Below are 57,671 nucleotides of genomic sequence, written 5' to 3'. Positions count from 1 at the left end.
CAATATCAATTTCTGCTACTTGGATGGGTGAGAGAAATTGATCTTTAATACGGTTTAGGACGGTAAGAATTTTATTTTCAGAGGAGGCATGAAGAAGGATAATAATAAATTCATCTCCACCAACTCTCACAAAAAGGTCTTCCATTCGGATGCATTGTTTTACCCGTTCAGTCACCGTTTTTAATACGATATCGCCAACTTCATGCCCATATTGGTCATTAATTTTTTTAAAATTATCAACATCAAAATAGGTTAATGCAAAAGTTGATCTATTGTTTCTAGTTTTTACAAGGTTCTCAAATTCAAAATAAAGGACATTTCGATTGCCCAGGTTTGTCAATGGATCATAGAAGGCAAGTTGTTGGAATTTTTCAGAAGGAAACTTCTTATCAAGCATATTGGATAGTTCTCTAAGTGCGACAAATAGCATAGTATAATCTGAACCACTTGTCTCTTGTGAAACATCAATCACTTCATCCCAACGCAAGAAGATGTTTTTATTGATTTCGATCCATTTTTGCACCAGTTCGTTTTCATTGTTGTAAGCAATTCGTGACTGCAGCATTAGTATAGTTAAGCGTCTTTGTAATAGATCAATTTCATCCCTAAGGGTGATTCTTGCCATACTATTTTTATAACCTTCTCTATTGTCATTCGCGATAATGTCTCGAAACCAAACAAGCTTGAACTTACCGCCTATTGCAAAATAAACTTTTGCGGTTTTCTCAAGATTAAAGGAATAAGATGTGGCTACTTCAGTAATATTAAGTGCAGTATATAACACTCTGAGAATGGAAAGTTTCTTGGCGCTTTCTTGGGATAATCCTATCGAAATAAATCGTTCATAATTGAGTTCAAGTTGCTTTTTAGTTTGTCCAACAATCAGTGTAGGAATTATTGGAGTCAATTCTTCAATGCAACTTTTATAGTGGGTAATTAAATTTTCAGTATCATTGTCCATCCTATTGGAGTTGAGGAACCACCGACAAGACATATTCACCAAGCGTCTAATTCGATGTAACAAATCATATTGTACTTCGGATGAAATAGAATCATCAAAGGCCTCAATTTCATCATGGAGTTTCCGCAAGCCAAAAACCTTCATGGAAATGACAAATGATTTAATGATCATCGGTATAGATTCGCCTGTTTCCATATTCAGTCGATATAGAAAAGTAATTCCCATACGGTTAATCACCATATTACTAAGCTGACTAGCAATTATTTCCTTCGCTAATAAATGATGCATTATGTCAGTTCTGCAAATATCATGAAGAGATTTAGGGAAGGCGGTTGTTATAACCTCTTTTATATAAGGATCATGACTTAGATCAGAATTTAAAATTTCATTTCTGGCATGAATTTTTAAATAAGAGAGTAAAATAGCTAATTCAGGTCGAGTAAGGCTTTTTCCTGTCACTTTTCGTTCTGATAATACTTTGCTATTTGGAAGACATTGTTTCGATCTTGATAGATTAAATTTAGCATCTAAATTTTTTAGGAGTGCATGATATAAATCAACATATTCAATAGCGTGACTAGCTGAAAAACTAATAACCAATGTTTGATAATAGCTTTCTAAAAGTACCATTTTTACCAATTCATCGGATACTGTTTCTAAAAGTTCATTTCGTTGCTGTTTAGACAATTCATTTTTTTGTAATTTATTAGCTAAAGCAATCTTCAAATTAACTTCATGATTGGAATAATTGATATCTGCGCCATTATCAATGAAATCGGTATTTATAAGTCCTCCAGAAAGCGCATATTCAATGCGAGCACATTGGGTTAAACCGGAATATCCCCCCTCAACAATTACTTTACACTTTAATTCATTGGCATCAATTCGGCATAAATCATTTGCTCTATCCTTAACATCATCGTTGTTTTCATGTGTCGCTTTAATGTAGGTACCAATACCACCGTTAAAAATTAAATCAACAGAACATCTTAGTATTCTTTTGATTAATTCATTGGGAGATAATTGGGTTTCTGTAATCTCGAAAACTTGTTTCATTTCATTAGTAATAAAAACCGTCGTTTGATCTCGCGAAAACACTCCTCCACCACGTGAAATGAGCTTCTTATTATAGTTTGACCAGGATGAATTTGGTAATGCAAAAAGACGAACACGTTCTTCGTAGGATATTTCAGGATTTGGTGATGGGTCTATAAAAATAAACTGATCATTAAATGCTGCAAGAAGCCTAATAGTTTTTGAATAAATCATGCTATTGCCAAAAACATCGCCACTCATGTCTCCAATGCCTACGACTGTTGGTGAATAAGCCATTAAGTTGATGCTCAGATCTCTAAAATGGCGTTTAATGGATTCCCAGGCCCCTTTAGCAGTTATTCCTAATTTTTTATGGTTATATCGTTGTGAACCACCTGATGCAAATGCATCACCTAACCAATAATGGTATGATTTGGAAATTCTATTGGCTAAATTGGGAAAAAGCTCATTTCTTCTATCTGAAGTAATTGCCAAGTAGGGGTCTGGGTCATCATGGCAAACAACATTTTCTGGGTGGACAATTGTTTCTTGAGTGATATTATCCGTTAGATCGAGGAGACCAGCTATAAATTCTTGATAAGCTCCGTTAGCTTCAGCTTCGAGTTGTTTAGATGAATGATTATTATTCTCCTCCGTATGGAGAATAAATCCTCCCTTGGCTCCTGTTGTAGCAATAATGGCATTGCGTAAGATCTGATCGTTCATGGCATTGAGAATTTCTGAACGATAATTTTCATGATAGGATAGCATGATCCCGCCACTGGAAATTTTGGATGATTTTAAATAAATACCTTCAAATTTTTTAGAGTAAACAAATATTTCATTCAATGGTTTTGGATCCGACATTTCTAGTACTGCATTTGAGTTGAATTTTAAAGATAAGTAAGGTTTTCTTTTTCCTAGGCTATCTCGTTGGAAGAAATTAGTTCTTGTAGTTGATTCGATTAAATTATTAAATATCCTTAAGACTTTTTCTTCATCAATATTTTGGATAGCACTTAATTCGCGATCGATTAAACCGATCAAATCTGTTAACTCATTATCAGAATTTCTTTTTGGTTGGTTATTTAAAATGAAATATTTGAGAAATAATTTGGAAATGTTTGAATATTTTTTTAAAATAGACTCAATGTATTGTTGGCTAAATGCTACTCCTATTTGCTTCATGTATTTAGCATAGGCTCTAAAAACAGTGATTTCATCACAATCACAACCAATTACAGATATTAAATGATTAAATCCATCATTTTCATATTTCCCACTCAATATTTCTACAAATGAACGGCATATTAGTTCACTGGATGCTGGAATATTGGTACTAGATTCTACTGAGTCATCTATTCTATATTCGCAAATCCAAATGCTCTCATTATTTTCACCAGTTAACTCAAAAGTATGTTCACTGATAGCTCGCAAGCCCAAATTTTCTAAAATAGGTAAGACATCGGCCAATGCAGTAACATGAGCGTATTGAAAAAGGCAAAAATTTATTTTTGTAGCCTCTCCATTATTGGTTTGTTTGATATCCGCTAAAATTGGGTTTTCTTTTGAAAGTTTAGGAATAAGAGAACTGATTTTTATATTATATTCTTCTAGACGCAGATCAGTGTTTTTACTGGAAAGAGAATTACGTGAAAATTTTGAACTAGTAATAGACTTTAGTTGTTTGTCTATTTCTTTGTCCCTAGAGGTCTCATTATCCATAATGTTTTCCTTCACATTAGTAGGTGCTTCCTGCTGTTTGATTGCCCACAATTATTGCGTTATTTATTTTAAACATCACAACCAATTCATGAAAAACCTGCTCCTTGCATAGAGCTTAACTTCTCTATGTTATATGTGATGCTTGATTGAGATACTAGTCATTGCCTAATACTGACAAATATAGTGTATTTTTTCAAAAAAAAAAGAATACTTAGGGATACCTCAGGTAGCATACATGAAGCAATACAGTTTTTTGAGAATTAGTTTGAGTTGACTTAATGGATTTCTACTTTCCCAGGCCCAATGATTGTTCCATCAACAATTTTTTTAGAAGAAGGATTAACAATTTTAATGGTATCATTAAGATACCCATCCATTTGTGCTACTCCAGACATACTGACCTCTATTGGACCCTCTTTGAAAATGAGAGTAACAGGCTGATTTTTTTTTATAAATAATGACTTTGCAATGCTTTTTTTAAGAATGATACTTCCTGGAGGAATTAGTCGAGCTGCAACTAAGCCATTCACTTTAGAAATGTCCTGAAAATATTCATCATAAACTTGATATTTATCAAATTTTTTTATAACGATATCTTTTTCAGTTATAACTTCTCCGGGCATAATTCGACGAGCAGCACTTATCATATCGGTCATTAGTTTGATTTGCACTGGGACATATAAGATGGATGGATTTTCTCCTTTACAGGATAAAAGAACTGTGTTTGTTGGTGATGATAATCCTGGGTGGGCTAATGAAACATCAAAATCTGACTTACAATAAGGGAGGATATTTTGCTCATTAAGTTGTAAAATTGTAATCTCAATTTTTTCCCCTGCCTCAGTTGGAATTGATGCTAAGATAATATTATCTATATATCTTTGAAAGTCTTGAAAAGAACTAAATGATTCTGCGAATAGTAGATTGCAGTAAAAAAATACTAGGAAAAAAAATATAAATTTTTTAATAAGATATACCATTAATCAATTCCTTTCGTTTATAGTAATAACGATACTCAACTAATGTAATTTATTAATGGATTACAAACAAGAGAGGGATTATGCTAGTAATTTTGGGTTATTTAATTATCCTATTTTCAGTTTTTGGTGGTTTTGCTCTTGCTGGAGGTCATTTATTTGCGTTATTTCAGCCAATCGAGTTATTAATGATTGGGGGAGCAGCATTGGGTTCTTTTGTGGTCAGTAATAATCTTAAAATTGTTATACAGACCATTAAAAGTGTTTTTTCTGTGATTTTGAAATTTGGGTATTCGAAGAAATATTATGTACAACTTTTGTCCTTTTTATTTGAAATAGCAGATAAAGTAAAAAAACAAGGCGTACTTTCTGTTGAAGGAGATATTGAAAACATTAATGAAAGTGCGATTACCAAAAAATATCCCTTGGTACTTAAAGATAAGGAAGTGATGGAGTTTTTTACTGATCACATGCGATTGATTATTACAGGTCGAGTAAACAACCATCAGTTAGAGAACTTGATGGAACAGGACATTGAAACATTTCAAGAGGAAAAGGAACAATGTGTTAATGCAATTAATAAAGTAGCTGATAGTTTACCTGCTTTTGGAATTGTTGCTGCAGTGATGGGGGTGGTCCATACCATGGAATCTTTAGGGATACCACCCGAGCAATTAGGGGCCTTAATTGCTAAAGCTTTAGTAGGTACTTTTTTAGGAGTCTTAATCGGTTATGGTTTTATTGCGCCTTTGGCGTACTTAATGGGACATCGTACTGATGCAGCAGTTAAATCATTAAATTGTATTCGTGTGGTATTGGTAGCAATGATGAATCAGTTTTCTCCAAGTATGGCTTTGGAATTTGGTAGAAAAATTATTTACGGCAAAGAAAGGCCAAATGGTAAAGAATTGGAAGAGTTATTAAAAAAAATTAATCATGCAGGCTCAGGAGCAGTTGAATGAGTAATTCATCGAAAGAGCCCCAAATTATCATCATAAAAAAGGTAAGAAAAAAGCATAATGCACATCATGGGGGATCTTGGAAAATAGCTTATGCAGATTTTGTGACTGCTATGATGGCTTTTTTTCTTCTCATGTGGTTATTGTCGATGCTAAATAAATTTCAATTAATGGGAATCTCTAATTATTTTAGTAAACCCTTAAAAAATGTTTTTGTTGACAATAAAAAAAATGATGTAAAACAAAAAAAAGTTCCTGATGAAAATACTAAAAAATATAAATTACAATTAATTAATGAGGAAAAAGTTCAAATTGATGCGCATTCTCGAGGTATGGATAAGGAGCCTCTTAAGGTTATCGCCAACGAGGACCTAAAAAAAATAGTTAAAAATACAAATCAAGTGACTCAAGAAGAAGAATTAAAAAAATTAAAAGAAAAATTAGAAAGAAAATTAAAAGAAAACTCAAATGTTGCTAAATACAAAGATCAAGTTGACTTTACCATAGTTAAAGATGGATTAAAAATCCGCCTACAAGATTTAGAAAATAAGCCTATGTTTTCTCTTGGAAAAGTTGATTTTGAATCGCATGCTAGCCACATTCTTAATTGGTTATCGCAGGAAATTAATGAAAGTGGATACAAGGTCACTATTATTGGGCATACTGATACAAGACCCTATGCTAATAGTTTAAATTACAGTAACTGGGAGTTGTCGGCAGATAGGGCAAATGCTACGAGAAGAGTATTGATCAAATATGGGGTGTCCGAAGAGAAAATTATTCGAATACAAGGTGCTTCTGATTCTGTTCTTTTAGATAAAAAATCTGGAGAAAATCCAAAAAATAGAAGAATTGAGATCATCTTGTTAACTGATGAGGCTGTAAAACGATTGCTTGAGGGATAAAATGAGGGATCTAACCGAACAAAAAACTGATAATTCTGAAGAGTTACAACATATTGAATCTTTTGAAAATAGTTGGTTGGTAGAAGAAAATAAAGATATTGTGAACTTAGCTCAAGCCTTTTCTGCGAACTTTGGCACAGAACTTTCACAATATTTAGGAAAAAAAATCGATTTTGAATATAAAGCAATCAAATATCTTGAGGATAAGGATACAATTAAAAACTATAAGGATTTTATTTACACTGTTTTTGCTCTTCAAAATAGAGAAGAACAAGGACTGCTCCTTTTTGATTTCCAATCGGCTAGTTTATTTATTGATTACTTATATGGATACGTAGGGAATGAAAGTAATAAAGAATTATTGTCCTTTGGAAATTGTTCACTTAAGGTTATTGATCAAATTGGAAATTTGTGTTTAGTTTCTTTGGGTAAAATTTTTTCAGAGCAAATCGATTTTCAACCACAACTATTAAAATCTACACTATACTTAAAAAACTTGAATTTTCGCCATATAGAGGAAAAAAACTATCAAATCCTGTTTCAAATGAATGCAAACAAAGTCAATTGTTTTTTTAAACTGATTTTACCGCAAAAAATATTGGAGGAGATGGCGTTTTATAATCACACCATCAAAAATGAGACCGCAGATGATTGTTTACAAGACGAGTTTAATTCTTCCTTAAAAAAGGAAGTAATTGAAAGCACCGTCAATGTAATAGCCATGTTACCTGAAATTAAATTACCCTTAAATAAGGTGATGAATTTAAAATCAGGTGATTTAATTGAAGTTAGTGATCCTTCATTAGTTGAATTATGTGTAGACAATAAAAAGGTGTTTAATGCACAACTTGGACAATTAAATTCTTACAAGGCAGTTAAAACGATAGTTGATTGAGAAATAGGGAATAATAAAATGTTTGAACAATCAGAGAAGCCAGATCAGGTTAATTCGAGTATAAATGAAGCAGGGAGAGACCATCCTCTGGATGATATCATTATTTCTTTACGAGTTGAGCTCGGTAGCGCAAAAATGAAAATTAGTGAATTAATGGGTTTAGGGCAAAATTCTATTATTCAACTTGCCCAAAAAGTAACTGAACCTTTGATTATTTATGCTAACGATAAGCCAATCTTGAGAGGACAAATTATATCTGCTAATGGCAAATATCATATTCGCATAATGTAATCATTACCCTATGATGAATGTGACTTTGCTGTTGCAGTTTGCCTAAAGCTATAGGATACTAAGTTAAAGAAAGGAATTTTTTATATAGGATATACATCATGACTGTTCCTGCGATTTCAAAAGCGCAAATCATGGATACGTTGACAAAAATTAGATCCATATCAGAAAAGCCCCAATTAGATAATCTCAATATTAAAAAGACACAATCGGGCTTTGGTGAGATAATGGGGGCTGCAAAATCTGCATTGTCTACAATCAATCAAACACAAAATGCTGCTGAGTCTTTAAAAGAGTCTTATCTAAAAGGAGATATAAAAGTTTCTTTACCGCAAGTGTTAATTTCTGCAATCCATTCTAAAGTGGCTTTTGAAGGTCTTTTAGTTGTAAGGAACAAACTGATTGATGCTTATAAAGAGATCATGAGTATGCCTATATGATTTGAGCGACAGCTATGGATCAAAGTATTACTAAAGTTTTAGAGGTACTTAGAGATTTGTTTCAATTTGATGTTACCAAACGAATCTTTTTTCTTGTCGGGGTAACCTTAAGTGTTGTTTTAGGAATAAGTCTATATCATTGGGTTCAATCTCCAATTTATGCTCCTTTGCCTTATTATGTTGATGGTGATAATTTATCAGCAATAATGCAAGAATTAGATAAAGGTGGAATTTTATACAAAGTTAATGAGTATAATCATACGGTTTCAGTCCCAGTTAATGATTTGGAAAAAGCTAAATTAAACTTATCCATTGCAGGGGTTTCTAAGGACAATGTCTTTAGTCTTGCCTATCTTAATGATTCGAACCAGTTTGGTAGCAGTCAATTTTTGGAAAATGCCCGCTATGTACATGCATTAGAGGCCGATTTGGCCAGGACTATTTCTAAGATACAAGGTGTAAATGCTGCTAAGGTTCATCTTGCTATTCCGCAAAGAAATATTTTTTCTGACGAAAACACAAAGCCGTCTGCTTCGGTAATGGTTAATTTTACTCCTGGTTATGAACATGATAAAGAAATAATTAAGTCAATAATTCAACTTATTGCGGCGAGTGTGCCTGGATTAGAGCCAAGATCTGTAGTTATAACGAATCAATACGGCCATTATTTGTCTTCTATCCTCAATCAAGATAGCTATCTCAATCAAGAAGAATTAGATTATCAAAATAGTTTACAGATGTACTATGAAAGGCGAATCAAATCACTTATTTCACCTATGGTTGGGATAAATAAAGCGTCTATAAGTGTGAATATTGATTTGGATTTTACTCAGCAAGAAGAAGCTAAAGAAGCGTTTGATCCAAATCAAACAACGGTACGCAGCGAGCAAACATTGAGCGAAAATACTTCCTCTGCAAACGCAAGCGGAGTGCCTGGTGCTCTATCAAATCAAGCTCCTACAAATAAAGAACAGAATAATCAAAACAGCCCTCAAACTGGACAAAGTCGCAGTCAGAGCATTAAAAACTATGAAGTGTCAAAGTCAATGCAATATAAAAAATCTAGTACTCCTAAAATAAAAACCATCTCAGTAGCTGTGATTGTTGATGAAGATATGGTGCTTGATAAGAAGACAAATAAAATGGTTCCTAAGCCGTTATCCCAAGATAAATTAGATAAGCTAACTGAACTTGTGAAATCAACAATTGGCTTTAATTCAAAAAGAGGTGACCAAGTTACAGTGGTCAATAGTGTTTTCAAGTCCGAAAAGATAGAAACTCCAACACAAATACCATTTTGGGAAAAGCCCCTATTCTTAGAGTGGTCAAAGCAGATACTGGGCGTTATTTTAGGATTTTTATTTCTTCTCCTCATATACAAAAAATTTATTGCGAGTTTTAAACCGAAAGAGGCTAAAATGGTTCCATCATTGGCTTTGGGCATAACTGGAGAGCATCAAATTACTCCTGAAATGATGCACTTGAAAGAAGAGCAGATTAAGTTATTAAAAGACTTGGTCCTAAAAGACCCAAATAAGGTAGCGAATATAATTAAGAAATGGATAGCAAATTAAAATGACCTCCTCAAAAGATGCAGCAATTATTTTATTGGGAATGGGGGAATCTTGTGCATCTGAAGTTTTAAAAGTTTTAGGGCAGAAGGATGTTGAAACTATTATAGACATTATGAATAGTATGGGTGATTTGTCTGAACATGAAGTAATTCAAGCATTAAATGAATTTTTCAGGGAAACGCATAAAATGTCTGGTCTTAATGCCGATTCAGGAAATTATATAAAAAATAGTCTAGTGAATGCTGTGGGCAGCCATAAAGCAAGTTCTTTGATGGAAAGCAGCAGTCTTACTGAGGAACAAAAAGGAATTGAGCTTTTAAAGTGGCAACCCATACACTTGATAGAAGATGCATTGCGCGATGAACATCCTCAAATTATAACAGTCGTTCTTTTGTGTCTTGAAAATCATAAGGCCGCACAAATTCTTAATAATTTGCCCAAGGCAACAAGCAAGGAAGTGATCAGAAGAATGACTAATTTAGGGCCTTTATCTGAGTCAGGGATGAAAATCTTGTCGAATTATTTAGAGCAATTTTTCACGCGAACTGAAAAATTTAAAGTACTCAATAATGATGTTATAAACAAGGCAGCGAATATTATTTCATTTTTAGATATGGATACTGAAAAAGAGATTATTTCCTATCTTGGTAAAGAAGATAAAGAAATTACTGAGAAAATACAAGAAAAGATATTTCCTTTTGAAAGGTTAGCACAACTTGATAGTAGAAGTTTACAAACCTTACTTAATGAAGTTGATAATAATCAATTAACCCTTTCTTTAAAGGGGGCTGATGATAGCGTTAAACAAGCTTTTTTTAAAAACATGTCTTCTAAATCGGCTGAATTAATACAGGAAGATCTCGATTCAATGGGTCCTGTGAGATTAAAAGAAGTAATCCTGGCTCAAAAAAATATTGTCCGTCAAGCAAAACAATTAGCTGCGGCAAATAAAATTGTTATCCCTACTGCTCGTAGAGATGCTGGATTTGTTTAAGGGTAAATAATGAAAGAACATCTCGATAACCATGTAATACACGAAGATTATGAGATTTGGAATTTTCCTGAAATTACTGACGAGAATAGAAAAGAGAATATACTTATTGAAGAAGAATTAAAGAAAAATACTGATATCCCTGATTCATCCGAACAATCCTCCTTAGTTTCTAACCAGGAGGCCGAATTATTAAGACATAATTTGAATCATTTGATAGATTTATTTACAGAATTAAACCAGCAACTGAATAAAAAGATTCAAGAAGTAGACAATACCTTGGTTGAGAAAATAGCACTACTTGTAAAAAAAACAGTGAAAAAAATAATAGACAAGGAGTTTCAACAAGATCCTAAACTAATAGCCCAAATCATTAAAAAAAATTTAGGGAAAATAAGTGAAGAAAATAGATGCACGGTTATAGTGTCTCCACAAGATTTTGAATTGTGGCAAAAGCATGTGTTAAATGAAGATCAGTTTAAAGTAGAAATTGATCCCCAAATGTATCCAGGTGATTTTAAATTAATTACACCAATTAATGAGCTTGTTGTAAATATGGATAATATTATTAATACCATTTTTAAAATCGATCATGAGCCTAACAGAATATCTTGATTATTGGGAACAAAATCTAGATAAAATTAACTTTCCAAGTATTCATGGCAAAATTTTGCGTATTTCCGGCTTTTTTATTGAAGGAATTGGTTTAAAGGTTTCAATTGGGTGTATTTGCAAAATACATGGCCCCAAAATTATTCTGATGGAAGTCATCGGTTTTTCAAATGAGACCACTTTTTTATTGCTTTTGAAGAACCTGTAGGAATTCTACCTGGAACGCCAATTGAGTTTGTGGAAGAGGTTTTGAAAGTTCCTGCTGATAGGCAACTAAAAGGCCGAGTCTTAAATGGATTTGGTCTGCCGATTGACAATAAAGGCATACTTGGTCCCTGTAATTACAATCCTGTTGCCGGCAGAGCATCAAATCCTTTCGATCGTCGACGCATTAGCACCCAGCTTGATGTAGGAGTTAGAGCCATCAATAGCTTACTCACTGTTGGAATTGGCCAGCGTATGGGAATTTTTGCTGGAAGTGGAGTAGGGAAGAGCGTGCTTTTAGGAATGATTACTCGTTTTACAAAGGCCGATGTAGTTGTTGTAGGGCTGATAGGTGAGCGTGGCCGAGAAATTAAGGAGTTTCTTGAAGAAAATATTGGACCTGACTCTTTACATAAAACGGTAATTATAGCAGCTCCAATTAATACCTCTCCTTTAGAGAGAACTAATGGGATCCTGACTGCTGTAACGATTGCAGAGTATTTCCGTGATCTAGGTCAGAATGTCTTACTGATTATCGACTCATTAACTCGATATGCACATGCGTTACGTAATATGTATGCGCTTTTTGGAGAACCCGTTTCTGCAAAAGGTTATTCTCCTTCTGTCTTTGCCAAACTATCGCAATTAGCAGAGCGCTGTGGTAATGGAAATAGTTCTCTAGGGGGTTCTATAACAGCTTTTTTTACAGTATTGATTGAAGCGGATAATATGAATGACCCCATCGCTGATCATGTTCGTTCAATCTTGGATGGTCATATCGTTTTATCTCGAGAGCTTGCTGAAGCAACACACTTTCCAGCCATAGACATATGTAAATCAATAAGTAGGGTAATGCCTAATGTAGTTAAGAAAGAACACCTCAATGAAGCAATGCATTTTAAAAAGGTATATTCACATTATTTGCAAAATGAGGACTTAATTAAAATAGGGATGTATAAGTCAGGGACTGACCAGTTGTTGGATGAAGGAATAAGATTAATTAACAGCTTCAATCAATTCTTAAAACAAGACTATAATGAAGATATTGCTTTTGAGAGAAGTATCCTGGAGTTGCAAAAATTGCTAGCAGGGGAATAGCATGCAAAATAGTCGAATGACACGTTTTAAAAAAGTTGAAAAGATTATCAAATTACAGCAAAAAAATCTGGGTTTTAGGCTTGATGAATTAAAAAATTTAATTGAGAAAAAAAAACAGTCAATTGCTGTTGTTGAAAAATATTTATCTGAGTATGAAGAGCAATTTAATCAAATAAATCATATTTCTGTACCTAATTTGCAAAACTTTCAATCCTTTTTAAATCAGATTGTTTTAGTGCTTAATCAAGAGCGAGAGTCTTTACAACAGCTCAACATTAAACGAGAGGATCTGTTTGCAGACTACCTTAATAGTGAAAATCGTATTGAATTAATTAAAAAATATTATACGAAGTAGAACAATTAAGTCATTGATAATAAGATACATATGTTTTAAGCTGGATTTGAGATTAACCTAAATATGGCGTTTTCAAATAGATTAAGGGATTAGGTTTATGGCCAACAGTTTGGTTAGTGTCAATCGTTTAAAACAATCGAACTTAGGTTCTGTTTTACTTATTATTTCGATGTTGGTAATGGTTATAATTCCATTGCCTCCTTTTATACTAGATCTTCTATTCACATTTAACATCAGTATTTCTCTTGTTATTTTAATGGCATGCCTTTATGTGGCCAGACCCTTAGAGTTTAATGTATTCCCAACAATTCTACTCATAACTACTTTGCTACGGTTGACCTTAAATATCGCCTCGACACGGATTGTTTTATTGCATGGTCATGAGGGAACTGGGGCGGCAGGGAGAGTAATCCAAGCTTTTGGAGAAGTTGTTATCGGAGGAAATTTTATTGTAGGTTTGATTATTTTTGTTATTTTAATGATCATTAATTTTGTGGTTGTAACAAAGGGGGCAGGAAGAGTTTCTGAGGTAAGTGCCCGATTCACTCTTGATGCAATGCCTGGTAAACAAATGGCTGTAGATGCTGATTTAAATGCTGGGGTTATCAGTCAAGAAGAAGCTAAAAAGCGTCGACAAGAAATCATTTCAGAATCAGATTTTTATGGTCTATGGATGGTGCAAGTAAATTTGTCCGTGGAGATGCAGTTGCAGGTTTGCTCATTTTAGTGATTAACTTAATTGGTGGCATCATTATTGGAATAGCAGAGCATCACCTTTCCTTTATGAATGCGGCGCATACTTTTTCGATTTTAACGATTGGTGATGGTTTAGTGGCACAAATACCCTCATTGCTGCTCTCTATTTCAGCGGCTATTATGGTGACGCGTGTGTCAAACGAAGCCGACGTCAGTAAACAAACTCTATTACAATTGTTTGGAAACCAAAGACCCATTTTCTTATCTTCTTGTATTTTGACTGTCCTTGCAGTGATTCCACAAATGCCTCATCTCTCATTACTAATGTTTGCAACTATTGGTTTAATAATGAGTTATTTTTTAGCATCAAACAAACAAGAAATTGTTGCTCATGCAGGTAAGCAGCTTGATGTTAGAGATAACAGATCTGGCGATGAATTGGTGGATTTAAGCTGGGATGATGTGGCTTCGTGTGATCGTGTGGCATTGGAAATAGGCTATGGTTTGATTCAATTAGTTGGCGCGAAACGAGAGGGACAGTTAATTTCACGCATCAAAGGTATAAGGAAGAAATTGTCTCAAAAGCTAGGGTTTTTAATCCCCACAATTCATATAAAAGACAATTTTACTCTACCCCCAAATGTTTATCGAATTTATTTAAAAGGCGTACAAGTCGCTGAAGCACAAGTATATTCCGATAAGCTATTAGCGATTACTGCAGGCAACATCCAACAAAGTTTACCGGGCATATTGGATAAAGATCCAACTTTTGGCTTGGATTGTTATTGGATTAATGAAAACCAAAAACAACATGCAGAAACTTTAGGGTATACTGTTGTTGATGCCAGTACAGTGATAGCAACCCACTTGAATCAGATTATTTACACTAATGCAGGATATATATTAGGCTATGAAGAGGTACAACAACTGATTAATAAATTACTTAATACTGATCCTAAATTAGCAGAAATTTTGACTTCGACAGCTAATGGTGTTCCAACCACTGTTATTTTTACGGTATTACAAAAATTATTAACTTCCGAAATACCTATCGTTGATTTTGCTACCATTGCTGAAACTATGATTGAACAGTGGTCTCGAGTAAAAGATCAAGAAGTTCTCACAAGTACTGTTCGAATTGCGTTAAAACAAATGATTGTCTATAATATCTGTGGTAGTTCGTTAGAATTACCTGTTGCAGTTCTAAATAATGATTTGACACAGATTCTTTTAAAATCAGTTCAACTAAACCAGTCAATTAACGAAAAAATGATTGTCGTTGATCCTGGATTGGCTGACCGAATATTTGCACAACTTTTAGCTTATGTGAAAAAATGTGAAACTAATGTTTTACCAGTCATTTTTTTAGTGCATGATGAGTTAAGAGTGCTTATTGAGCGCTTATTTAAAGCAAATTTACCCAACGTGCATTTCCTCTCTTTTGCTGAAATACCTAATAATAAACAGATTAAAATAGTGGAACGAATCGGATAAACCTCATTTTGTTGATTTGAGCAGCCGCAGTTATTTTTTGGGTAGTATTTGGAGAGAGTAAATAGTATTTTTTATGATTAAGTATATACTTAGGATGTTTTGCTGCATAAGAGATAGGGAGTTTTATTATGAAATTGGAAAGGTTTTATGCAGAATCAATGGCCGATGCACTTATTAAAATACAAGAAAAACTTGGTTCTGAGGCAGTTATTTATTCACAGACTTCATGTGCAAATGGTGTAGAAGTTATTGCAGGTTTAACACATCAAGAAAAAGATACAACGAATTTTTCTAGCGAACAAAAGGAAAACGGACCAGAGCCACTAAGTCTTTTAGAAAAAGTGGCTTCTATTGACCAAAACAGCCTTAAGACAGAATTGATTCGAATTGAAAAAATTACTTTATTTCAACAAAGGTTGAGAAGCCTTAAATTTCCTTCTGATTTTATAGAAGAGTATTCCAGTATTTATGCTGAGGCCTGTGAGAAAGAAGCAATATTAAGTAATGAAATTTTTATTAAACTATTATTCTCACATATCTCTTTATTAGAAAACGAAATTATTGATTCTCAGAAAATATGTGCCCTAATTGGTCCTACTGGCATTGGTAAGTCAACGAGTGTCGCAAAACTTGCCAAACGATTTATTGATAAATACGGTAGCAAAAATTTAGGGATTATTAGTACCGATTTTCAGCGGATAATCACAAAAAATCAATTTCACTATTTTGGTAAGCTATTGGATATTGATATCAAATACGCACGTAATTCTTTAGAGCTTAAAGAGTCTATTTATTTTTTTTCTGAGAAGCAACTTACTTTAATTGATACGGCTGGGTTAAGCCTAATGACAATAAAAAGCTAGCTGAACTATTAGAAGGCCCATGTAATGAAAATAAAGACATAGCAAGCTATTTGGTATTGCCCTGTAATATTCAAAGCGAAATTTTAAATGATGTGGTTGAGAATTTTCGTATGTCACATACTCTTGGATGTATTCTCACCAAAAAAGACGAAAGTAAAACGATAGCTCCTTGCTTAAGTGTTGTCATGAGGCATCAATTGCCAATAGCCTATTGGTGTGATGGTCAAAATATAGCAAAAGATATTCATGTTCCTAATAAGATAGAATTAATAAATGCCGTTTTTCAGGGAGAGAAAATTGTTAGAAGCGATGCAATATCAGTCTAATCAAAGACAAGATAATTTAACTGTTTTAATTGAAGAATACGGTCCCTTAGTTAAGCGTATTGCTCAACAAATTAAATGGAAAGTTCCTGAATCAATTGAACTAGATGATCTTATTCAGTCAGGAATTATTGGTTTGATAGAAGCGAACAATGGTTTTTCATTAGACCATCAAGCCACTTTTAAGACTTATGCTACGTTAAAAATTCGGTACGCTATTTATGAAGCTTTGCGAAAGCATTCTGGGATTACTCGAGAACTGAGCCAATCGATAAAACAAGTAGCGAATGCTTTAGATAACTTACATCGGGAAAACCAAAAGCCCACAACAGAACTTGTCAGTCAAAAGTTAGGGATGACTTTTCATGAATATTCTTGTTTTAATGAAGAAATTAATTTATTGAAAGCAAAAAGTTTAGAAGATGCTACGGAAAGCGAAATCTCTCAGGATAATGACGACAATCCTATTGTTGATGTGATGAAATCGGAAGTAAAAGAAATTTTAAAAAAAATAGTTCTTGGCTTATCCAATCGAGAGCAGATTTTATTAGCACTTTATTATAATGAGTTACTTTCATTTAAAGAAATCGGGCAAGTTCTTAATATAACAGAGGCAAGAGTTTCACAAATTCATACCCAATTATTATCTAAATTAAAGGCGCATTTAACGACTGGCTACAATCTGATTGAAGAGAGTAATTAGAAGTTCTTTAGAGGAGCAGCATGAATGGTTGAGATTATTTTACTTAGTATTTTGTTGGCAATTAATTTAAGTTTTATATTCTTTTTTCTTTTTTCTGTTTATCCGCAGATTAAGAACACAAAACTTAGGGCACTTCAAAATAATTTAGGGATGAAGCTAATTCATAAGGCAATACAGGAACAAAAAGCAATACTACAGTCAATTGAGGATAATAAAATGGTATTCTCTAATGGAAAGCCCAAAGAAGAAATTGAGCATCAATATGATAGAGCAAAAAAAATTTTGCAAAATGGTATTATGGAGGAAAAAGATATCTTACAATACTGTGATATTACGTTAGAAGAAATGGAGTTACTCTCAGGGTTAATAAAAAATACTGAAATTAAAAATTAAAAATTATCTGATGTTTATGAACCATGAAATACTTTACGCTGCATTGATTTTGCTATTGATTATTCCGGCAATTTTTGCATTTGTTTTCTTACTAAAGAAACTTACTTATTCCTCTTATCAGAATGCTTCAGGTATTAAGGTTATTCATCAATTATCTTTAAGTAAGAGGGAAAAAATAGTAGTTATCTCTGTTGAGAATGTGAAATTAGTTATAGGATTTTCACCTAATACTTTTAGCCTGCTTCATTTAATTGAACAAAATGATATATAAAAATGGACTTAAGTTTGTTTTTTAAAAAATTGAATCCTCTTAAGAAAAGTAATCTGAAATATTGTCTATATCTTACCGGTATAATGATTTGCTTTTTGTCAACAACGGCGCATGCCGATTGGTCTTCAATTCCATTACTGACTTCGTCTTCTTCTACTGGTGAGGTGACATATAATGTAAGCCTGAAAATCTTATTAGGCATGGCTTTGCTAACAGTCCTCCCGGCTTTATTGATGACGATGACTTCATTTACTCGGATAATTATTGTTTTTTCAATTCTAAGGCAAGCAATTGGTATTCCAAATGTTCCGAGCAATCAAATTTTGGTTGGTTTGTCTTTGATTATGACTGTTTTTGTGATGATGCCCGTTTTTAATACGATTAATGAATCAAGCATCAATCCTTATATGAAAGGAACAATAAGTGATGAAGTGGCAATAGAGAGAATCGGTGCTAGTCTACGCATGTTTTTACTCAAACAAACGCGAAAAGCTGATTTAAATATGTTTTTAAAGCTCGCTAAAACTCAGGCCTCATCCAAAGAACCACCTATGTTTGCCGTTATCCCAGCATTTATTACCAGCGAGTTAAAAACAGCCTTTCAAATAGGCTTTTTGATATTTATTCCTTTTTTAATCATTGACTTAGTGACGGCTAGTATTCTTATGTCTATGGGGATGATGATGCTCTCTCCTATGATGATTTCTTTGCCGTTTAAAATTATTTTTTTTGTTTTGGTAAATGGTTGGTCATTAATGGTCACCAGTTTGATTTCTAGTTTTCGCTTATAATCTAAATTTAACAATAAACTAAAGAGTAGATTTAAGTATTACGCCAAATTCAGCAATAAAGATTATGTACTCATTTAATGGGCTTTCTTTGCTGATCTATGGGTAGGTCACTTAGACATTAATGAGTTAATATTAACTAGAAAATAAGGACTCATTATGGCTATTACTGTAAATACAAATATGTCATCAATGATTGCACAAAAATCGTTGAATCAAGTGCAAAATAAATTGTCTACAACACTTAATAGGCTTGCAACCGGCTTGCGTGTGAATAGTGCAAAGGATGATGCTGCAGGCCTTGCAATTGCTGAAGGAATGACTGCTCGTATCCGAGGACTAAATCAAGCTGCAAGAAATGGTAATGATGGCATTTCTTTGATTCAAACAGCGGAGTCTGGTATGAATCAAGTGCTTTCTCTTTTGCAAAGAATGCGAGAGCTGGGTGTTCAAGCTTCAACAGGAACTTATCAAACGAGTGATTTAGCTAACCTTGATACGGAATTCCAAAGCCTTAAAAATGAAATTGATCGTGTTGCTAATGTGACTGATTTCAACGGTCAAGCTGTATTAAACGGTGGTACTGTTTCTATACAGATTGGATCACAAAATACAGCTAATGATCGCTTAACAATTACTTTAACCGACAGTGATTCAACTGCTTTAGCTATCAATGCTGATGATATTACTTCTAATGCAAACGCACAAACTGCTATCACCAATCTGGATACCGCTATTACATCAATTACCACGGGTTTGGCTCAGTTAGGTGCAAATCAATCAAATCTGGAGTCAGCTGTATCTGCAGATGAAGATCGAGTTATGAAAATTGAAAGTGCTCGTTCGCGAATTATGGATACCGATTTTGCAGCTGAGAGTTCTAATTTGGCAAAATACCAAATTTTGCAACAAACTGGAGCAGCGATGTTGTCACAAGCTAATTCTTCAGGACAAATTGTATTAGGATTAATTCAACGATGATCTCTAGTAACCTGGGGATTCAATAACCCCAGGTTTTACTAAAAAATGGATAAACACTATGGCAAATGGCATTAGTTCTGGATTAGATATTACCTCAATAGTTGACGGATTGATGGAGGTAGAAAAAATAGGCTTAAAACGACTAGAACAAAAAAATTCACTTTATCAAAAGCAGCTTTCTTCATACACGCAATTAAAGAATTTGATTAAGAATCTCTCTGATTCAATTAGTAAATTTGACACAGTACTGAAACAGAATTTTTATAAAGCCAGTTCTAATAATGAATTAGTTGCTACAGCTCTTCTCAATACTAATAATCCTACTCCGGGCAATTTTAATCTTAATGTAAGCCAATTAGCAACGGCACATCAAATTGGTTCTACAATTTATAGCTCGAAAGATCAATCACTGAATTTATCTGGAATGATGGTTTTAACCCAAGGGTCTAATTCATACAACATCTCCATCAAAGATTCAGATAGTTTAGAAAATATAAGAGATACTATTAATAGTTCATTGGGAAATATAGGAATTAGGGCCAGCATTTTGCACACTAATGATGCGTCAGACCAAGATCAATACATACTTTTGCTAAGTGCCACAAATACAGGAGCGATCAATCAAATAAACGTCAGTGGAGACAACCCTTTACAAATTAATAATGTTTTACAGGCAGCGCAAGATGCACAATTTTCCATAAATAACTACAGTGTCACTCGAAGTACAAATATAATTAACGATGTATTAGAAGGTGTGACTTTTCAATTAAACCAAACTGGGGTAGCAACGATCTCCGTCAACCCCGATACATCAAACCAAGTGAATCTTATTGCAGGAGCTTTGAGTGATTTTATCAAAGCTTACAATCAAGTTATGGAAGAATTAGCTAAGGACCAATCTTTGCGGTATTTGCGAGACAGCACCTATCCCTTAATCATAAAAAATTTACAGGAAATAATGACCCAAACTATTGGTACCAATCCGATTAACTCGCTACTTGATATGGGCATTAAGCTAGCCAAAGCTGAAGTAAAAACAAATGATGAAGGGGTTGAATATGTAGTGAAAGGTAAATTGGATATCAATCATGATCTGTTAAGTGAAAATATCGAACAAAATTTACCGCAATTACGCGCCTTTTTTTCAAATAGTGGTGCTAACTTTGATGCAAAAGTACTCACTTCGCTGACCACTCTTCAAACAGGAACTATCTATAATAGAGAACAAATAATAAGTCAGGAAAGAAACCTTTTAAGTAAAAAAATTAATAGCGAACAAGGGCGTTTAGATGTTGTTCGGACAAATCTTACCCTAAAATATGCCGCTTTAGACAATATTATTTCTAAATACCAGCAACTGGGAAACTTTATTGAACAACAAATAACAATGTTCAATAAGCAGAAAAAATAATTAATCTCATTTAAGGATAAATGATGAATCACATCAATACTTATAAAGATATCAATCTTACCAGTGAAATTTTAGGAGCTCCACATTATAGGCATATCTCGATATTACTCGAACGACTTTTACAAAATATTAATGGTTCATTATTAGCAATTTCTGAAAATAACATTACCTTAAAATGTAAATTATTAAGCAATTCTTATGATATTGTTTCATATTTTATTGATTGTTTGGATTTCAATGCTGATTTAGAAATGGCTAAAAAACTTGAAGGAATCTATTCTCATCTGCAGAAACTTTTCTTTTGGGCAAATGCAAAAGGTGACTTAACAAAACTTAATGAAGCTAAGTTTATTACTGAAAATTTAATTACTTGGTGGAGTAAAGTTAATGAATCTCGCTCCTTAACTTAAATATTGAGGCAAATGAAACATCAGATCTTGAGTCATTGAGACTAACTTTGATAATAGCCATGGTAAACTAAAGATAAGAACAAGTATCATCACTAGTAACTTAGGGATAAACGTTAATGACATGTCATTTATCTGTGTTGCCGCTTGAAAAATAGAAATACTTATCCCAATCAGCAAAGCAGGTAAAGTAATTAAAGCGACAACAACCATTACTATCCATAATAATTGTTTAAAAGGATCAATTAATGTGTAATATTCCACTTCAAAATACCTGTCATTGTGCACATGAACTTACTCATCTGCAATAGTAATCTTAATATACAAAGAACCATTTGTGTCAAAAGAGTTACCAGCCTGATAAGTAACTACATTATTTTCTTGTGGATTTAGTTTGCCTCGAGACTGAGAAATTTTTACCCATTTGTTTAGTGGAATTAATGTTGTAGTAGCAGTTTTTTGATCCAATTGATTTTCTTGATTGACCAAACTTTGTTGCGAAAAATCTCTTGTTATAGTTATTTTTACTTTTGAACCTTGTAATTCAGGTTGGATAAGAAAACCTTTGTCCGCTTGCATACGTTGATATCCCACACCTGTTGCCCACCCAGCATCAACTTGACTGATTACAGGGTAATTTTTTCCCGTTGAAACATAGGCATAAGAGCCACTTTGAACTTGTACTGATTGATTGTTTTCTTGTTCTTGTCCGCTTTGCGTGGAATAATTATTACTATCTTGTGGGCTATTAAGCCATTCGTCATTGCCTTGATGAACTGCCACTATAAGTTGCTTAGGTGCTACGTCTAATTGATGAATCAAAGACCTCATTTGCGTGAGTGTGTCTTTGTCAACATGCACTATTAAACTTTGATTATAAACACTAATTGTTTCACCAGGTTTTAATAAGGGATTCAATGCTTCTTTCACTTTAATGGGGTTGGCATAATTAATAGGAATTACCTTATCAATAAAATCTTGTGCATATGCTAAAGATGTAATAAGAAATAACAATAAAATCCTTTTTAACATGATAACATTCCTTACTTAATTATCCTATCATACTGGTTGTCAATCAATTAGCAATCATAAAGTAATATTAGAAAAAAGGTGCATAGAGACTTGAAAGTCTTTTATACGCTATAACTTTATTCAAGAACTATTTTAATCATATTTTTATAGATAACATTGATCTACATCATGAAATCTTAAATTTATTTTGAAAAGAGAGTTAGGGTATCCAATTATGAATCCTAGGCTTCTTTGGCTGGCATTAATGCTCAGAAATAAATTTTAATTTTTCTGGTTGTAATAATTGGATTTTTTTATGATCAATAGTGATAATTTTATCATCCTTAAATTGAGATAGGAGGCGGCTGATAGTTTCAGCAGTGAGTCTTAAATAGTTCCCAATATCCCGGCGAGTCATTGGTATAAGCAATTCAAATTGCATTCCCAACGGGTACAATCGGTTAGATAAATCCATAAGGAAAGCAGCAAGACGTTGCTCTGCTTTGATTGAAAATAAATAAGAACCCATATTTAGTTGTTTGCTAATTAAATATAAACTATGCTTTTGAAGATCTGGATTAGCACGCAGCAAGTCAAGAAAATTATCGTAGGGGATTTCGCAAATAACCGTTTCAGATAAAGAGGCTGCTGAGTAAAGATGGAGATTCGTGTAAATCGCTTCAAAACCAAGAATCTCACCAGAGAAATAAAATCCCCGTATTATTTCATCTCCGTCAGCACCAACTTGGTATGTTTTTAACGCTCCACGACGAATAACCCATAGACTTCGGAACGTATGATTAGCTAAATCAAAAACATTCTGTTTTTGAAGATAGTGGCGTTGCTTTACTACTGAATTAAATAGATTCCATCGTGTTTTTTCTCTATATGACATGCAAAAAGGAGAAAAAGAACATTTTACACATTCTGTGTCATTACTATTGTAATTATCATCATTGGCAGACATGAAAGACTAAAATCCTTAAATTTTACATTTTAAGTTATTATTAGTGTTTTCATGATCTAGATCAATGTGATGGAAGAATTCAGCTTATAGAATAATGATTGAGTAATTATATCAGAGGGAATATGAATCACTTCACACGAGTTAAAACTGACTTAGGGGGTATTACAAGAGTCAATTTCCTTGAGCTTGCAGTACTATTGGGGACAAAAGTCAATTCATACTAAGTTATCAGAAGATCCCATTTAGGAAATGCAGCAAGTGGTGTGATAGCAGATGAAAATATTTCTAAAAGCTGATTGACAATTAATATGATTGAGCTGCTTTCTCAATTTACAGAAAATATACTCACCTTTTTAGTGATTGAAACACGAATAGCATCTACATTTGGAATATTATTTTTTCTACGTAAAGAATGGATATCTCCCCGAATTAGCCTTGCATTTTCATTAGTACTTACATTTTTTATCATGCAAATTGCTCCAATACATTTTAAAGCGAGTCCGACATATTTAATTGAGACTATTTCTCTATTACTGCAACAATTTTTCCTGGGCTTCACTACAGGAATTTTAATTAATTTTTTTATGGAGTGTTTTATTGGTTTTGGACAGATGGTTTCTTTACAAGCAGGATTAGGGTTTTCCACTCTTTATATTCCAGGCATTGGTAGTTTAACGTCTTTAGCTAACTTCTTCTTTCTTTTAAGTGTACTCATTTTCTTTCAATTGAATGGGCATTTAGTATTTATTAACATGCTGACTACATCGATTGAAATGTTGCCAAAATTAAATCCTCTCGATCAATATATGATAAAAAAAAAAAAATTGTATTATTTGCAGGAATTATTTTTAAAGGTACGGTCATGCTTTCTATAGCACTTATATTTGTATTAATGGTAACCAACTTTACACTTGCTTTAGTAACTAAGTTCACTGCTCAACTCAATCTTTTTTCCATCGGCATCAACATATCTTTAATTTTGGTTTTTTTAATTCTGTATCTTAGTTTTGACATTATTGTTGAAAATGGCGAAATACTTTGTAATGAACTTTTATTTTTCTTAAAAAATATACTGATATGAGTGAAGAAGACAGCAGCGAACGCAAGCACCAGCCCTCAGCTAAGAAATTGGATCGTCTCATCAAAGAGGGCTCATTTCTAAGAGCACGAGAATTCTATTCAGGAATTTCCCTTCTGAGTGCGTTATTATGCATTTATATATTTGGACCTAGTTTTATTGAAGTCTGGTCTCAAAATTTTTATCATATCTTTAAAAAAATTGGTGAAGAAAACAGTACTGAATTGGTTTATGGAGATTTTTTTTATACACTAATTACCAACAATTTACTTCTGCTTATACCTATTTTTATCACTATTATTGTTTTTTTTCTTTTATCGGTATCTTTTTTTGGAAAATTGAGACTTCCTGAAAAAATAATACGATTTAAAGCAGAACGTTTTCACTTAATTCGTAATTTAAAAAATATTTATTCTATAAGTACTCTGATAGAGTTAGTTAAATCTTTAATTAAGCTATTAATTTTTATGACATTTCTTATTTTCTTTTTTTATATTCAAATGCCAATTATTATTAAATTTTCTAAAATTAACCAATTTAATTTATTTGATCAGATTTTTACTGTCTTCAAGTCATACTTTACGCAAATCATCATTCTTTTAATACTCATTGCTATTATGGATGCCTTGATTAGCAAATATCTTTATAATAAAAAAGCAATGATGACGACATATGAACTTAAAGAAGAAAGTAAAGAAACTGATGGTAATCCCGAATTAAAAAAGAAAGTGAGGCAAATGCAACAACGTATGTCGATGCAAAGAATACAAAAAACGATTCCTACTGCAACAGTTATTATAACTAATCCAACTCACTATGCAGTAGCATTGCGTTATAACAGTGATAAAGATGCAGCTCCAATTATTGTCGCTAAAGGTATCGATCAGAAGGCTTTGCAAATAAGGCAATTAGCGATTAAGCATAGAGTACCTATTTATCAAGCACCTGAGTTAGCAAGAGCTATTTATAAATCAGGTAAAGAAGGTGGGATGATTCACCCGGAGTTATACATGGCCGTTTGCTTTAGTTTTAAATTATATTTTCCTATTAAAGGAGTATCAAATGGGGCGGGCTAATAAACCTGAGTCAATAATTGATCATCAAATACCAGCACATTTAAAATGATTCAAAAATACATATTACTTTTAAGTTTTTGTATTTATAACAATACAATTCAAGCAAATTCGAACAATTTTGCAAAGCAGTTATGCCAACAATCACAATATAAATGTCTTAAAGTAAAAAAATCAAACAGTTGGAGCCAACTCTTTCCTAATCCTCGTGAAAATGATTTAGTAAAAAAAATAAATCGTACTAATGAATTCCTCTCTTCTGGGATGATTCTTGCTGTCCCCCGGAATCTACATAATACTACGATACTAGATGTATCTCCATTTCCTTTAATTTTAGAAAATCAGCATGAGAAAGTAATTTTAATTAGTCTGAAGTTGTTGGCTTGGGCTGCGTTTAGTGCTGATGGAAGACAAGTCAATTGGGGGCCAATTTCTGCAGGATCCATTCATTGTCCAGAGTTATTAAGTTGCGCTACCCCAAAAGGGACTTTTCGCATCCAACGTAAAAGGGGGCTGGATTGTTATTCCAAATCATTTCCACAGATGATTTCAGGGGAAAAAGGCGGAGCTTATATGCCCTATTGCATGTATTTTTATAAGGGGTATGCTTTGCATGGAAGTGAAAATTTACCAGGATATAATGCTAGCCATGGTTGTGTCCGTTTATTTAATCACGACGCACAGTGGTTAAATGAGTATTTTGTAGAACTCCCCAATCACAAACAAAAAAACAGTGGGACAAAAGTAATTATTAGTGATTAGGCAGCTATTTTTATTCCGTATGGGCAAGCTTATTATAAGTACTGGGGATGGGATTTTTGGTTTTCATTAATTGTGTCACCAATTGATCGTAATAATTTAAGTTGTTAGTTACAATTTTATTATTTATTGCAAGTAAGTCTGAGTTTATTTTGACTTGCATGATCATTGTTTCCCATAATTCGGTGTATTGACTTAAGAGTTCTTTATTTTTTATTACGTCTTTTATTAATGAATCTAGTTTAGCTTTAAGCATTAACTTTTCCACATTACTCTGTTCTATTTGTTCATACTGACGTTTTTTATAATAAACAGCATCATTTTTTAAATGTTCGTTTAAACGTTCAATACAATTGATGATTTCTTCTAATATCTGGTGATCTAAAGACATGTAGCACACTTCCTTAAAATTCATGTTCTGCTAAAATTTGTTCAATCAATTGATCACTATCAACAATGTATTCGCCAGATTGAACTCGTTGCGCAATGGCTTCGACTTTATTTTGCTGAATCGGTTTTTCTTCAATATGCACTACCGTTTCGATGTAATGATTTAGCTGGTCCAAATGGGGAACAGCTTGGTTCTTACTTGCTGTAGTATTATTTGATTTATATTCATGTTGTATTGAATATCTATTTAGAAGGGGACTATGACTTACTATTTTCAAATCATTCATTATTTGTGTCCTTAGTAGTAAAATAAATGCTATTAATTATTATTATTGCTAATAGCTAAAATAACTTAAACTAATTTTCCTTGCTCGAATAAATTGTTAAATCGTTCTCCATAATATATTTCTAAAACTTTATCTGAGTAACTGCTATCTGTTGCATAATTTACTTCTTGAAGTTTTCTGATGTATGACTCCGGATTTGAAGCCAAATTTAATGCTTGCTCATATCGTGGATTTGACTTGATAAAATTAACATAGTCGCTGAAACTTTCAGCGTAGGATGAATAAGCTCTGAATACTCCCTTTTTTTTAGTCATTACGCCATCTTTTTCCTCTAAAGTATCTACAACTACTGACTTTTTATCCCATTGGGATCCAGCTTTTATATTAAATAAGTTATGCGAACATCCATTTTTTTCATGGTTAATAATATGTTTTCCCCAGCCTGTTTCTAATGCTGCTTGCGCCAGTAAAAGTTTTGGGTCTATACCTAACTGACTCGCTGCATTTTTAGCATCAGCCAAAGAGATTTAACGAACTCAAGTTCGGTAGAGAATGTGTGTACAGTGGTTTCTTGGAAAGGCTTTTTTGCTATTTGAGCATTACTAAGCGAATCGATTGCAGATACTTGTGTATTTTTTTGAATATCATCCTGCTCGGGTGCTTGAATTTGCTGTAGATAGCGTTCTACCGCATTACTAAACCCCAATCCCTGATGCGCTATGGATAAAGCAACTTGCTTGTCAAATAAATCTTGATATATTTCATGACCGGCTGCCGATTCCTCGTTATTTGAAAAAACTTTGTTTGCATCACGCATGCTTTTCAATAACATTTGCACTAAAATCGACTCAAATTGCTGAGCAACTTCATGTTGTGTAGTAGTTGAATGTGATGCTATTCGATTCTTTAAGTTGCTAATTCCTTGGATGTTAAGATAATTATTTGTATCTAAGGTTAGTGTGTCAGTCATAAAATAATCCTATATCACTTCCAAATCCGCATGCAAAGCACCTGCTTGCTTAATTGCTTCAAGAATTGCAACTAAATCACCAGGAGCTGCGCCTACTTTATTTATAGCATTTACGAGTTCTTTTAACGAGCCTCTTGTTTTCAAAAGGAAGGCCCTGCTTTTTTGCTCATTGATATTCACATCAGAGTCAGATCCTTTTACAGTTTTTCCACGAGCAAAAGGCTCTGGTTGACTAACAAAAGGAGTTTCAGAAACAGAAACAGTCAAATTACCGTGCGCTACTGCTACTGGGCTAATGGTAACATCCTGGCCAACAACAATAGTTCCTGAACGAGAGTTAATAATTACTTTTGCAGCCACATCTGCTGGCATAACCGGTAAGTTTTCAAGCCCTGAAATAAAATTAACATAAGAATTTCTACCTAAAAAACTGCTTTTGCTTAACGATTCATTGAGTTTTACCGCGACTGCACCAGCATCAATTGGTTGTGCTGCGGTATATCCTAATTCTTTATTGATTGTTTCAGCGATTCTATTGGAAGTGGTAAAATCAGGAGAAATCAATTCAAAAACAATCATACCATCGCGGATATAGGGCATGGGTACGGTTTGTTCCACTGTTGCACCATTAGCAATGCGGCCAGTAGCAGTGACATTAACAGTCACTTTGGAGCCATCTAAACCTCGAGCTCCAAACCCAGATACAACCACATTTCCTTGAGCCATGGCATATACTTGGCCGTCAGCCCCTTTTAGAGGGACTAATAGCAAACTGCCCCCTCGCAAGCTTGGAGCATTGCCTATGGACGAAACTGTAACATCCAGTTTTTGTCCAATACGGGCAAAAGGAGGTAATATGGCGCTCACTGCGACAGCGGCAACGTTTCTTAGTTGAAAATTCTTATCCCGAGGAACTTTAATCCCAAAATCCAATAGCATATTCTTGAATGTTTGATCAGTAAATGGTGTCTGGTTCGTTCTATCACCTGTCCCATCTAATCCTACAACCAAACCATACCCAACTAGTTGGTTATCTCTAACACCAGCAAGTGTAGTTATGTCTTTGATTCTTGAAGCCTGTGCTTGTAAAGTTAAAAAAAGTAGTAATAAAGTAATGACAAAATTTCTCACCTAAACTCCTTTTCTAAGCACTGTTAATAATGATGAAAAACTCTCTTGCAATTTCAAGTATATCTCTTGTGTCAACTGAATAGCAGTCATTTGTTGTGTTAAGTCGCTTAAAACTTGTACCATATCTGCATCAGAAAGATTACTAATTAATTGTTCTTCGACAAATATAGAGTTTTCAAGAATCTCTTTTTGCATGTCAATTCGCATTCCAGCATTACCGACAATGGATTCAAAGCTTTGGAAATGCCTATATGCTTGTTCTAAAGCATCCCCTATATTAATTAATTGTTGTGATAAATTAACTTTATCAGCTTCTGTATTGACTGGTTTTCTTATTATATTGATAAAGTGCTGAATTGTAGTAAATACGTCTTGATTTTTTGCTGGTGAAATCGAGAAATTATCACCAGGGTTTGGTGACCCAGATATGATATAATTGATGCCATTAAAATTTACATTTTCTCCGGGAACATAAAGAGGGGCATCATCGGGTATCGAGGAAGGGGGTTGCGGTACTACTTGCCCAGACTGTGTACCATTTATAGAATAGACCAATTGTCCCTGACTATTTAGTGCAAAAGATATAGTGTAGTTATCAATTAACGCACTATTATTATCAATAGTATAACAATCAGAGATAAGTCCTGTACCGGTATTTGTAGACAAGCTGGTGGCTTGATAAGGGCTATTTGCATTGGAAATAGCACAAAATAGATTATATCCTGATTCCGTGTAATTAATTAAATTATCAGGGGCAATGGTAATTTGCATGTTTTCATTTGAACCCTGATAAACATAACCAAGATCTTGATGAATAAAAGGCGCTGTACTAGAGCTTATGCCACTAAAAATATAATTTCCGTTTTCATCACGGGTATTAGCATAGGATAAAAATTGCTTTAAAATTCCTTCTAATTGATTTGCAAAAACTTGTCGGTCACTGTCATTGACTGTTTCATTTTGTGCTTGGATCAAAATTTGCTTCGCATTTCGCAATAGCTCAAGCGATTGAGAAGCAATCTCACTTTTTTCGTCAGTAATTTTTTCAGCAACAATGAGATTGTATTCGTAATTCTTAATTTGGCTTAGATTATTTTTGACGTACTTTATCTGGTCTGCAAGTATAGGGTTATCAGAGGATGAAACCAGCTTCTTGCCTGTTGTTGATTGAATACGTAGCTGGTTAAGGAGTTCATATTGACTTGTAAGAGCTTTTTCTTGCATTTTCAATTGATTTACCGTTGGTAATCTCATAGAACTACCCCCTAAATAGTGAGAATATCGAATCCATTGTTAATTTTGCCGCTTCAAGTATTTGAGCATTTGCTAAGTAAAATTCTTGCAATCTCGATAAATTCATCGCTTCTTCTTCAAGGCTCACACCTGATATTGTATCATGCATCGATTGAAGTTGATTTTGAAAATTATCAGCCGCTTTTTGGTTGATTTGAGACTCATTTGTTAACACAGAAATTCGAAACATAAAATCTTGATAAGCCTGTGTCAATGTTAGGTTATTTCCATCGATTGAACCATCTAAAAAAAGTTTGGAGAATAATAAGCCATTGCGATTATCACTATCTCCATTGACATTATAATCTAACGAAAAACTATCTCCTGTTGTCATTGCACCCGATAAAGAAACTCGGTAACCAGGATCAAACCCTCCCGGTGTAGGAAAGACTGTGCTGCCACTTCCGGCATTATAAGGAATGTTATCTTCAATGATCGAATTGTCATTTGCATTTACAAGTTGATATGAAGATTCATTTAAAAATACTATTTTTATAGGGGGGTTAAGTTGTTTTGCCAAAGAGAAAGAGCTATTAGAGGTATCAGTAATCTCAGTAATATGAATTGCCCCTGTCCACTGTTTTGCAAGTTGGCAGAAGCAGTAACTGGAAAACCTAAAGCGAGTTGGCTGCCCTCCTTTGCTGTGATATTAAGTTGATGAGCAAAATCCAGGGTCGGATTAATAAAATAGCTATCACCAATAACCACATTGATGTTGTTAATATTTATGGAAAAACCATCAGCAGAAATTTCAGCAGGGAATGAATTTAATGAACCACTATTTACTACATTACCATCACTTATACGAATTAAATTAAAATGATTTGGGCTATCAAAAATCAGTTGATAGTCACTCTCAGTCAAATCACTTGACCCATTGATTGTTACATTCATCTGGGCAATTCCTTGATTTGACGCTGCAGCAACAACACGTTTTTGGGCTAAAGCAGGGTCATTTACATCGTTAAAAATCATTCCGCCTAAATTTCCTCGTGCATCAATACCTAATTGATTTTGATGATTCATAGTGTAAGCTAAAGCGGTAGCTAGTCTATTTAATTTATGCTCCAACAGATTTAACGTATTATTGTTGTAATCGAGTAAGCCGGAAATTTCTCCACCCGTGAGAATTTCTGTAACAGGTATCCTAGAGGCCTCATTCTCAACAAAGACATCAATTGCTCCTGGAGTTGAGGGATCATTCTGAGTTGTGAAGGTAGCAACATGAGCTTTATCAAGCAAAGAAACGCCATTTTCAAGGCTGATTTCTACTCCCCCAAAGCCATCATCCTGATATTGAAATGAGATAAGTTCCGCTAAAGAACTCAGTAACTCATCTTTTTGGTCTAATAGATTCATCTGATTATCAGGAGTCTGAGTCTTTAGCTTTTGATTTAGTTCACCAAGCTTCGATAACAAGGAATTTACTCTGCTTATCTTTTGATGTAACGAAGTTTGTGAATTGACGCGTTCCTGATTTAATGTTTGACTAACTGAATTAATTCTTTTGCTTATGTTTTTTAAAGAATCTAAATAATAATTTCGACCCTCATAGGAAGACGGAGTTACATTCAAAGACTCTAAGGCATTTAATGCGGTATTAATAAATTTACTGACACTTGTATCTTCATTATCTAAAAGGGTTTCTAAGCTTTTAAAATTATTATACAAAAGCGAGGATTTCGATAAATCACTATATGATCTGATGAGTTGACTATCTAAAAAATTACTGGATATACGGCTGACATCTCCAAGTGTAACCCCATTACCAAATAAACTAGGCATTGCTTCATGAAAATTAACCATTCTGCGACAATAAAAAGGATTATTCGCATTAGCGATATTATTGGCGGTTAAATTCATCGCATTTTTTACTGCAGAAACACCACTCAAACCAATATCAAATAATGAGCTCATGAGTCACTCCCATTTATTTTCAGCCTTAATAAGGATAAAAACGGTTAAATAATTTAGTAATCAATCCTCCAGAGCTTGCATAACCCGCCTGTCCCTGAGCACCGTAATTTATTTGTGCATCTGCAATTCTTTGTGAGGACACAATATTATCTGGGCTAATATCAATTTGACGAACAATTCCTCTTAAGCGTAAATATTCGCGTCCTTGATTAATGTTTACCCAGCTCTCACCTTGTACGACTAAATTTCCATTCGCCATGACATCAATAACAGTTACTGACATTGTACCCATCAACTTATTGCTTTGATCACTATTACCACTGCCATCAAAAGTTTGCTGAGTGTTCGTTTGGACTTGTAATTCTGGCAAAACTTGTCCATAAAATATGGGGGTTGGGTAATTCAGTTGTGCTTTTTTATCAGTTTTAGTTTTAGACTTGTATTCCCCTTTAGTGGTTTCTTCAAGCCTTATAGTAAGTACATCACCAACCCTTCGAGCAATTTTATCTTGATATAAAGTCATCTCGTAACCTGGTTGATAAATAGTGCCATTCCTTTTAGGGGGAGGAGGGATGTTTGCAGGCAAGCCTGGAAAAAAAGAATCGTCATGGCCCAAAAAACCATTACACCCAGTTAGCAAAATAGATACAATCCAAATCAATTTCTTCAAAATTAGGTTTCCCTATCTAATTTCTGATACATGTTGTCAATAGCCGAAACAACTTTTGAGGTCATTTCAAACGCTCTTTGAGCTTCAATTAAATTAACCATTTCTTCAACAACATTGACGTTTGAAGCTTCAAGTTGGTATTGGCGAACTGTTCCAAACCCGTTTTGTGTTGCTGTACCAGTTACTGGAGCGCCACTAATGAGAGTCTCTTTATAAAGATTATCCCCTAAAGCCTCAAGGCCAGTGGGATTAACAAAATCAACTAACTCTAATTGTCCTACTTGCTCTTCTGTGCCCGAGCCTGAAGTTACAGAAATAACACCATCTTGGCTTATGGAGATATTCTGTACTTCAGGCGGTAACGTAATAGGGGGTTGTACTACATAACCATTATGTAAAACCAATTGGCCTTGTTCGTTTACTTGTAAGGATCCTGTCCTGGTGTAAGCGAATTCGCTTTGGTTGGGGATTTGGATTTGTAAAAAACCCCTACCTTCAATAGCGATATCCAAAGCGTTGTCTGTTTGCTGAGCGGGACCTTGGGTAAATATTTTTTTGTTATCTGCAAGTTTTACTCCCGTACCAATCATTACACCGCCTGGTATTTTTGTTTGGGCAGTTGATGAAGAACCAGGCTGAATAATCGCTTGATATGCTAAATCGGCAAATTCAGGGCGATTTTTCTTAAAACCTGTTGTACTGGCGTTTGCTAAATTATTACTGATGATAGCAATATTTTTATGATGTGCTTCCAAACCCGATTTTGCAACCCATAATGCCAAATCCATTTCTGAGACTCCTAATTTAGGTTGTTATATTCAATAATTGATTTGATTTTGTAGCATTTTCACTTGCTTCTCTCATCAATTTTGTATGTATGTCAAATTGTCGTGAGCTTTCAATCAGTTCTGTTAAGCAACGGATGGGATCAACATTACTACCTTCTAACGACTCTGGAATAAGCTTGATATTAACTGCAGGAGTAGGAAGAAAATTTCCATTAGGATAAAATAAACCGTCATTTCCTTTTTTCATATTGGCAGGTTCTGCTTCCACAAGATTAATTTTTCCTACTTCCGAAAGTGTAGTAGCTGGCTCTCCAGGTAGTTGCGCATAAACAACGCCATTTTTATCAATAGTAACTTTAGATGATGGGGGAACTGTAATGACCCCTGTAGTTCCCAAAACAATATCTCCTTTACTGGTTACCAAAAGACCTTGAGAAGTAATATCTAAGCTGCCAGCGCGCGTATATCCTAATTGGCCTGACTGAGTTTGTACTGCAAGGTAGCCATTAATTCCATCTATCGCTATGTCTAAATTCCTACCAGTATAATTGATTGCCCCAGGTTTTGGATCAGTATAAATCAAGTTATTTTGAATAACCCTTTTTCTATCCTCATTCTTAATTGAATCTGTATTCACAACATTTTTATAATCAGCACGGAAAGCAGTTGTACTTATATTCGCTAAATTATTAGCGATTACTTGCATATTAGTGACTATTTGTTTGCCACCATTTGCATTAACATACAGCGAATGTTCTAACATGAATTATTCCCTTAGTTCACTAGATTTTTTCAATTGTTTGTAAGACTTGGTTGTATGTTTGTTGTGCTTGAGCATTCGCTTGGAAATCATGCTGAGCAGAAATAAGATTTACTAATTCTTCTGTTAAGTCAACATTGGAATATTCAACAGAACCCACAATAAAACCAGAATCACTCGCTTTTGAATCAAGAATTGGCTCTCCTGAGCTTGAAGTAGGTAACCAGGACATATTTTCCGATCTTGCCAGACCTTGATTTGATTTAAATCGTGCAACTGCAATTTGCCCTTCGATCCGGGATATCCCGTTACTGTAGGCGATGTTAAGGCACCCATTTTCATCAAGATTACATCCGACTGGGGTACCGGAAGGATAGCCATCTTGATTATGATCGTATGTTTTGGAGTCTCCAGCATATTGAGTTGAGTTGTTAAGACTAATATTAAATGTACCTGGTGCGGCACCATTTATTGGGGCCCAGTTTAATCCTGAGAGTCCTGTTACCGAAGATAATGCGCCACTGTTTGTAAATGATAAAGTGCCATTACCTACAATTTGGTTATCAACAGAGACTTGTGTGGTCCATGAATTATCTGCGGTTTTAACATAAAATAGTGAAGCAAGATAGGAATTACCTAAACTATCATAGATGGTTTGATCGGAGCGAAAATTATAAGTACTGGGGTCATTAGCATTGAAGGGAGACGAAATTATATTCGCATTTGAATCAAGATTCACACTCATATCTATAGAAGTAGTGGCTTGTGCAGCTAGAGGTGAATTGGGAAATTGTAAGTCTACTGGTTTTGCTGAAGTTTGCAACACACCGTTGATTGCAGGATAGCCTTGCAGGATTCCTTCATATCCGACCAGATAACCTTGATTATCAAAATTGAGTCTCCCACAGCGAGTATAGCTCACTAGACCATTTGCAGGATTGCGCTGAATCATAAATCCATCTCGAGCAAGACTCACATCAAGCCCACTTTGAGAAGTTTCTATTCTTCCCAAGGAAAAATCTTGATTAACTGATTTTATTCTAGTACCCATTCCCAAACTATGGTTGCTCGTACCGTTACTGCTATAAATATCTGCAAAATTGATATAGGATTTTTTGTAACCAATGGTATTCACATTAGCAATATTATTACTTATAGCTTCCATATGCGAAAGAGCAGCTTGTAAACCTGTTGTAGCAATGCTTCCAATGCCCATGATGATCTCCTTATCAGTTCATTGAGTGTCTTATCACTTAATCCTTTACGATTTACCGTTATCGTTTAATATCAATCTAAATTAATAGAAATCAACTTACAATATCTTAACTACATCTCCCATAGGAATTCCACCTAATCCATCAACATTCAAAATAACACTACCATTTGCTTTATCAAAAGCCACACTGTTTACACGAACTGTTGTTGCTGTGTTTAATTTAACATATTGGCCTCCAACAAGGCTTTTGGCTTCAATTTTATAAAACCCGGCTGAAACTGGATTTGATTTTTCATCAAGTCCATCCCAAGTAAAATCGAGTACACCTTCAGATGGAGCATTTAATTTAATGGTTTTAATGGGTTTGCCGCTACTGTCTTGAATGGTTAGTTCAATTTCTTCGACGCCAGTGGGTACTATTACTGAGCCCTGAGCCACTTTATTATCTTGCAACTGTAACCTATCACTTAACACTTGAATATCCTTGCCCACTACTTGTGCTGCCTCAAGTACCTGTGATGTGCCTAGGTTAACTTTCAACTGGTCCACACTTTTTACCATCTCTTCAGAGGCGCTCAAACCGGTAAGCTGAGCCATTTGTTGCATCATCGTACTGGCATCAAAAGGATTTAATGGATTTTGCATTTTCATTTGTGTCAGTAATAATTTCAAAAAACTATCTTTAGATAATTGATTGGTATTTATATTTGGTGATAAAGCATTAGTTTGATTTGTTAAAGTAGTGTTTGTATTAATCATCTTGGCCTCAATTTTTAAACCTACAAACTGCGTAAGGAATTAAAATGTATTAAATATTATTAATTGCTTTAATAACCTGCATTTTCAAGTCTTTCGCTGTAGTTAATACTTCTACTGAAGCTTGATACTGTTTTGAAGCAGAGATCATGTCGGCCATTTCATTGATAGGGTTTACATCAGTTATGTAAACTTTCCCATCTTTATCGGCAAGTGGATTGCCTGGTTCTAATCTCCAATCTAAAGGGTTATTACTTTTATACACACCGGTTATCCTCACGCCACCAATAGGTTGCTCGCTTGGAATTATCCCTATTAAGTTTTCTTGAACCTCAGAGAATATGGGGTGTTTTGCTCTGTATGTTTCTTGTGGAGAGCTGCCTATCGTTGAACTGTTTGCAATATTTCTAGCAATCATTGTAAGACGTTCATTTTCTGCAGACATTGAACTGGCAGCAATATTTAATATGGAATCCATCTAATCTATTCTCCTCTAATCGCTTTTATATACTGAGCGGCTTTTCGTTCTATTGATCCTATGGTCATTTGATACCGTAAAGAGTTTTCAATGAAGTTTTTACGCTCAATTTCATCATCCACGGTATTCTCATTAATCTTTTGTTGCATTGGTACGCGATAGTAAATGGACTTATTGGTTTGCAGGTCTTCTCCACTCAAGTGATTTACGTGAGTTTGGTTTAAGGAAGAGCCGCTGCTCACTCTGTCCATGGCTTCACCAAAATTTAAATCTTGGGCTTTGAAATTTGGAGTATTGGTATTTGCGAGATTACGTGCAATTAAGTTAGCTCTCATTTCACAGAGATTTAGTGCCTGTGTTTCTCGGTCAAAATTAATCAAACCAGTCATATGTGCTCCCTTGAATACCATGCATCAAGCATAAGTATCTACAATTGATGTTATAAGTTTATTTTTTTCTTGTCTCAATTCCTGCTTCACTTCTTCATCATTATTAAATGAGGGTGATCTAGATTGTTCTTTGGGGTTATCTTGTTTACCAGATTGATATTGAATCGTAGTTTGTACAAGTTGAAGCTCTGCATTGTTAAATATTTCTTTGAGATGAGATACATGATGTTGTATTAATTGCTTGGTTTCATTCGTTTCAGTAAAAAAGTAAATCTTCGATTGTTTATCAATAATCTCGATTTTTGCAGTAATGTCCCCAAGCTCTTTTTGATTAATATGTAAAGTTAATTTTCTAAGAGTTTCTTCTGTTAATGGTCCATCCTGTGACTCCCAAACGGTATTAAATGTTTTTTGTGAGGATACATTGAAATTGCTGGATTCTTTTATTGCAAATTCTGGAGTGATGTTTTGTTCTTCTTTTGGTAACCAATTTTGATAAGTTAATTTGGGAAGAAATTCATAACTTAGATCTTCCTTAGCAAGACCAGATTGCTGCGATTGACTATTAGGACTCAATACCTTTTCAACGTGGGATTCGAGTTGTTCAGGACTAGTTAGCATTTCTCTATTTGCGGTATATTCTGCAACATGCACATGCTGTGATTGTTGGTTTTTCTTGGGTAATTGATTGAGGAGAACATCAGTATCTTGTATAGGTGCTACTTGTTTGTTTTTATTTATAAAATCAAGTGTTTCTTTAGGTAGATCCACTGCTAAATTTTTTAAAGTAAGTATGTTTGATTCAAAATCAGTTTTATTCAGAGGTTCTTTTTTAACAATTAAATCAGGTATGACTGATGTTTTCTCTCCAAACCCATTCTGCTCAGTCAAGATTGTTTTTGAGGTATCAGTCCTATCTATATTGTGATTTATTGGTTGGAATTCATTTTGTTGCTTTACTTCACTTGAATCATATTGCTGCGAATTATTTGTGGGAACAAGGAGTGCTTCTGTTGTAGAGTAATATTTCGAAGCGTATGGTGGAGATAAAATTGAGCTTTTATTCTGGATCGAAGGTAAGTCATCATTATTTTCTATCCGTTGATAATCAGTATCCTGTAATTGCAAAAACAATGATGGCATAAAATATAACGGTTGCTGCGCGTCTTGACCTTCATGAGTTTGATTTATGCTTATTTCTGTATCTTTTTCTAATTCAGCATTGGTGTTTTGTTGCAGCAATCTGTGAGAAAGTAACGAAAAAGGATCTTGAACAAAAAATAAATCATTATCTCCAGAATTGGGATTATCCAATACAACTGTGTTGTTTAAACATCCTTGTATGTACATAGTCGCAGATTACCTTAAGTAGAAATCGCAATAACATAAGTACAACAACCCCTAACGCCGGTTCTATCACTTTTGTAGTTTTATGGAACTTTTTCTTTATAATTATAGTATTACAAAATTTTTCTACCTATAGATAATAGTACGGATAATTATCATTTAGCAAGATATTTATCAGTGGTATACAATTCGCAACTTGGGCTAACGTGGTTAATAAAGAGGATGCGTGCACTAGGGTATAATTCTGGCCTTACCTTGCTTTGGTTTTGTACTCATGGCGGCACAAGTTTGACATCATTTAAACGTTAATAAAATTAAGTTATAAATGATGTCAATGTTTCTTAAAATTTATATTGAAGCTCCTAGAACTGAACCGTTGAAATAAGCATCTTCGAGATGCTCTGAGTAATTTGCATCTTGAATTCCCTTTTGCGTTTGGTGATTTAAAGATTCATTATGAGAGAAAAATTTACAATATTCTTTTTCAACTTGTTTAATTTCAGAACTTGCAGCATTGTATTCAATGAATGTATTCACAGAATGATACGTTAAACCGGCTAGCGTCAAGACACCTATAGCGGCAGGGAGTGCTATAATTAAACCAACTGGTAAAATAGTTGCGCCCATGAATACCAAAAAAAGTGTGGGGACAAGCCATATAAGAGACGGTGCGGTGATGCTTATAAGTAAAACGCCTAAACAGCCTATTAAATATTCAGATTCAATTTCCTGTTGTTTTGCCACTGCGAGGGTATAATAAGGTTTTTTATCGGGACTCCATCCTAATGCTTTTCTGGATTTCAATAAATTATCTAAGTAATAGCTAGTAGCCAGTGAACCTTCATCACGAGCAATATCTGCTACTTGTAGCTCTTTTATACTAATACCTTCTCTAATGATTGCATTTATTTCTCTAATAAGAGAAAAATTAGTTAGAGACTTATCTAATTTAGCTCCCTTAAAACATAAAAAATAGACTATCAAATCAAATGCTTGTTTTTTTTCATTTGTAATTTCTTTAAATTTATTTTGTTCATAAATTTGCCAAAATTCTTCGATGAGGTGCGCTAAAATTTGATTAACATTCTCATTTTTATAATGCAATTTAAGAGATTGAAATGCATTATCCTGTGACTTGGTATTTTTAAGATCATCAGCTATTTGTTCCCAATTGAAAGACATTCATTAACTCCGATTTCAAAAAATGGCCTAATTATATTCAAAAAGCAATGATTATGAAACATTAATCAAAAATACCATTTTGGCTTTGCCCCAAAGAGCCAATTAGTAGGGAATAATATGATGGCTTAATTTTCATCACAATTATTTTAATTAACCCATTATGAATAAAACCATTCTAGCAATAAGACAAAATAGGAAATAATTTTTTTTACCAGTTTTAAAACCCTATAAATTCATTTATCATCGGTTTAATTATCTTGAATTTAGATGTAAATAATTTAAGGAGTGTGGAGTGAAAATTAGGCACAAACCTCTAAGAACACTAGTTAGTACTGCTGTCCTCGGAGTTCTTACTGCAAGTGCAGTAAATGCAGGAGGATTTTCTTTATATACTGAAAGCACAGGGTATACCACTGGTAACTTTGCTGCGGGTGTGGCAGCTGAAGCAGCAGACGCCTCTACAGGTTGGTATAATCCGGCTGGATTGACACTGATTCGCGAGCAGCAAGCTGTATTTTCAGGCGTTGGAGTATTTCCAACTGCTAAATTAAGCGGGGTTAGCACCTTTTCTGGACCACCTCCATTACCGGATTATGTAGAAGTTTTCAATAATGTCAATGGAGCAGAAGATGCCTTTGTACCTTCTTTCCATTACGCTTTGCCAGTTGGTGAGAGTACGACTGTAGGTTTGAGTATTGTTTCTCCTTTTGGATTGTCGACTAATTGGGGACCAACCTCTCCAGTGCGCTACCAAGCAACCTATACCGAGTTACTGACTACTAATATTTCTCCGGAAATTGGTGGGAAATTAACAGATCATCTCTCTGTAGGAGCTGGGTTAGATTTGCAATACGCCCGTGTTAAATTTAATCGTATGATAGGAATTCCCACTATTTTTGGTAATATCATACCGCCATTTAATCCTATGCTCTCAGACTCATTTACTTATAATAAGGGTCATTCTTTTGGGGTAGGTTTCCATGCAGGCGTTCTGGGCATGTTTAATGATAATCATACGCGTCTAGGGGTTAACTACCAATCAGAAATGAGGCATGAATTTCATGGTTTCAGTCGCTTGACAGGGCCTTTGGCAAATCCGACAAATATTTTTGCTCCTGATTTACCACCTGGTCTTTTTAGAACGGATGATTTGTATAGTAATTCTATAGATCTACCGGACGTAATTACTATTAGTGGTTATCATGATATCAATGAGAAATTGGCCTTATTGGGTTCTTTAGTTTATACAGGCTGGAGTAGCTTTAAAGTGATCCAGTTGAACAATGTGGCAGCACCTTCTGTCAATCCGGGCACGGGAGCTATAAGCTTGGTTAAGGTAACTTCTGCTTCTCCACAAAACTACTCGGACACATTACGCGTGGCAGTTGGTGCTAACTATTATATCAATGATAAGTTGATGCTTCGAGCTGGCGGTGGTTACGACCCAACACCTACTAATGACATTGATCGAGATGTACGTCTACCTGATACCGATCGGTGGGCATTATCAGTTGGCGCACATTACCAAGCAAGAAACAATATTGGTGTAGATTTAGGCTATACTCATTTATTTACTCACGGTGATCCAGTGGTTAATAGAACTGATGTATTAACACCTACAACCAGTTACAATGTAACAGCAACTGGAACCGCAGGTGCTAACTTGGTGGGAGCACAAGTGGTTTGGACTATTGATCAACCACCACCAGTTCCAACCAAGTAATTGCTTCTCCCTTGCAAGGCCACGTGATCTACGTGGCTTTTTTATTGTAACTGCTCACGCTGTATCGCCGGAATGCTATATTTGGCCTATCTTGAACGAAAAACCGAACGCAACTCTGGCATTCCACCAAGATTCAAGTTATGTACCTGAACGGCTACCTTTATTTTAGCTGAGAAGAAGCGGTTTATCAGTAGGTTAAGTAGTTGAATGGCGATATAATATTAATTGCTGGGTTTAAAATTGGGTAGGGGCCTTACTGCCCCGACCTTCCATATACACAGTACAAAAGTACTAATCTTTGGTAATTTCAGCTTCAGCTGGTCCTATTGCTCTCAAAGTATAACCTTTAGCTGATAAAACTTTAGGAGAAATGTCACCTGTTTCCAGATCCATAGTGACGTATCCAATATCTATAGGGTTAGCAGTATTCGTTGCCATTTTTATTAAGGCAGCGCATTTTCCATTCGTTGTATGTCCATAGCAAGCCATTCTCACCATATTCCAGTATACTTGACGAGTAGTGTGGGCTGGTGTGGGGTAAGGAGAGGGAATAGTACCAGCTACGTAGCATTAGATTCCTCGCTAGTGTTATTATGAGTTGTTAAATAAACCGGGGCTGCAAAAGCTGTTGCGGCACTTAGACTAATCGCAAGGGCCGATAAACTCTTAAGCATTAAATTCATTGATTTCTCCTTTTAGATTATAGTTGATTAGACATGCCAATCTTTTTTACTATATGAAATTGTTTTGTGTGAGGCAAGCCTTTCTCTCTACATAGTTGTTTTGTAGTTCTGGTTTTGATTCATTTGATTTAATTTCAATAAAATTGTGAGTTCAATAACTTAGCCACATCCTTAGCGAAATAAGAAATAATAAAATCAGCACCGGCACGCTTTATTGCAATGAGGCTTTCAAACATGGCTTGTTCTTCATTGATAAGATGATTTCTTGCAGCATTTTTTATCATGGAATATTCACCACTTACTTGATAAGCACAAAGTGGTACTTCAGGAAAATGCTGTTTTAGTTTATATATAATATCTAGATAGAAACCAGCTGGTTTTACCATGATCATATCGGTACCTTCTTCCAAATCTAATCTAGTTTCTCTTAACGCTTCATCGCTATTGGCTAGGTCCATTTGATAAGCTTTCCTATCACCAAATTTGGGTGCTCCTTCTGCTGCTTCTCTAAAGGGGCCATAAAGACAGGAACAGTATTTTGCACTGTAACTTAAAATAGGGATCTGATGAAATCCGGAAGCATCCAGGGCTTGGCGAATTGCCAGGACCATACCATCAGTCATACCACTGGGAGCAACCCAGTCAGCGCCTGCTTCGGCATGGCTTACTGCTTGTTTTCCTAATAACGTTAAGGTGGCATCTGTATTAATTTGAGTACCATCCAAAACTCCACAGTGCCCATGATCAGTATATTCACAAAAACAAAGATCAGTGATAATTAATATTTCACTATTAACCGATTTAATTTTTTTGATGGCTTGTTGAATAATCCCCTTATTATTAAAAGATTCGCTTCCACAGGCATCTTTGTGTTTTGGAATCCCGAATAAAAGTACTGCTGGGATACCTAAATTTGATAGAGTTTCAATTTTTTTAGGGAGACAATTGAGACTCAATTGAAATTGCCCAGGCATGGCATTTATTTCTTTTGATTCAGTTAAACATTCACTAATAAACAATGGTGCGATTAATTGTTGTGTATGTAATCTTGTTTCTCTCATCAATGCTCGAGACATTGCGTTGCTTCTTAAACGAGATAATCTTAGAGGCAAATTATATTCATTCATATCTTATACATCCTCAAAAATAGGTTATTGACCTGTAAGCATCTTCTATGGGAAAACTGAGTAGAAGATAAAATACGCTTTACCTATCCTCCCCAATTTTTTCCCAGACTGGCTGGTACAGAGGATATTTTAAGTGAAAGCCACAAAAATATTAACCGCATGTTATTGATTTGTTTTATTCTCTCCTAACGAATGAGTACTTTTAGTATAAAGAACATCCACACCGTTTCCTGAATCACTACTGCTAACCTGAATGCTTAAAAATTTATTCAGTATGTACTTTAAAGTTAGTACGTTGGGATCCGCTTGAGATAAACCAACGTTATAACTTAAATAAATCCGATCTGAAAGGGATTTTCCAACTACAACCCCCGTTGAGTCGCTGATTTGCTGAGTCGACTGATTATAAGTGCCTGTAGTTTGCACGCTAAGATCAAATCCTAATTTTTGTTTTAACTGTTCTAATAATTGAGCGCCATTGGTACCAGTACCAAGATTCATGGATGAGATCGCTGTTAAAAGCAACTGCGCACCTGCTTTGTTAGCTTGGCTAGCTGGGCGTCCTAAAACTAGTAAGGAGAGAATGTCTGCTTGAGAGAGGGTAGGAGGAGTAGAGAATAATTGAATTTTGGGAGATTGTAATCGGCCAGTCACCTCTACTCCAACTTTGATATTACTACCAATATTTAGGTTGCTGTAGTTATTAAAATCAAATAACTGAGAGGAACCGGATAAATTTCCAAATGCATTGGATACGTTTTTTGAGGCTTTTATATTGATTCCAGGATTATCCAGTCTGCCTCCTGTAAAAATTAATTGTCCTTGTTCAATAGCTAAGTCTTGCCCGTAAGCTTTGTATTCTCCTTTTTTGACAGTTAGCTCGCCGTTGGCTGTTATAGCTCCTCGCGGCAATTGATTAACTGTCACTGTCCCTGCCAAATTAGCATGTAATCCTTTAAAAGTTAGTTCAACTTCTTCTCCCATTTCAACTCTTACCGACATATTAGTGTTTAACATGGGAATAGGAGATTGAGCATTTTTGTTCTTAAAGACAATATCATCCGATGCGGCAAGACTATTGGTAAATGTTTGTGGCTTTATATGTGCATTAGGAATTAAAATAGTTCCTGTAATATCAAATTTGGATGGTGTGAATTGCATCTTTAATTGCGGGGACATACTGATTTGGAATTCTTTATTATTAGCGATAGGGAAATTAGAGCCCTCTACAGCAATAGATCCATTAAGCTCTTTATTGAGAAAACCTTGTCCTTTTAAGGTTAGTTTTTTATCAGCGGAATAAATGGCACCAGTGGCCTCCCATTGATTTTTTTTTCCAACAACTGTTAATCCTATATTACTTATGTTAATACCTAATGTAGGGATAGTTGCCGAGCCTTTATTTAACGATAATTGGCTTTCAATTATTGGTTTATTTAGAGTCCCTTTGGCTTGTAGAGAGGCTAGCAACCGTCCTTTGGGATTATGTAGATAAGGGCTGACGTTTTGTAGAAAATCCAAAGAATCAACTAGAATGGACAGTTTCGCATCGAGTGGTTGATTGCTTAGATCATGATGCCAGTTAAGATTGGATAACATAAAGTTGAAATTAATTTTTTTATGCGGATCCAGAGTCATTATCCCTTGTCCAACGAGTTGCTTTGGAGACAGAGAGATTTTTATATTCCCTCCTTCGAATGGTATTAAAGAGATAAGATTGCTTTCTGCCATCCGATAATGGCCTGGATGAATAGTCATTGTGAAATCGGCTTTATTGTAATTTTGAAGCACGCCTTTTAAAGATAACTTGGTGTATAATCCCTCTTGTTTTGAAGAGAAATCCAGGGGTTGAAGCAAAGTCGCATCAATAGTCCAATTCCAGGGCAAGCTACCTTGAACAGAAGCGTTCATTTGCCAGTTTTTCAACTGTCCTGAGCTGATCTTGGATTTCAGGTTTACAGTGACATTGGGAATGGTTCCTAAGATTTCAATTCTTCCTTGAGCGCTTTCTAGATCGCGCTCTTTAGTAAAATCTCGCCAATGTAAATCGTGCCATTTAATAATTTGTTTTATTTGTTTTAATTGTTGAATGGAGCCATTGATTGATATTTTACCTGGTTTTTCGAATTCGCCTATCCATTGAATATGTTCAAGATCACCTCCAATATTTAAATTTCCCGATATGATATTAGGGGCATCGGGATTCGGATTGAGGTGAATTTTTCCTGAAAACAGATGAGGATAAGAGTTATTAATTTCTAATTGGCCAGCAAGATTTTGATTTAAATAATTAAGTTGAATGACATTAAGGTTGATTGATTTTTGATTTAAATGACCATTTAGGTTGATTTTATTAAAAGTATACTTGCTCCCATAGGCTTTATTTCAATAGTATCAGCAGTCATATTATTAATAGGCAGCTGTTTTTGAACTAATGAAAAAAAACGCCAATTAACTGTTAAATTGGAAATTTTAATTTTACTATGACGAGTTTGGTATTCAATTTCTCCAGCAGAAAATTGATCTAATAGTCGTCCTTTTAAATGATGAATTTTAAGGGTGCCGGGAAGATAAAAACGACTCAATTGAATTACCGCATACAATCCTGGCGTAGTTGAGATAAAAAAAGCAAGCGCGCAAACCAAACAAATTAATGCGATTAAGCAACTGAAAAATCCTCTTTTGAGTAGTTTAATTAGAGTCATAAGTCTGGTCCCATATTGATAACTAATCTTGGATTGTGTCCTGCTCTTTCCAGGTGGTTATTGACTGCTTGCGCTAATCCCACTTTAATTGGCCCAATAGGAGAAACCCACATGAGTCCGCCGCCAATATCGTATTGAATATCCTTCAATGAAGGATTATAAACATCTCCCGCATCATAAAAACCGACAAAATACCAGTCTTTTTTGAATTCTTTTTGAATTTCAAAGCCTCCATAGGTGATAATTTTTCCTGGGCCAATAGAATTAAAACTGTAAGCTTTAAGATTATCAGTTCCCCCCAAGAGCAATGCCAGAGACAGTGGCAACTGATTAATATTATTTATGGCAGTAATACCTTGAATAGTGTGTCCATAAAGACGCAGGTGCAGAAAGTCTAGTGTTAGTGCTGCCTTGGCATCCAAAGAAAGTTGTCCAAAACTCAGATAAGAGAAAGTTTCCTTATTAGATCCCAGTGCATTAAAAGTAATATTATACCCAGAAGGTGAAAACAATAGGTTCTTTCTCTTGCTCAATGTGATGCTTGCTTTAGGGTATAACAAGAATTGGTAAGTGTTAGGTTGTTGTGAGTAATGAAAACTTTCATAGAGAGCATTAAGCGAAAGGGCTTTTTGGAATCGATCGACGTTATGTAATTGACTAAATGACAGGAGAGTAGCATTACTATAACCGGCGTTGTAGTTTAAATTAGAGAAATTACCGGTAAGTGCATATTGATCAGTAACAGGGTTTTTCCCGGGTATTACATATTGGGCTTGCAGGGTGTTCTGTCTGAAAGATCCTTGAGCTACTGCATTAAATTTGTGCCCTTGACGATTAACAGGTATTACGTAAAGAGCTGCTTTTCCGCGCATGCCTGTGTCTGTTCCATAACCAAGACCGAATGAGTAGGAGTATTTAGGTATGGGTTGCAAATTAACAATAACAGGTACTGTCTGTGACTCTGTGATTTGAGGTTTTACTAATACAGAATTAAAATAGCCACTATTTGATAAAAAATCATTCAACTTTAAGACTTGATCTGTGGCATAAGGTTGCCCAGGATGAAATGGTACAAAACGATGTAATAGCTCAGGAGAAATATAAGTTGGATTAAATTGTATTTGGCCAAAATAATATTGCGGCCCTGTATCAAAAATTAAGGTGATTTGAGCCGATTTTTTCTGCTCATCTACTAATATTTCAGACTTTTTAAATGCCCCATGTAAATACCCCAAGTTTTCAGAGCTATTAATAATGTTTTGTTTTGCTTGCTCATATTTTTCTGAAAACAGTGGGTCTCCAATATGTAATGGGAGCTCTTTTAGCGTTTTTTGTAATAAGGGGCTTTGTGCTCCTTCGCCTGTCAGTTCGGTTTTAATGGAGATAATATGGATTTGAGGCCCAGGTTGAACGTTTATTATACTTTTATTGTTGAGGCTATTTATGCTGATTTTTGCTTCGAAATATCCAAAAGGTTGGATAGCTTTAATAATTTGGTCTTGGAGCTCTGTTTGTTTAAACTGATTCAGAGGCTTAGTTTGCTCCAATTCCTTTAAACGCGTTTCTATATTAGAGAGAATTTTCCCCTGTACACCATAAATTACAAAGGATGCTGTTTTTTTGCTTTGGCCAAATAGGGGAAAACATAAAATGATTAGTATGATGAAATATGCGAACCTATTCATGTAACAACTATGCTAGCTTATACTTTCTGTAGTCTCCATGTGTTTTAACTTATAAATCAAATCCAGTGCTTCTTTGGCAGTTAATTTGTCTGGATCGATTTTTTTTAATTCCGTTAAAATTGGAGAGACAGGAAGTTTTGTCATGTGAGTTTGTACTATCACAGGTTTAGTATCTTGTATACTATCTAAGTGTTCATGAGCCAACTTTAGTACTTCTTTAGGTATACCGGCCAACTCTGCAACTTCCAAACCGTAACTACGATTCGCGGAACCTTCTTCAACGCGATATAAGAAAATAATTTGTCCTGTATTTAGGGAGGCTTGTAAATGCACATTACGAATGCAGGGGAATTCATTTGGCAATTGGGTTAATTCCAAGTAGTGGGTAGAAAATAAAGTATAAGCTTTGATTGTTGATGCAAGAAAGGCGCAGCTAGCATAAGCTAAAGCCATTCCATCGTAAGTACTGGTGCCACGACCAATTTCATCGATTAATACGAGACTTTGGCTAGTTGCTTGCCTTAAGATTTGAGCTGTTTCAGTCATCTCCACCATAAACGTAGAGCGTCCTGATGACAAATCGTCACTGGCGCCAATGCGTGTGAAAATTCGATCCAGAGGGCCAAATAGAGCTTCTTTTGCAGGCACGAAACTTCCAATATGAGCTAGTAATACTATTAAAGCTGTTTGCCGCATATAAGTCGATTTACCGCCCATATTGGGTCCGGTTATTAATAAAATATTTTGATTTGGCTTAAGCTCCAAATCATTAGCAATAAATCTCTCTTGTAATAAGGGTTCAATGATCGGGTGTCGACCGGCTTGGATCATAATGCCTGATTCAGGGACAAGACTTGGGCAATTCCAGTTTAAACTTTGAGCTCGCTCAGCAAGAGTTACCAACACATCTAATTGAGCTAATGATTTTGCAAGGGCTGATAAACTGGGTATGTATTGCTGAATTTCTTCAAGTAAATTGTCGTATAACCATTTTTCCCGAGCCAATGCTTTTGTTTGCGCGGAAAGTATTTTATCTTCAAACAACTTAAGCTCGGGGGTAATATAACGCTCTACGTTTTTTAAAGTTTGCTTTCTATGGTAATGAGGAGGAGCATTTTCTGCTTGTGTTTTTGAAATCTCGATATAAAAACCTTGAACACTATTGTAGCCTAGTTTTAGAGTAGATAGTCCCGTACGATTTTTTTCGTCTTGCTCAAGTTTTACCAAGGTTTCATGAGCATTACTGCTCAAATTTCGCAATTCATCCAGTTCTTCATCAAAGCCAGAAGCAATTACTCCCCCATCTCGGATTAACATAGGAGGGTTATCAACAATAGCTGTTTCAAGCAATTGTTGGAGGGGAGGGAATGGACTAATTTGTGTCCTGATTTCTTTAATCAATAAGGTTTGGTTTTCTTGTAATGCGTCATGAACCGTTGGAAGCAATATTAAAGTTTGTAATAAAGAAACCAAATCACGGGGGCGTGCTGACTTTAAGGCGATACGCGATACGATGCGCTCTATGTCTGTGCATTGTTTGAGAAGTTGATGCAGTGCAACATCCTGTTGAAAAGAAATAATTTCTTTAATGGCTTGTTGTCTTGTTTTAATGGCCTGGTGCTGTTTTAAAGGTTTACCTACCCAGCGTTTAAGTAAACGACTTCCCATGGCACAAGCGGTTTTATCCAACACAGAAAGTAAACAGTGTTCACTACCTCCTTGTATGTTCTCAAAAAGCTCCAAATGTTTTTGGGTTGAGGCATCCAGTTGCAGGTAATCTTCAAACCTCTCAAGAGTGAGAGTAGTAAGATGCGGTAATGACTGTTTTTGCGTCGTTTTTAAATAAGCGAGCAAAGCACCAGCGGCAATCAGTGCAGTTGGATAATCTTGTTCGCCAAAGGCAGAGAGATCTCTTACTGAAAATTGTTCACATAGTAATTTATGGGCATTGTTTGTATTAAATTCCCATCCTGGCCTGAGTTTTATAGGAAAATTAGAGCAAAATGCCGGAAGAGAAGTGGATTCTTGTAAAAGGATTTCTGCTGGTTGTAGGCGTACTAATTCGGCATTGAGCTGATGTTCCTCAGTTAATTCCTGTAAATGAAAACGACCCCCACTTAAGTCAACCCATGCAATCCCAATTTTTCGTTTTTGGCTGTGTATGGCTAACAAAATATTATCTTTCCTGGCATCCATCAGTGCTTCGTCAGTTATTGTGCCAGGAGTAATAATTCGTGTCACTTGCCTTTCTACAGGCCCTTTGCTAGTAGCTGGTCACCAATTTGTTCGCAGATGGCTACCGATTCCCCTTTTTTCAATAATCTGGCCAAGTAGTTTTCTACTGCATGATAAGGGACACCTGCCATAGGGATAGGTTTATCTGCGGATTGTCCTCTATGAGTGAGCGTTAAATCAAGGAGTTGTGATGCTCGTTTGGCATCATCAAAAAATAATTCATAAAAATCACCCATGCGATAAAACAAAAGCATGTCTGGATAATCTGATTTGATGCGCAAATACTGCTGCATCATAGGCGTGTGAGCGGTAGCCATAGTGATTGATTTAAATAAGATTGGCCCAATTTTAACAAAAGTGTTGTAGGAAGTCAGGTTTTTGGTGGTATATTTCTTCCTTGCTTTTCCAGGAACTATTTATTTTCGTTGAAAAATTTGCAAAATACTCTAAATTTGCCACAATGATAATTAAGCACTGCTTTGTGTTATTTAATTCAACATAGTGCAGGAAAATGGAAATTTTATTTTTAAGTTCAGAAGATAAGTTCTTCACTTAATAAGAATATTTGCTAGAATTAATGTGATATTAAATAAAATAAAATAGGGAGAGTTATTATGAATCGTTTAGCTATGATTGCTTCTGCTAGTTGTTTGGCATTGTTTTTAACAGGCTGTGGTGAAGGCTCTAAACCAGTGGATACCAATCAACAGCAACAGCAGCAACAACAACCCACCGATCAGCAACAACAAGGTGGAAATACTGGAACTACAACTCAACCTTCTACTGAAGGCCAAAGTCAATAAGATTGATTCCAGCTTATTTATATTGAATTCTCAGGAAAACCCCATCGTTTATGGGGTTTTTTATTAGGTGAAATACATGAATCATTTCCCTGCATTAGTTGAAAATATCGCCTCGCATTTAAAAAGGAACAAATGGCAATTAGTGACTGCAGAATCTTGTACAGGAGGCTTAATTTCAAGTTATCTTACAGAAATACCTGGAAGTTCTCTTTGGTTTGAGCGTGGTTTTGTTACCTACAGTAATTTAGCTAAAGAAGAAATGTTGTCTGTTGCTCACGAGCTGATACAAACCATGGGGCAGTGAGTGAAGAAGTAGCATTGGCCATGGCTGTTGGTGCATTACAACATAGTATGGGACATATTGCAGTATCAGTCACTGGTATTGCTGGCCCGGAAGGAGGAAGTATTGAAAAACCAGTCGGTACAGTATGTTTTGCTTGGGTTGTTCGTAATCAATACCAACAAACTTCGAGACAGCAATTGGCTGGAAGTCGTCAAGAGATACGTTTGGGTGCCTGCTTATATGCCTTAAACGGGGTTCTTTCTATTCTTAAAAAAATCTGTGGTGAGCAAAGTTCATAAAAGCATCTATTTTGTATCAAATTCCTGCTTTGCCATTCGGTTAATAAAAAAAGCAATAAATCTCTTGCATAAGCAGTGTGTTTTGTTTTATAGCTGTACTTGCAAGTATTTCTGTTGTGCTTATTTATGTATGCCAATTCTGAATTTTTGAAATATTTGCGTCTTGCTTAAAACTAAATCTAAAGATTATGCAAGAAATGGAATAAGTTGTGTTTAGTTAGAATAATAATAGGGAAAAATATGAGTCAACATACCGAGTTGTTTGAATTTTTAAGCGAACTAATTGATATCCAAATTAAAAAATATGTCGAGCTCGCTAAACGAAAAGTAGTAGAAGATGCGTTAATCAATGCTGATCTTGTATCTGAAGAAGTTAATGAATTACTGGTATTAGCAGAACAGGTATTAAAAGAGATAGAGAATAATGAAAAGTCTGATTCATCTGATTCAATAGATCGTATCCTTGATCAAGTGAAATTTTATCTAGAACAAGAGCATTTGCGATCTTATGCGGAATGGTTACTTATTAAAAATGATTCTCAAGACACAGTCTACTATCGAACTGGGGCACAATTACGTCGGCTTGGAGAGATTAAAAGGTTCGCCAGTGAAGAGTATTCACAGCCAATTACTCACATTCAGCAGCAGTGTCAACATGATAGCGTTCAAATAATTCATTCTATTTTAGCTTTGGCAATACAGTTAAGGGAAAATCCAGATATGGAGCTTGATAAAAGCATACCTGCTGATGCCCAAGTTGTATTAAGGAGAAATGCGACTACCCGATATATTGAGTTTAAAGATACGATGGGTAGGTGGCACCAAAGCAGTGAAGATTTTTTACAAGAATCTACTCTGAAATTTTCCGATACTGAGTTGTTATTTGAGCCTGCACGGAAGCGAGCAATGCAACATGAATCTCAATTAGAATACTTGCGAAGCCGTTACCAAAGCATCAAATCACCCTCTCAATCGGAAGAGGTAGAGGGTGATGAAATGGTTTCAGAAGAAAAGGATTATTCAGCTGAGGTTCCAGAGCGAAAGTCCGTTTTTTCATCGACTAACTTATTATTCTTTGGTGGAGTGGCCTTAGCTGCGGTCATCTTTCTACCTAGATTATTGTCTCAGTTTAAAGTAAATAGATTGTAATACAGTTCAACGAAAGGCCTTGATTTCTGTGCTCCCTTGTTCAGAAATTAAGGCTTCTAGCGAAATATCAATAGACTCCATAAATTAATTGAGTTAGATAATACTTAATTTAAGAGTGCCTAACGATTACTGTTTACTGCCCGCTCACATCTGTGTGATAATTTTCTTCTTGCACACATTACAATCTGGAATAAACTATGGAAGAGAATAAACAAAAAGCACTATCGGCTGCGCTTTTACAAATTGAGCGTCAATTTGGCAAAGGTTCCGTGATGCGTATGGGCGATAGTACGGTATCACGAGATATTGAAGCAATATCTACTGGCTCATTAGGTCTTGATATTGCTTTAGGAATTGGTGGTTTGCCGAAAGGCCGTATTGTGGAAATTTATGGTCCTGAATCCTCAGGAAAAACCACATTAACACTGCAAGTGATTGCGGAATGCCAGAAAATGGGGGGTACGGCAGCATTCATAGATGCTGAACATGCTTTGGATCCAAGTTATGCCCAGAAATTAGGGGTTAAGGTAGATGAGCTTTTAGTTTCTCAACCCGATACTGGTGAGCAAGCACTGGAAATAACCGATATGCTGGTTCGTTCTGCTGCTGTAGATGTTGTGATAATTGACTCAGTGGCTGCATTAACTCCCAAAGCAGAAATCGAAGGAGAAATGGGAGATTCTCACGTAGGTTTACAAGCTCGTCTTATGTCACAAGCGTTACGTAAATTGACTGCGAATATCAAGCGTTCCAATACATTGGTCATTTTTATTAATCAGATCCGTATGAAAATTGGTGTCATGTTCGGCAGTCCGGAAACCACGACAGGTGGTAATGCTTTGAAATTTTATGCTTCAGTTCGTCTGGATATTCGTCGCATTGGCTCAATTAAAAAAGGCGAAGAAATATTAGGCAGTGAAACACGAGTTAAAGTAGTTAAGAACAAGGTAGCACCACCATTTAAGGTCACCGAGTTCGATATCTTATATAATGAAGGCATATCTCGTGAGAGTGAAATTATCAATTTAGGTGTTCAATTAAACCTAATAGAAAAAGCAGGAGCTTGGTATAGCTATAAACAGGAAAAAATTGGTCAAGGCAAAGATAATGCTCGATTGTATTTGAAAGAAAATCCTCAAGTAGCTGCAGAAATTGAACAACAAATTCGCACGGAAATGTTGGAAAAAAACTTGCCTATGTTGAATAGTTCGTCAGAAGATATTTTTGAGACTATAGATGACTAAAGCATTCGATAGCGCTTTGCGCCTGCTAAGCAGGCGCGACCATAGCGCTATGGAGTTGTGTAATAAACTAAAACAAAAGGGATTTAGTTCTAAGGATGTCCAGGATGTGTTGGAAGAATGCCAACGCCTTGGGTATCAAAATGATAGTCGCTTTGCAGAGAGCTATATCAGATCGAGAATTCACCAAGGTTACGGACCCTTAAAGATTACGCAAGAATTAAAAAATAAAGGATTGGCCCCTGATTTGATTCAGAGCGCCTTGCAGCAAGAGAAAAATAATTGGTTTGATTATGCCTTACAAGCGTGGCAGAAAAAATTTAAAGGACAGGATGAACTCTCATTTAGTGAAATACAAAAACAACAGAGATTTTTACTATATCGTGGGTTCGATAGGGATATTGTTTCAAAGGTATTTAAAGAGATTAAATCTGTTTATTCACGTTAATTAACTCAACTGGTAAGTAGTAAAATGAAAAGTTCTGAAATTAGACAAGCTTTCCTTGATTATTTTGTCCAGCGTGGGCATCAACTAGTGGCGTCCAGTTCTTTGATTCCTTCTAATGATCCCACCTTATTATTCACTAATGCGGGCATGGTGCAATTCAAGGATCTTTTTTTGGGACTTGAAACCCGTTCTTATCAGCGTGCTGTGACAGCACAGCGTTGTGTTCGCGCAGGTGGTAAACACAATGATTTGGAAAATGTAGGATATACTGCAAGACACCATACCTTTTTTGAGATGTTAGGTAATTTTAGCTTTGGCGATTATTTTAAACGAGAGGCCATTCAATATGCCTGGGAGTTTTTAACAAAGGTTTTGCGCATACCAACAGAACGGTTGTGGGTTACTGTTTATAAGGGTGATCTGGAAGCAGAAGAGATTTGGCTGAAAGAAATGAAAGTATCTCCCGAGCGATTTTCTCGCTGTGGGGAAAAAGATAATTTTTGGTCTATGGGTGACACAGGTCCTTGCGGTCCTTGTACAGAAATTTTTTACGATCATGGCTCTGAGGTAGCTGGTGGTCCTCCTGGTAGTCCAGATGAGGATGGGGATCGTTACATAGAAATATGGAATCTGGTATTCATGCAGTTTAACAGAGATAGGGAAGGGTATTTGCATCCTTTGCCCAAACCTTCTGTCGATACTGGTATGGGATTGGAGCGGCTTGCTGCAGTGATACAGGGTGTTCATAGTAATTATGAGATTGACAGCTTCCAATATTTGATTAAGGCAATAGCAAAACTGGGATATGGTATTGATTTAAACCATGCTTCATTAAAAGTTATTGCAGACCATATTCGTTCCTGCTCTTTTTTAATAACTGATGGAGTTTTGCCAAGCAATGAAGGCCGGGGATATGTATTAAGAAGAATTATTCGCAGGGCAATCAGGCATGGTAATAAATTAGGTTTGCCTAGCCCATTTTTTTATAAACTTGTCCAGCCCTTAACTGATGTGATGGGGGATGCTTACCCTGAATTGGTTAATTCTAAGACTCATATAGAGAAAATTCTATTACAAGAAGAAAATCAGTTTGCTCGTACCTTAGAACAAGGTTTACGCTTACTGCAAGAGCATATTAAAAACCTGAAAGGTAAGGAATTGTCAGGGCAGGTGGCATTTAAATTATATGACACTTACGGTTTTCCTATCGATTTAACTGCGGATATTGTTCGTGAGCAAGAGTTGCATGTTGATATGGATGAGTTTAATCAATTGATGCAACAACAAAGAGAGTTGTCCCTGGCTGCGAGTCAATTTACCACCGATTATCATGCTGCCTCCCAACTGGAACATCAGTCAGAGTTTCACGGATATGAAAAAGAAGCGATGGAAGCAAAAATTATTGGATTGCTTCAAGAAGGCCATGAAGTGAAATCCATCAGCAAAGGAGTAAAAAGTGCTGTGATTCTTAATCATACTCCATTTTATGCAGAAAGTGGTGGCCAAGTAGGCGATAAGGGATTGCTTTCAGGGAAAGGATTTTCTTTCCGAGTAGATGATACTCAAAAAATAGGTCAAGCCATTGTTCATTATGGAGAAGTCACTGAAGGCGAGTTGAATCTTAATTTGCCGGTACATGCTCAGGTCGATAATGCCAGACGAGATGCCATTCGCTTGAATCATACCGCAACCCATTTATTGCATGCAGCTTTAAAAAAAGTAGTGGGGCAGCATGTTCAGCAACGTGGTTCTTTGGTTGACGCTGAACGAGCACGCTTTGATTTTTCCCATTTTGAGGCACTAACCCCTCAGCAAATTCAAGAAGTGGAAGAAATAGTCAATGAACAAGTCAGAGCTAACAATGAAGTGACAACGCAAGTGATGGATATTGAGTCCGCTAAACAAAGTGGTGCTGTCGCTCTATTTGGTGAAAAATACGCTGATGCCGTACGCGTATTATCTATGGGACATTTCTCTAAGGAACTGTGCGGAGGAACCCATGCAAGGCGTACAGGGGATATAGGTTTATTTAAGATCATAGCGGAATATGGCATTGCTAGTGGGGTTAGGCGAGTTGAGATGGTTACTGGTTCTTATGCGTTAGCTTGGGTTAATGAGCAATTAGGGCTTATAAACAAACTTGCTGCCACACTTAAAACGACACCAACTAACCTGCAGGAAAAAGTTTCTCAATTATTACTTGATAGTAAAAATCAGGAAAAAACGATTGCAAAACTTTTAGGTGAAAAAGTGCAAAAGTCTGGGGCAGATATTCTTAGTGAAGTAGAGCAAGTTAATGGTGTTAACTTTTTAGTAAAACAGCTAGAAGGTGTGGATAATCAAACCATGCGCAATACTATGGATCAGTTAAAATCAAGAATTGATTCAGGGGTACTGATATTATTTACTGTTGATCAAGATAAAATGAATGTGATTGCCGGGGTAAGTAAAAATATTTTAGATAAAGTGCCAAGTGCTGCTCAACTAGTAAGACATCTTTGCGGTAAGGGAGGTGGTCGCGATGATATGGCTCAGGGAGGAGGAGTTGTTCCTGATAATTTGAACAGTAAGATTGAAGAAATAAGAAAAATGATTGAGAACTCATAGATATTTTGATTAATTTTACAACAATTATCTGTGGATTTGCTATACTATTAACACTGACTCACTAACGAGCACTATGATGAATGAGCTATTGAATTTAATTGCTGTAATAGTGGTTTTTGGTGTAGGTCTCTGGTTAATTAATGTTTTTATACCTATGCCTGGGGCCATTAAAAGTCTTTTAAATATATTTGTATTAATTATTTTAATAATTTATATCTTGCAGTTTTTTGGGCTAATAAAAACAATATTACCTATGATTAGAATCTTAAAGTGACTGTTTGCTACGACAGTATTAATTCATGCATTTTTTACAAATTGCAGTAACTTTGGATTTCCTGCCTATCCTCTCATAGCTGCAACCCAGGTTAGCTGCAGCTTTGAGTGTTCTTCATATATATAAATTTTAAAGAAGTTGGATAGCCTGGATGGATAATACGAATAAAAATCAATTGCAGTAGCACTATAATAATATATAGAGAGAGTTAAATTAGATTTAGATATAGAGTTAAAATTAAGTAGGGCTATGAGTAGTAATGAAAGCCAATGCCTCTATGAAGCTCGAATTAGAATAGAGGACGTGATTATTTTCAAAGTTGCTGGAAATGATACTAATGGTTTAAAAGTTTTATTAAGTGCGAAGTGTGAATTAGAAAAATCAGGTGCAGAAGGGGAAATTATAGAAATTAGCACGGGAGAAATAATCTATCGTTGTCGTAAACAAACGACAATAGATGAATAGATCGCGTATTGTGTTAGTTATTTGAGCTAAGAAACAAAACCATTTTTTCTAGAATTATTTTTCTTTTGGCGCAATAGTAACACAATTCCTTCCTGCCTGTTTCGATTGATAAAGAGCTCTGTCAGCAGCTTCT

56 protein-coding genes and 5 pseudogenes (1 of these 61 running past the window's edge) are annotated in these 57,671 nt (G+C 35.2%); 33 read left to right on the top strand and 28 right to left on the bottom strand.

Annotated elements, in window-relative coordinates; translation table 11 throughout:
• Together OK13_RS04545 and flgA are read right to left on the bottom strand one after the other, a co-directional pair.
• On the bottom strand, window positions 1-3,721 hold the 5' portion of the coding sequence (locus OK13_RS04545; RefSeq protein WP_052117564.1) for an NAD-glutamate dehydrogenase domain-containing protein. Its footprint begins 173 nt before the window's first position; the window shows 3,721 of its 3,894 coding nt (coding positions 1-3,721); its start codon is at window positions 3,719-3,721; its stop codon lies beyond the left edge, outside the window.
• 275 nt (window positions 3,722-3,996) lie between these two features.
• A complete protein-coding gene (gene flgA / locus OK13_RS04540) occupies window positions 3,997-4,701 on the bottom strand; it encodes a flagellar basal body P-ring formation chaperone FlgA (protein ID WP_035888116.1) in 705 nt (234 codons plus the stop codon).
• An 80-nt stretch (window positions 4,702-4,781) separates the two neighbouring features.
• On the opposite strand from flgA, the gene motA reads away from it, so the two are divergent.
• From motA to OK13_RS04440, 20 genes and pseudogenes are all read left to right on the top strand, one after another.
• Complete coding sequence (gene motA, locus OK13_RS04535; protein WP_035888114.1) at window positions 4,782-5,660, top strand: flagellar motor stator protein MotA; 879 nt, start codon at window positions 4,782-4,784, stop codon at window positions 5,658-5,660.
• Entirely contained in the window at window positions 5,657-6,562 is a 906-nt protein-coding gene (gene motB, locus OK13_RS04530; RefSeq protein ID WP_035888112.1) for a flagellar motor protein MotB, read from the top strand. The genes motA and motB overlap by 4 nt, the downstream gene beginning before the upstream one ends.
• The gene (locus tag OK13_RS04525) at window positions 6,552-7,457 is read left to right on the top strand and encodes a FliM/FliN family flagellar motor switch protein (RefSeq protein ID WP_152571572.1); all 906 of its coding nucleotides are present in this window, start codon (window positions 6,552-6,554) and stop codon (window positions 7,455-7,457) included. The genes motB and OK13_RS04525 overlap by 11 nt, the downstream gene beginning before the upstream one ends.
• Before the next feature lie 18 nt (window positions 7,458-7,475).
• Window positions 7,476-7,748, top strand: coding sequence for a FliM/FliN family flagellar motor switch protein (locus OK13_RS04520; protein WP_052117563.1), 273 nt, complete (start codon window positions 7,476-7,478; stop codon window positions 7,746-7,748).
• 98 nt (window positions 7,749-7,846) lie between these two features.
• Window positions 7,847-8,185, top strand: a complete 339-nt coding sequence (gene fliE, locus OK13_RS04515) for a flagellar hook-basal body complex protein FliE (protein ID WP_035888108.1) — start codon at window positions 7,847-7,849, stop codon at window positions 8,183-8,185.
• Between the two features lie 14 nt (window positions 8,186-8,199).
• Window positions 8,200-9,759: a flagellar basal-body MS-ring/collar protein FliF gene (fliF, locus tag OK13_RS04510; RefSeq protein WP_035888105.1), complete on the top strand. Its 1,560-nt coding sequence runs from the start codon at window positions 8,200-8,202 to the stop codon at window positions 9,757-9,759.
• 1 nt (window position 9,760) lies between these two features.
• Window positions 9,761-10,753 (top strand): flagellar motor switch protein FliG, encoded by a 993-nt coding sequence (locus OK13_RS04505; protein ID WP_035888103.1) that lies wholly within the window; start codon window positions 9,761-9,763, stop codon window positions 10,751-10,753.
• Window positions 10,754-10,762: 9 nt separating this feature from the next.
• Window positions 10,763-11,365 carry a FliH/SctL family protein gene (locus OK13_RS04500; RefSeq protein WP_035888100.1) on the top strand — a complete coding sequence of 201 codons (603 nt, stop codon included), beginning with the start codon at window positions 10,763-10,765 and terminating at the stop codon, window positions 11,363-11,365.
• 183 nt (window positions 11,366-11,548) lie between these two features.
• Window positions 11,549-12,664, top strand: a complete 1,116-nt coding sequence (locus tag OK13_RS04495; RefSeq protein WP_206538888.1) for a FliI/YscN family ATPase — start codon at window positions 11,549-11,551, stop codon at window positions 12,662-12,664.
• Between the two features lies 1 nt (window position 12,665).
• Window positions 12,666-13,019, top strand: coding sequence for a hypothetical protein (locus tag OK13_RS04490; protein WP_035888098.1), 354 nt, complete (start codon window positions 12,666-12,668; stop codon window positions 13,017-13,019).
• Window positions 13,020-13,116: 97 nt separating this feature from the next.
• Window positions 13,117-15,209, top strand: a pseudogene (gene flhA, locus OK13_RS04485) (flagellar biosynthesis protein FlhA).
• A gap of 128 nt (window positions 15,210-15,337) precedes the next feature.
• The gene (locus OK13_RS04480) at window positions 15,338-16,072 is read left to right on the top strand and encodes a flagellar biosynthesis protein FlhF (protein WP_035888095.1); all 735 of its coding nucleotides are present in this window, start codon (window positions 15,338-15,340) and stop codon (window positions 16,070-16,072) included.
• A 14-nt stretch (window positions 16,073-16,086) separates the two neighbouring features.
• Window positions 16,087-16,398 (top strand): annotated as a pseudogene (locus tag OK13_RS15770) (hypothetical protein); the annotation flags it as partial.
• Window positions 16,370-17,098, top strand: a complete 729-nt coding sequence (locus OK13_RS04470; RefSeq protein WP_160264735.1) for a FliA/WhiG family RNA polymerase sigma factor — start codon at window positions 16,370-16,372, stop codon at window positions 17,096-17,098. The pseudogene OK13_RS15770 and the gene OK13_RS04470, both read left to right, overlap by 29 nt.
• A 24-nt stretch (window positions 17,099-17,122) precedes the next feature.
• A complete protein-coding gene (locus tag OK13_RS04465) occupies window positions 17,123-17,491 on the top strand; it encodes a hypothetical protein (RefSeq protein WP_035888087.1) in 369 nt (122 codons plus the stop codon).
• A 16-nt stretch (window positions 17,492-17,507) separates the two neighbouring features.
• A complete protein-coding gene (locus OK13_RS04460) occupies window positions 17,508-17,762 on the top strand; it encodes a flagellar biosynthetic protein FliO (protein WP_035888084.1) in 255 nt (84 codons plus the stop codon).
• Between the two features lie 2 nt (window positions 17,763-17,764).
• Window positions 17,765-18,553: a flagellar type III secretion system pore protein FliP gene (fliP, locus tag OK13_RS04455; protein ID WP_052117562.1), complete on the top strand. Its 789-nt coding sequence runs from the start codon at window positions 17,765-17,767 to the stop codon at window positions 18,551-18,553.
• Window positions 18,554-18,709: 156 nt separating this feature from the next.
• Window positions 18,710-19,531 carry a flagellin N-terminal helical domain-containing protein gene (locus tag OK13_RS04450; protein ID WP_035888082.1) on the top strand — a complete coding sequence of 274 codons (822 nt, stop codon included), beginning with the start codon at window positions 18,710-18,712 and terminating at the stop codon, window positions 19,529-19,531.
• A 58-nt stretch (window positions 19,532-19,589) separates the two neighbouring features.
• The gene (fliD, locus tag OK13_RS04445; protein WP_035888079.1) at window positions 19,590-20,942 is read left to right on the top strand and encodes a flagellar filament capping protein FliD; all 1,353 of its coding nucleotides are present in this window, start codon (window positions 19,590-19,592) and stop codon (window positions 20,940-20,942) included.
• A 23-nt stretch (window positions 20,943-20,965) separates the two neighbouring features.
• The gene (locus OK13_RS04440) at window positions 20,966-21,352 is read left to right on the top strand and encodes a flagellar export chaperone FliS (RefSeq protein ID WP_035888077.1); all 387 of its coding nucleotides are present in this window, start codon (window positions 20,966-20,968) and stop codon (window positions 21,350-21,352) included.
• On the opposite strand, the gene OK13_RS04435 is transcribed toward OK13_RS04440, so the two are convergent.
• The 3 genes from OK13_RS04435 to OK13_RS04425 all read right to left on the bottom strand — a co-directional run bounded on the left by OK13_RS04435 (window position 21,344) and on the right by OK13_RS04425 (window position 23,327).
• The gene (locus OK13_RS04435; protein WP_035888152.1) at window positions 21,344-21,613 is read right to left on the bottom strand and encodes a flagellar biosynthetic protein FliQ; all 270 of its coding nucleotides are present in this window, start codon (window positions 21,611-21,613) and stop codon (window positions 21,344-21,346) included. The genes OK13_RS04440 and OK13_RS04435 overlap by 9 nt on opposite strands.
• A 30-nt stretch (window positions 21,614-21,643) precedes the next feature.
• Window positions 21,644-22,381 (bottom strand): secretin N-terminal domain-containing protein, encoded by a 738-nt coding sequence (locus OK13_RS04430; RefSeq protein WP_035888076.1) that lies wholly within the window; start codon window positions 22,379-22,381, stop codon window positions 21,644-21,646.
• A 241-nt stretch (window positions 22,382-22,622) separates the two neighbouring features.
• Window positions 22,623-23,327: a helix-turn-helix domain-containing protein gene (locus OK13_RS04425; protein ID WP_035888073.1), complete on the bottom strand. Its 705-nt coding sequence runs from the start codon at window positions 23,325-23,327 to the stop codon at window positions 22,623-22,625.
• A 308-nt stretch (window positions 23,328-23,635) separates the two neighbouring features.
• Here OK13_RS04425 and OK13_RS04420 point away from each other — a divergent pair, with 308 nt between their 5' ends.
• From OK13_RS04420 to OK13_RS04405, 4 genes are read left to right on the top strand one after another with little or no spacing between them, the layout of a single operon-like run.
• Window positions 23,636-24,202 carry a flagellar biosynthetic protein FliR gene (locus OK13_RS04420; protein ID WP_035888070.1) on the top strand — a complete coding sequence of 189 codons (567 nt, stop codon included), beginning with the start codon at window positions 23,636-23,638 and terminating at the stop codon, window positions 24,200-24,202.
• Window positions 24,190-24,408 carry a flagellar biosynthetic protein FliR gene (locus tag OK13_RS16155; protein ID WP_035888068.1) on the top strand — a complete coding sequence of 73 codons (219 nt, stop codon included), beginning with the start codon at window positions 24,190-24,192 and terminating at the stop codon, window positions 24,406-24,408. The genes OK13_RS04420 and OK13_RS16155 overlap by 13 nt, the downstream gene beginning before the upstream one ends.
• The gene (locus OK13_RS04410; protein ID WP_035888066.1) at window positions 24,405-25,481 is read left to right on the top strand and encodes an EscU/YscU/HrcU family type III secretion system export apparatus switch protein; all 1,077 of its coding nucleotides are present in this window, start codon (window positions 24,405-24,407) and stop codon (window positions 25,479-25,481) included. Before OK13_RS16155 ends, OK13_RS04410 begins: the two co-directional genes overlap by 4 nt.
• Before the next feature lie 45 nt (window positions 25,482-25,526).
• Window positions 25,527-26,240, top strand: a complete 714-nt coding sequence (locus OK13_RS04405; protein WP_035888065.1) for a L,D-transpeptidase — start codon at window positions 25,527-25,529, stop codon at window positions 26,238-26,240.
• Between the two features lie 10 nt (window positions 26,241-26,250).
• On the opposite strand, the gene OK13_RS04400 is transcribed toward OK13_RS04405, so the two are convergent.
• The 17 genes from OK13_RS04400 to OK13_RS04325 form a co-directional block, all read right to left on the bottom strand.
• Window positions 26,251-26,628 (bottom strand): hypothetical protein, encoded by a 378-nt coding sequence (locus tag OK13_RS04400; protein WP_035888064.1) that lies wholly within the window; start codon window positions 26,626-26,628, stop codon window positions 26,251-26,253.
• A 13-nt stretch (window positions 26,629-26,641) separates the two neighbouring features.
• Window positions 26,642-26,914, bottom strand: coding sequence for a flagellar biosynthesis anti-sigma factor FlgM (locus OK13_RS04395; RefSeq protein ID WP_035888062.1), 273 nt, complete (start codon window positions 26,912-26,914; stop codon window positions 26,642-26,644).
• A gap of 65 nt (window positions 26,915-26,979) precedes the next feature.
• A complete protein-coding gene (locus tag OK13_RS13880) occupies window positions 26,980-27,435 on the bottom strand; it encodes a glucosaminidase domain-containing protein (protein WP_052117561.1) in 456 nt (151 codons plus the stop codon).
• Window positions 27,402-27,884 carry a rod-binding protein gene (locus tag OK13_RS13875; RefSeq protein WP_052117560.1) on the bottom strand — a complete coding sequence of 161 codons (483 nt, stop codon included), beginning with the start codon at window positions 27,882-27,884 and terminating at the stop codon, window positions 27,402-27,404. Before OK13_RS13875 ends, OK13_RS13880 begins: the two co-directional genes overlap by 34 nt.
• Window positions 27,885-27,893: 9 nt before the next feature.
• On the bottom strand, window positions 27,894-29,015 hold the full coding sequence (locus OK13_RS04385; RefSeq protein WP_035888061.1) for a flagellar basal body P-ring protein FlgI: 1,122 nt from the start codon (window positions 29,013-29,015) through the stop codon (window positions 27,894-27,896).
• A complete protein-coding gene (gene flgL, locus OK13_RS15110; protein ID WP_035888059.1) occupies window positions 29,016-30,269 on the bottom strand; it encodes a flagellar hook-associated protein FlgL in 1,254 nt (417 codons plus the stop codon).
• Between the two features lie 4 nt (window positions 30,270-30,273).
• On the bottom strand, window positions 30,274-30,828 hold the full coding sequence (locus OK13_RS04375) for a hypothetical protein (RefSeq protein ID WP_035888057.1): 555 nt from the start codon (window positions 30,826-30,828) through the stop codon (window positions 30,274-30,276).
• A complete protein-coding gene (gene flgK, locus OK13_RS04370) occupies window positions 30,801-32,225 on the bottom strand; it encodes a flagellar hook-associated protein FlgK (protein WP_035888055.1) in 1,425 nt (474 codons plus the stop codon). The genes OK13_RS04375 and flgK overlap by 28 nt, the downstream gene beginning before the upstream one ends.
• 25 nt (window positions 32,226-32,250) lie before the next feature.
• Entirely contained in the window at window positions 32,251-32,895 is a 645-nt protein-coding gene (locus OK13_RS04365; protein WP_052117559.1) for a flagellar basal body L-ring protein FlgH, read from the bottom strand.
• 2 nt (window positions 32,896-32,897) lie between these two features.
• On the bottom strand, window positions 32,898-33,683 hold the full coding sequence (gene flgG, locus OK13_RS04360) for a flagellar basal-body rod protein FlgG (RefSeq protein ID WP_035888053.1): 786 nt from the start codon (window positions 33,681-33,683) through the stop codon (window positions 32,898-32,900).
• Between the two features lie 16 nt (window positions 33,684-33,699).
• Complete coding sequence (locus OK13_RS04355; RefSeq protein ID WP_052117558.1) at window positions 33,700-34,446, bottom strand: flagellar basal body rod protein FlgF; 747 nt, start codon at window positions 34,444-34,446, stop codon at window positions 33,700-33,702.
• Window positions 34,447-34,465: 19 nt separating this feature from the next.
• Window positions 34,466-35,659: a flagellar hook protein FlgE gene (locus OK13_RS04350; RefSeq protein WP_035888051.1), complete on the bottom strand. Its 1,194-nt coding sequence runs from the start codon at window positions 35,657-35,659 to the stop codon at window positions 34,466-34,468.
• A gap of 96 nt (window positions 35,660-35,755) precedes the next feature.
• Window positions 35,756-36,418: a flagellar hook assembly protein FlgD gene (locus OK13_RS04345; RefSeq protein ID WP_035888049.1), complete on the bottom strand. Its 663-nt coding sequence runs from the start codon at window positions 36,416-36,418 to the stop codon at window positions 35,756-35,758.
• 49 nt (window positions 36,419-36,467) lie between these two features.
• The gene (gene flgC / locus OK13_RS04340) at window positions 36,468-36,893 is read right to left on the bottom strand and encodes a flagellar basal body rod protein FlgC (protein WP_035888048.1); all 426 of its coding nucleotides are present in this window, start codon (window positions 36,891-36,893) and stop codon (window positions 36,468-36,470) included.
• Between the two features lie 5 nt (window positions 36,894-36,898).
• A complete protein-coding gene (flgB, locus tag OK13_RS04335; protein WP_035888047.1) occupies window positions 36,899-37,282 on the bottom strand; it encodes a flagellar basal body rod protein FlgB in 384 nt (127 codons plus the stop codon).
• 24 nt (window positions 37,283-37,306) lie between these two features.
• A complete protein-coding gene (fliK, locus tag OK13_RS04330) occupies window positions 37,307-38,632 on the bottom strand; it encodes a flagellar hook-length control protein FliK (RefSeq protein WP_035888046.1) in 1,326 nt (441 codons plus the stop codon).
• A 345-nt stretch (window positions 38,633-38,977) separates the two neighbouring features.
• Window positions 38,978-39,811: a hypothetical protein gene (locus OK13_RS04325; protein ID WP_035888044.1), complete on the bottom strand. Its 834-nt coding sequence runs from the start codon at window positions 39,809-39,811 to the stop codon at window positions 38,978-38,980.
• Between the two features lie 292 nt (window positions 39,812-40,103).
• On the opposite strand from OK13_RS04325, the gene OK13_RS04320 reads away from it, so the two are divergent.
• On the top strand, window positions 40,104-41,534 hold the full coding sequence (locus tag OK13_RS04320; protein ID WP_035888042.1) for an OmpP1/FadL family transporter: 1,431 nt from the start codon (window positions 40,104-40,106) through the stop codon (window positions 41,532-41,534).
• A gap of 291 nt (window positions 41,535-41,825) precedes the next feature.
• Here the strand turns inward: OK13_RS04320 and OK13_RS15995 are convergent.
• From OK13_RS15995 to mutS, 6 genes and pseudogenes are all read right to left on the bottom strand, one after another.
• Window positions 41,826-42,217: pseudogene (locus OK13_RS15995) on the bottom strand (hypothetical protein).
• Window positions 42,218-42,351: 134 nt separating this feature from the next.
• Window positions 42,352-43,344 carry a porphobilinogen synthase gene (gene hemB, locus OK13_RS04310; RefSeq protein WP_035888040.1) on the bottom strand — a complete coding sequence of 331 codons (993 nt, stop codon included), beginning with the start codon at window positions 43,342-43,344 and terminating at the stop codon, window positions 42,352-42,354.
• A gap of 162 nt (window positions 43,345-43,506) precedes the next feature.
• Window positions 43,507-45,255, bottom strand: a complete 1,749-nt coding sequence (locus OK13_RS04305; protein ID WP_241480403.1) for a translocation/assembly module TamB domain-containing protein — start codon at window positions 45,253-45,255, stop codon at window positions 43,507-43,509.
• Window positions 45,256-45,683: 428 nt separating this feature from the next.
• Window positions 45,684-46,049, bottom strand: coding sequence for a hypothetical protein (locus OK13_RS15100; protein WP_035888038.1), 366 nt, complete (start codon window positions 46,047-46,049; stop codon window positions 45,684-45,686).
• Window positions 46,046-47,734, bottom strand: coding sequence for an autotransporter assembly complex protein TamA (locus OK13_RS04295; RefSeq protein ID WP_035888036.1), 1,689 nt, complete (start codon window positions 47,732-47,734; stop codon window positions 46,046-46,048). The genes OK13_RS15100 and OK13_RS04295 overlap by 4 nt, the downstream gene beginning before the upstream one ends.
• 12 nt (window positions 47,735-47,746) lie before the next feature.
• Window positions 47,747-50,286: pseudogene (gene mutS, locus OK13_RS04290) on the bottom strand (DNA mismatch repair protein MutS).
• Between the two features lie 297 nt (window positions 50,287-50,583).
• On the opposite strand from mutS, the gene OK13_RS04285 reads away from it, so the two are divergent.
• The 8 genes and pseudogenes from OK13_RS04285 to OK13_RS04250 all read left to right on the top strand — a co-directional run bounded on the left by OK13_RS04285 (window position 50,584) and on the right by OK13_RS04250 (window position 57,538).
• Window positions 50,584-50,772, top strand: a complete 189-nt coding sequence (locus tag OK13_RS04285; protein WP_035888034.1) for an EexN family lipoprotein — start codon at window positions 50,584-50,586, stop codon at window positions 50,770-50,772.
• A 76-nt stretch (window positions 50,773-50,848) separates the two neighbouring features.
• A pseudogene (locus tag OK13_RS04280) lies at window positions 50,849-51,354 on the top strand (CinA family protein).
• A 240-nt stretch (window positions 51,355-51,594) separates the two neighbouring features.
• Window positions 51,595-52,503, top strand: a complete 909-nt coding sequence (locus OK13_RS04275; RefSeq protein WP_035888031.1) for a hypothetical protein — start codon at window positions 51,595-51,597, stop codon at window positions 52,501-52,503.
• Between the two features lie 197 nt (window positions 52,504-52,700).
• Window positions 52,701-53,747 (top strand): recombinase RecA, encoded by a 1,047-nt coding sequence (gene recA, locus OK13_RS04270; RefSeq protein ID WP_035888029.1) that lies wholly within the window; start codon window positions 52,701-52,703, stop codon window positions 53,745-53,747.
• On the top strand, window positions 53,740-54,192 hold the full coding sequence (gene recX, locus OK13_RS04265; RefSeq protein WP_035888026.1) for a recombination regulator RecX: 453 nt from the start codon (window positions 53,740-53,742) through the stop codon (window positions 54,190-54,192). The genes recA and recX overlap by 8 nt, the downstream gene beginning before the upstream one ends.
• A 24-nt stretch (window positions 54,193-54,216) precedes the next feature.
• Window positions 54,217-56,799 (top strand): alanine--tRNA ligase, encoded by a 2,583-nt coding sequence (gene alaS / locus OK13_RS04260; protein WP_035888023.1) that lies wholly within the window; start codon window positions 54,217-54,219, stop codon window positions 56,797-56,799.
• Window positions 56,800-56,875: 76 nt separating this feature from the next.
• Window positions 56,876-57,073, top strand: coding sequence for a Thivi_2564 family membrane protein (locus tag OK13_RS15095; RefSeq protein WP_035888021.1), 198 nt, complete (start codon window positions 56,876-56,878; stop codon window positions 57,071-57,073).
• 249 nt (window positions 57,074-57,322) lie between these two features.
• Window positions 57,323-57,538 carry a hypothetical protein gene (locus OK13_RS04250; RefSeq protein ID WP_035888019.1) on the top strand — a complete coding sequence of 72 codons (216 nt, stop codon included), beginning with the start codon at window positions 57,323-57,325 and terminating at the stop codon, window positions 57,536-57,538.
• Window positions 57,539-57,671: the final 133 nt, after the last annotated feature.

Origin of the sequence: Legionella norrlandica (assembly GCF_000770585.1) — a bacterium.
Lineage (GTDB): Bacteria > Pseudomonadota > Gammaproteobacteria > Legionellales > Legionellaceae > Legionella > Legionella norrlandica.
The sequence above is the reverse complement of the archived record's forward strand: the minus strand, read 5'-3'. Positions and strand labels throughout refer to the sequence as shown.

Coding starts and splice junctions, on each gene's coding strand:
- flgA (WP_035888116.1), bottom strand. CDS start 4,701: ATGGTATATCTTATTAAAAAATTTATATTTTTTTTCCTAGTATTTTTT.
- motA (WP_035888114.1), top strand. CDS start 4,782: ATGCTAGTAATTTTGGGTTATTTAATTATCCTATTTTCAGTTTTTGGT.
- motB (WP_035888112.1), top strand. CDS start 5,657: ATGAGTAATTCATCGAAAGAGCCCCAAATTATCATCATAAAAAAGGTA.
- OK13_RS04520 (WP_052117563.1), top strand. CDS start 7,476: ATGTTTGAACAATCAGAGAAGCCAGATCAGGTTAATTCGAGTATAAAT.
- fliE (WP_035888108.1), top strand. CDS start 7,847: ATGACTGTTCCTGCGATTTCAAAAGCGCAAATCATGGATACGTTGACA.
- fliF (WP_035888105.1), top strand. CDS start 8,200: ATGGATCAAAGTATTACTAAAGTTTTAGAGGTACTTAGAGATTTGTTT.
- OK13_RS04505 (WP_035888103.1), top strand. CDS start 9,761: ATGACCTCCTCAAAAGATGCAGCAATTATTTTATTGGGAATGGGGGAA.
- OK13_RS04500 (WP_035888100.1), top strand. CDS start 10,763: ATGAAAGAACATCTCGATAACCATGTAATACACGAAGATTATGAGATT.
- OK13_RS04490 (WP_035888098.1), top strand. CDS start 12,666: ATGCAAAATAGTCGAATGACACGTTTTAAAAAAGTTGAAAAGATTATC.
- OK13_RS04480 (WP_035888095.1), top strand. CDS start 15,338: ATGAAATTGGAAAGGTTTTATGCAGAATCAATGGCCGATGCACTTATT.
- OK13_RS04465 (WP_035888087.1), top strand. CDS start 17,123: ATGGTTGAGATTATTTTACTTAGTATTTTGTTGGCAATTAATTTAAGT.
- OK13_RS04460 (WP_035888084.1), top strand. CDS start 17,508: ATGAACCATGAAATACTTTACGCTGCATTGATTTTGCTATTGATTATT.
- fliP (WP_052117562.1), top strand. CDS start 17,765: ATGGACTTAAGTTTGTTTTTTAAAAAATTGAATCCTCTTAAGAAAAGT.
- OK13_RS04450 (WP_035888082.1), top strand. CDS start 18,710: ATGGCTATTACTGTAAATACAAATATGTCATCAATGATTGCACAAAAA.
- fliD (WP_035888079.1), top strand. CDS start 19,590: ATGGCAAATGGCATTAGTTCTGGATTAGATATTACCTCAATAGTTGAC.
- OK13_RS04440 (WP_035888077.1), top strand. CDS start 20,966: ATGAATCACATCAATACTTATAAAGATATCAATCTTACCAGTGAAATT.
- OK13_RS04430 (WP_035888076.1), bottom strand. CDS start 22,381: ATGTTAAAAAGGATTTTATTGTTATTTCTTATTACATCTTTAGCATAT.
- OK13_RS04425 (WP_035888073.1), bottom strand. CDS start 23,327: ATGTCTGCCAATGATGATAATTACAATAGTAATGACACAGAATGTGTA.
- OK13_RS04420 (WP_035888070.1), top strand. CDS start 23,636: ATGATTGAGCTGCTTTCTCAATTTACAGAAAATATACTCACCTTTTTA.
- OK13_RS16155 (WP_035888068.1), top strand. CDS start 24,190: ATGCTTTCTATAGCACTTATATTTGTATTAATGGTAACCAACTTTACA.
- OK13_RS04410 (WP_035888066.1), top strand. CDS start 24,405: ATGAGTGAAGAAGACAGCAGCGAACGCAAGCACCAGCCCTCAGCTAAG.
- OK13_RS04405 (WP_035888065.1), top strand. CDS start 25,527: ATGATTCAAAAATACATATTACTTTTAAGTTTTTGTATTTATAACAAT.
- OK13_RS04400 (WP_035888064.1), bottom strand. CDS start 26,628: ATGTCTTTAGATCACCAGATATTAGAAGAAATCATCAATTGTATTGAA.
- OK13_RS04395 (WP_035888062.1), bottom strand. CDS start 26,914: ATGAATGATTTGAAAATAGTAAGTCATAGTCCCCTTCTAAATAGATAT.
- OK13_RS13875 (WP_052117560.1), bottom strand. CDS start 27,884: ATGACTGACACACTAACCTTAGATACAAATAATTATCTTAACATCCAA.
- flgL (WP_035888059.1), bottom strand. CDS start 30,269: ATGAGATTACCAACGGTAAATCAATTGAAAATGCAAGAAAAAGCTCTT.
- flgK (WP_035888055.1), bottom strand. CDS start 32,225: ATGAGCTCATTATTTGATATTGGTTTGAGTGGTGTTTCTGCAGTAAAA.
- flgG (WP_035888053.1), bottom strand. CDS start 33,683: ATGGATTTGGCATTATGGGTTGCAAAATCGGGTTTGGAAGCACATCAT.
- OK13_RS04355 (WP_052117558.1), bottom strand. CDS start 34,446: ATGTTAGAACATTCGCTGTATGTTAATGCAAATGGTGGCAAACAAATA.
- OK13_RS04350 (WP_035888051.1), bottom strand. CDS start 35,659: ATGGGCATTGGAAGCATTGCTACAACAGGTTTACAAGCTGCTCTTTCG.
- OK13_RS04345 (WP_035888049.1), bottom strand. CDS start 36,418: ATGATTAATACAAACACTACTTTAACAAATCAAACTAATGCTTTATCA.
- flgC (WP_035888048.1), bottom strand. CDS start 36,893: ATGGATTCCATATTAAATATTGCTGCCAGTTCAATGTCTGCAGAAAAT.
- flgB (WP_035888047.1), bottom strand. CDS start 37,282: ATGACTGGTTTGATTAATTTTGACCGAGAAACACAGGCACTAAATCTC.
- fliK (WP_035888046.1), bottom strand. CDS start 38,632: ATGTACATACAAGGATGTTTAAACAACACAGTTGTATTGGATAATCCC.
- OK13_RS04325 (WP_035888044.1), bottom strand. CDS start 39,811: ATGTCTTTCAATTGGGAACAAATAGCTGATGATCTTAAAAATACCAAG.
- hemB (WP_035888040.1), bottom strand. CDS start 43,344: ATGAATGAATATAATTTGCCTCTAAGATTATCTCGTTTAAGAAGCAAC.
- OK13_RS04305 (WP_241480403.1), bottom strand. CDS start 45,255: ATGAACGCTTCTGTTCAAGGTAGCTTGCCCTGGAATTGGACTATTGAT.
- OK13_RS15100 (WP_035888038.1), bottom strand. CDS start 46,049: ATGACTCTAATTAAACTACTCAAAAGAGGATTTTTCAGTTGCTTAATC.
- OK13_RS04295 (WP_035888036.1), bottom strand. CDS start 47,734: ATGAATAGGTTCGCATATTTCATCATACTAATCATTTTATGTTTTCCC.
- OK13_RS04285 (WP_035888034.1), top strand. CDS start 50,584: ATGAATCGTTTAGCTATGATTGCTTCTGCTAGTTGTTTGGCATTGTTT.
- OK13_RS04275 (WP_035888031.1), top strand. CDS start 51,595: ATGAGTCAACATACCGAGTTGTTTGAATTTTTAAGCGAACTAATTGAT.
- recA (WP_035888029.1), top strand. CDS start 52,701: ATGGAAGAGAATAAACAAAAAGCACTATCGGCTGCGCTTTTACAAATT.
- recX (WP_035888026.1), top strand. CDS start 53,740: ATGACTAAAGCATTCGATAGCGCTTTGCGCCTGCTAAGCAGGCGCGAC.
- alaS (WP_035888023.1), top strand. CDS start 54,217: ATGAAAAGTTCTGAAATTAGACAAGCTTTCCTTGATTATTTTGTCCAG.
- OK13_RS15095 (WP_035888021.1), top strand. CDS start 56,876: ATGAATGAGCTATTGAATTTAATTGCTGTAATAGTGGTTTTTGGTGTA.
- OK13_RS04250 (WP_035888019.1), top strand. CDS start 57,323: ATGAGTAGTAATGAAAGCCAATGCCTCTATGAAGCTCGAATTAGAATA.